Annotated in this window: 37 protein-coding genes and 2 pseudogenes; 18 read left to right on the top strand and 21 right to left on the bottom strand. The window is 65.5% G+C overall.

Translation table 11 applies throughout. The features are described from left to right. Both VML93_RS05540 and VML93_RS05535 read right to left on the bottom strand, forming a co-directional pair. Positions 1–1686: ATP-binding protein (locus VML93_RS05540; protein WP_414686287.1), on the bottom strand; the 1686-nt coding region annotated here is incomplete at its 3' end. Positions 1687–1770: 84 nt separating this feature from the next. Next, the gene (locus tag VML93_RS05535) at positions 1771–2475 is read right to left on the bottom strand and encodes a haloacid dehalogenase type II (protein WP_414686286.1); all 705 of its coding nucleotides are present in this window, start codon (positions 2473–2475) and stop codon (positions 1771–1773) included. A gap of 30 nt (positions 2476–2505) precedes the next feature. On the opposite strand from VML93_RS05535, the gene VML93_RS05530 reads away from it, so the two are divergent. Beyond that, on the top strand, positions 2506–2898 hold the full coding sequence (locus VML93_RS05530; RefSeq protein WP_414686285.1) for a YidH family protein: 393 nt from the start codon (positions 2506–2508) through the stop codon (positions 2896–2898). Continuing rightward, positions 2895–3203, top strand: coding sequence for a DUF202 domain-containing protein (locus tag VML93_RS05525; RefSeq protein ID WP_325608482.1), 309 nt, complete (start codon positions 2895–2897; stop codon positions 3201–3203). The genes VML93_RS05530 and VML93_RS05525 overlap by 4 nt, the downstream gene beginning before the upstream one ends. Positions 3204–3299: 96 nt before the next feature. Here the strand turns inward: VML93_RS05525 and VML93_RS05520 are convergent, their stop codons facing one another. The 4 genes from VML93_RS05520 to VML93_RS05505 form a co-directional block, all read right to left on the bottom strand. Beyond that, a complete protein-coding gene (locus VML93_RS05520) occupies positions 3300–4919 on the bottom strand; it encodes a serine/threonine-protein kinase (protein WP_325608480.1) in 1620 nt (539 codons plus the stop codon). 114 nt (positions 4920–5033) lie between these two features. Next, positions 5034–5939, bottom strand: a complete 906-nt coding sequence (locus tag VML93_RS05515; protein WP_325608478.1) for a hypothetical protein — start codon at positions 5937–5939, stop codon at positions 5034–5036. 120 nt (positions 5940–6059) lie between these two features. Next, positions 6060–6815 carry an Rv3717 family N-acetylmuramoyl-L-alanine amidase gene (locus VML93_RS05510; RefSeq protein WP_325608492.1) on the bottom strand — a complete coding sequence of 252 codons (756 nt, stop codon included), beginning with the start codon at positions 6813–6815 and terminating at the stop codon, positions 6060–6062. A gap of 71 nt (positions 6816–6886) precedes the next feature. Then, positions 6887–7234 carry a hypothetical protein gene (locus tag VML93_RS05505; RefSeq protein ID WP_325608476.1) on the bottom strand — a complete coding sequence of 116 codons (348 nt, stop codon included), beginning with the start codon at positions 7232–7234 and terminating at the stop codon, positions 6887–6889. A 91-nt stretch (positions 7235–7325) separates the two neighbouring features. Between VML93_RS05505 and VML93_RS05500 the strand changes: the two genes are divergently transcribed. From VML93_RS05500 to VML93_RS05490, 3 genes are all read left to right on the top strand, one after another. Beyond that, a complete protein-coding gene (locus VML93_RS05500; RefSeq protein ID WP_325608474.1) occupies positions 7326–7748 on the top strand; it encodes a DUF6636 domain-containing protein in 423 nt (140 codons plus the stop codon). Positions 7749–7862: 114 nt separating this feature from the next. Next, positions 7863–8948, top strand: coding sequence for a hypothetical protein (locus tag VML93_RS05495; protein WP_325608472.1), 1086 nt, complete (start codon positions 7863–7865; stop codon positions 8946–8948). 30 nt (positions 8949–8978) lie between these two features. Next, a complete protein-coding gene (locus tag VML93_RS05490) occupies positions 8979–10130 on the top strand; it encodes an acyl-CoA dehydrogenase (protein WP_325608470.1) in 1152 nt (383 codons plus the stop codon). Here the strand turns inward: VML93_RS05490 and VML93_RS05485 are convergent. The 4 genes from VML93_RS05485 to VML93_RS05470 all read right to left on the bottom strand — a co-directional run bounded on the left by VML93_RS05485 (position 10127) and on the right by VML93_RS05470 (position 14035). Further along, complete coding sequence (locus tag VML93_RS05485) at positions 10127–10762, bottom strand: helix-turn-helix domain-containing protein (protein WP_325608467.1); 636 nt, start codon at positions 10760–10762, stop codon at positions 10127–10129. The genes VML93_RS05490 and VML93_RS05485 overlap by 4 nt on opposite strands. Further along, positions 10759–11832 carry an oxygenase MpaB family protein gene (locus VML93_RS05480; protein WP_325608465.1) on the bottom strand — a complete coding sequence of 358 codons (1074 nt, stop codon included), beginning with the start codon at positions 11830–11832 and terminating at the stop codon, positions 10759–10761. Before VML93_RS05480 ends, VML93_RS05485 begins: the two co-directional genes overlap by 4 nt. 86 nt (positions 11833–11918) lie before the next feature. Continuing rightward, on the bottom strand, positions 11919–12485 hold the full coding sequence (locus tag VML93_RS05475; RefSeq protein ID WP_325608463.1) for a TetR/AcrR family transcriptional regulator: 567 nt from the start codon (positions 12483–12485) through the stop codon (positions 11919–11921). Positions 12486–12574: 89 nt separating this feature from the next. Next, a complete protein-coding gene (locus tag VML93_RS05470; RefSeq protein WP_325608461.1) occupies positions 12575–14035 on the bottom strand; it encodes an MFS transporter in 1461 nt (486 codons plus the stop codon). 216 nt (positions 14036–14251) lie between these two features. Here VML93_RS05470 and VML93_RS05465 point away from each other — a divergent pair, with 216 nt between their 5' ends. The 3 genes from VML93_RS05465 (at position 14252) to glnA (ending at position 18083) form a co-directional block, all read left to right on the top strand. Further along, on the top strand, positions 14252–15262 hold the full coding sequence (locus VML93_RS05465) for a hypothetical protein (RefSeq protein WP_325608459.1): 1011 nt from the start codon (positions 14252–14254) through the stop codon (positions 15260–15262). Between the two features lie 59 nt (positions 15263–15321). Further along, positions 15322–15846 (top strand): serine/threonine protein phosphatase, encoded by a 525-nt coding sequence (locus VML93_RS05460; protein WP_325608457.1) that lies wholly within the window; start codon positions 15322–15324, stop codon positions 15844–15846. A gap of 800 nt (positions 15847–16646) precedes the next feature. Next, positions 16647–18083, top strand: coding sequence for a type I glutamate--ammonia ligase (gene glnA / locus VML93_RS05455; RefSeq protein WP_325608455.1), 1437 nt, complete (start codon positions 16647–16649; stop codon positions 18081–18083). Between the two features lies 1 nt (position 18084). On the opposite strand, the gene VML93_RS05450 is transcribed toward glnA, so the two are convergent. Then, positions 18085–18471, bottom strand: a complete 387-nt coding sequence (locus tag VML93_RS05450; RefSeq protein WP_325608453.1) for a DUF732 domain-containing protein — start codon at positions 18469–18471, stop codon at positions 18085–18087. A 195-nt stretch (positions 18472–18666) separates the two neighbouring features. Then, positions 18667–20442, bottom strand: coding sequence for an NAD-binding protein (locus tag VML93_RS05445; protein WP_325608451.1), 1776 nt, complete (start codon positions 20440–20442; stop codon positions 18667–18669). A 405-nt stretch (positions 20443–20847) separates the two neighbouring features. Here VML93_RS05445 and VML93_RS05440 point away from each other — a divergent pair, with 405 nt between their 5' ends. Together VML93_RS05440 and VML93_RS05435 are read left to right on the top strand one after the other, a co-directional pair. Continuing rightward, the gene (locus VML93_RS05440; RefSeq protein ID WP_325608449.1) at positions 20848–22914 is read left to right on the top strand and encodes a RecQ family ATP-dependent DNA helicase; all 2067 of its coding nucleotides are present in this window, start codon (positions 20848–20850) and stop codon (positions 22912–22914) included. A 2-nt stretch (positions 22915–22916) separates the two neighbouring features. Then, on the top strand, positions 22917–23870 hold the full coding sequence (locus VML93_RS05435) for a DNA-processing protein DprA (RefSeq protein WP_325608447.1): 954 nt from the start codon (positions 22917–22919) through the stop codon (positions 23868–23870). A gap of 83 nt (positions 23871–23953) precedes the next feature. On the opposite strand, the gene VML93_RS05430 is transcribed toward VML93_RS05435, so the two are convergent. Beyond that, complete coding sequence (locus VML93_RS05430; RefSeq protein ID WP_325608445.1) at positions 23954–24424, bottom strand: guanosine-3',5'-bis(diphosphate) 3'-pyrophosphohydrolase; 471 nt, start codon at positions 24422–24424, stop codon at positions 23954–23956. A gap of 107 nt (positions 24425–24531) precedes the next feature. On the opposite strand from VML93_RS05430, the gene VML93_RS05425 reads away from it, so the two are divergent. From VML93_RS05425 to VML93_RS05410, 4 genes are all read left to right on the top strand, one after another. Then, a complete protein-coding gene (locus tag VML93_RS05425) occupies positions 24532–24684 on the top strand; it encodes a hypothetical protein (RefSeq protein ID WP_325608443.1) in 153 nt (50 codons plus the stop codon). Between the two features lie 153 nt (positions 24685–24837). Further along, positions 24838–25107 carry a hypothetical protein gene (locus VML93_RS05420; protein WP_325608441.1) on the top strand — a complete coding sequence of 90 codons (270 nt, stop codon included), beginning with the start codon at positions 24838–24840 and terminating at the stop codon, positions 25105–25107. After that, positions 25104–25496 carry a type II toxin-antitoxin system VapC family toxin gene (locus VML93_RS05415; RefSeq protein ID WP_325608490.1) on the top strand — a complete coding sequence of 131 codons (393 nt, stop codon included), beginning with the start codon at positions 25104–25106 and terminating at the stop codon, positions 25494–25496. The genes VML93_RS05420 and VML93_RS05415 overlap by 4 nt, the downstream gene beginning before the upstream one ends. A gap of 111 nt (positions 25497–25607) precedes the next feature. Further along, a complete protein-coding gene (locus tag VML93_RS05410; RefSeq protein ID WP_325608439.1) occupies positions 25608–28865 on the top strand; it encodes a DEAD/DEAH box helicase in 3258 nt (1085 codons plus the stop codon). Between the two features lie 18 nt (positions 28866–28883). Here the strand turns inward: VML93_RS05410 and VML93_RS05405 are convergent, their stop codons facing one another. After that, positions 28884–29834: an alpha/beta hydrolase gene (locus tag VML93_RS05405; protein ID WP_325608437.1), complete on the bottom strand. Its 951-nt coding sequence runs from the start codon at positions 29832–29834 to the stop codon at positions 28884–28886. A gap of 10 nt (positions 29835–29844) precedes the next feature. After that, complete coding sequence (locus VML93_RS05400; protein ID WP_325608435.1) at positions 29845–30450, bottom strand: TetR/AcrR family transcriptional regulator; 606 nt, start codon at positions 30448–30450, stop codon at positions 29845–29847. 358 nt (positions 30451–30808) lie between these two features. On the opposite strand from VML93_RS05400, the gene VML93_RS05395 reads away from it, so the two are divergent. Continuing rightward, positions 30809–31051 carry a DUF1918 domain-containing protein gene (locus VML93_RS05395; protein ID WP_325608433.1) on the top strand — a complete coding sequence of 81 codons (243 nt, stop codon included), beginning with the start codon at positions 30809–30811 and terminating at the stop codon, positions 31049–31051. A gap of 60 nt (positions 31052–31111) precedes the next feature. Here the strand turns inward: VML93_RS05395 and VML93_RS05390 are convergent, their stop codons facing one another. From VML93_RS05390 to VML93_RS05370, 5 genes and pseudogenes are all read right to left on the bottom strand, one after another. Next, positions 31112–32014, bottom strand: a complete 903-nt coding sequence (locus tag VML93_RS05390) for an SPFH domain-containing protein (RefSeq protein WP_325608431.1) — start codon at positions 32012–32014, stop codon at positions 31112–31114. Between the two features lie 172 nt (positions 32015–32186). Beyond that, positions 32187–32789 (bottom strand): annotated as a pseudogene (locus tag VML93_RS05385) (nuclease-related domain-containing protein); the annotation flags it as partial. Between the two features lie 372 nt (positions 32790–33161). Continuing rightward, positions 33162–33476 (bottom strand): annotated as a pseudogene (locus tag VML93_RS05380) (PE family protein); the annotation flags it as partial. Between the two features lie 72 nt (positions 33477–33548). Beyond that, positions 33549–35186, bottom strand: a complete 1638-nt coding sequence (locus VML93_RS05375) for an acyl-CoA dehydrogenase family protein (RefSeq protein ID WP_325608429.1) — start codon at positions 35184–35186, stop codon at positions 33549–33551. A 64-nt stretch (positions 35187–35250) separates the two neighbouring features. After that, on the bottom strand, positions 35251–37554 hold the full coding sequence (locus VML93_RS05370) for an MMPL family transporter (protein WP_325608488.1): 2304 nt from the start codon (positions 37552–37554) through the stop codon (positions 35251–35253). Between the two features lie 171 nt (positions 37555–37725). Between VML93_RS05370 and VML93_RS05365 the strand changes: the two genes are divergently transcribed. Further along, positions 37726–38292, top strand: coding sequence for a TetR/AcrR family transcriptional regulator (locus VML93_RS05365; RefSeq protein WP_325608427.1), 567 nt, complete (start codon positions 37726–37728; stop codon positions 38290–38292). A gap of 7 nt (positions 38293–38299) precedes the next feature. Next, positions 38300–38860 carry a TetR family transcriptional regulator gene (locus VML93_RS05360; protein WP_325608425.1) on the top strand — a complete coding sequence of 187 codons (561 nt, stop codon included), beginning with the start codon at positions 38300–38302 and terminating at the stop codon, positions 38858–38860. A 66-nt stretch (positions 38861–38926) separates the two neighbouring features. Here VML93_RS05360 and VML93_RS05355 read toward each other — a convergent pair whose 3' ends face one another. Beyond that, positions 38927–39706, bottom strand: coding sequence for a VOC family protein (locus VML93_RS05355; protein ID WP_325608423.1), 780 nt, complete (start codon positions 39704–39706; stop codon positions 38927–38929). Between the two features lie 406 nt (positions 39707–40112). Between VML93_RS05355 and VML93_RS05350 the strand changes: the two genes are divergently transcribed. After that, the coding region (locus tag VML93_RS05350; protein WP_325608421.1) for an FIST N-terminal domain-containing protein at positions 40113–40447 on the top strand (335 nt) is incomplete at its 3' end.

The raw sequence follows: 40447 nt of genomic DNA, 5'->3' as shown, positions 1-40447 counted from the left end.
TTCGGCCTGCTCGAGGCGCTGTTCATAGTCACTGCGGGCCGGGGAGTCCAGTACGCCCGCCATCGAGGTGTAGTAATCACAGTGACGCGACCGGACGGCGTCGGCTTCGCCGGACTCGCCGAGCTTCTCCTGCGCGTACTGCCGTACCGTCTCGAGCAGTCGGTATCGCGTTGGGCCACTGGTATTTTCGGCAACCACCAGCGACTTGTCGACGAGCAGGGTGAGCTGATCCAAGACCTGGTATCGCTGCAATTGGTCGGCGCCGGCAACCGCCCGTGCGGCGTCGAGGTCGAATCCGCCGAGGAACACCGCCAGCCGGCGAAACAGGATGCGTTCGGCGTCGGTAAGCAAGGCATGCGACCAGTCCACCGACGCCCGCAAAGTCTGCTGCCGACGCACCGCGGTGCGCGAGCCACCGGTCAACAGGCGGAAACGGTCATGCAGGCTCTGGACGATGTCGGCCAGCGACAACGTGCGCACCCTTGCCGCGGCCAGCTCGATGGCCAGCGGCATCCCGTCCAGACGGCGACAGATTTCCGCCACCGCGGCGGCGTTGTCGTCGGTGAGCGTGAAGTCGGCCTGGGCCAGGCGGGCACGATCGGCGAACAACTCGATCGCCTCGTCGCCCAGCGACAGCGACGGCACCTGCCGCGTAGCCTCGCCGGTCACCAGGAGCGGCTCCCGACTGGTCGCGAGCACTTTGAGGCACGAGGCGCCACCGAGCAGCGCCACGACCACCTGGGCGCTGGCGTCGAGCAGGTGCTCGCAGTTGTCCAGCACCACCAGCAGCCGGCGGTCGCGAACAAATCGCAGCAGCGTGTCCATCGTCGAGCGACCCGGCTGGTCGACGAGACTCAGCGCGCGGGCCACCGTCAGCGGCACCACCTCGGGAACCGTGACCGGCGCCAAGTCCACGTACCAAACACCGTCGGCGAAATCCCGCGCCACCGCTTCGGCAACCTGCACGGCCAGCCGGGTCTTGCCCACCCCGCCGGCGCCGGTCAGGGTCACCAGCCGATTGGTGGCCAGCGCATCCCGCAGGCTGCGCATTTCGGCTTGGCGCCCAACGAAACTCGTCAGCTGCATCGGAAGGTTATGAACGTCGGCCTCAGTGGAGGTGCGCAACGGCGGGAAGTCGTTGCGCAGGTCGGGGTGGCACATTTGCGTCACCCGTTCGGGGCGCGGCAGATCGCGAAGCGGATGTGACCCCAAGTCGATCAGCGAAACACCATCGGGAAGCTGGTCGACGACAAGCGGCTCGGTGGCGCCGGACAGCACCGTCTGCCCGCCGTGGGCCAGATCGCGCAGTCGCGCCGCGCGGTTGACCGTCGGGCCGATGTAGTTTCCCTCGTCACGCAGCCGGACCTCACCGGTGTGCATCCCGATGCGCAACCGGATCGGCGCCAGCGGCGCCCGCTGCAGATCCAGCGCACAGGCCAGCGCATCGGAAGCGCGGCCGAACGCGATGACGAAGCTGTCTCCCTCGCCCTGTTCGACCGGGCGCACCCCGTCATGGGCGGCGACCGTCTCAGACAACGCCTGATCCAGACGTGCGACGGCGGCCGTCATTTCGTCGGGCTGGGTTTCCCACAGCCGCGTCGATCCTTCGACGTCGGCCAGCAGCAACGTCACGGTTCCCGTGGGTAGGTCGCTCACACCAACGTCGCTCCACTCAGTTGCGCTCATGCTAGCCAGCATGCGGCGAGCCGCGTCGCAAAACATCAGCGAAATAGCTAATACCCGCGGCCGACCGCGACGGGTGCCTACGCGTCAGCAGCCGAGCTGATCGGCGAGGTCGAGGAAGTCCGGCGCGTTGAAGTCGAACTCCTCGGAGTACTCGACGTCGGCGGCGCCGTCGACTCCGAACTCCAATGGACGTGCCACGAACGCGGTGCGGAAACCGAGACCGGCGGCGGCGCGGATGTCGTACTTGTGGCTGGCCACCATCATGATCTCGGGCGGGTCCAGGCCGAGGTAGGTCGCGGCCATCCGATAGATGACCGGATCAGGTTTGAAGACCCCGGCCATCTCGGCGGCGAAGATGGCGTCCCACGGCAAACCCGCTCGCTTGGAGATGTTGACCACCGCGCTGACGTCGGCGTTCGACAGGGTGGCCAGGGTGTACTTAGTTTTCAGCCGCGTCAGCCCGGGCACCACATCCGGCCACGGCGTCAGGCGCTGCCAGGCCAACGTGAGCTCCGCACGCTCGGCGGCCGAAAGTCCGGTGATGCCGGCCTCGTGCAGCACGGTGTCCAGCGCGGCGCGGTACACCGAGTGCACCGAAACCCATCCGTCGCCGCCGGCAGCCTCCAATGCGTCGAAATAGCCTGCGCGCCAATGCCGCACCAGTTCAGGCCAGTCGACGTCCGGGTAACGGCCGGCGCTGATCCGCTGCGCTTCGCCGCAGACGGTCGAAAGAAAATCCGTCGCCGTGCCTTGCACGTCGAACAACAACGCCTTAACCACGTGGGTCATCATGCTATTTTCCCGGCCCACGAATCTACGATGTGCCTCGTGGCCGACAACAGCACTAGGCCCGGCGACCCAGCGGGCCCGACCGAGACCGAGCCCGACTACCGGTTCACCCTGGCCAACGAGCGGACGTTCCTGTCCTGGCAGCGCACCTCGCTCGGATTGCTGGCCGCGGCCGTCGCGCTGGTGCAGCTGGTTCCGGAGCTGACGATCCCGGGCGCGCGTCGCATGCTCGGCGTCGGGCTCGCGGTCTTGGCCATCGCTACCAGCGGGATGGGGATGCTGCGCTGGCAGCAGGCCGATCGCGCCATGCGCCGGGGCTTGCCCTTGCCCCGTCACCCCACGCCGGGTTTTCTCGCGCTGGGCCTGATCGCGCTGGGAGTCGTCGCGCTCGGATTGGTCATCGCCAAGGCGTTGATGGGTTGAGCGCACCGGATCGCGGTCTGCAGGCCGAACGAACAACGTTGGCATGGACCCGGACGTCGTTCGCGTTCCTGGTCAATGGCGCGTTGCTGGCGTTCAAGAACCTGAACGGCGGTCCGGTCGCGCTTATCCCGACCGTCTTGGCCGCCATCGTGGCGCTGTGCGCCTATCTGATCGCGATACAGCGCGAGCGAACGCTGGCGATCCGCCCGCTACCGCCGCGCATCACTCCGCGCCGCCAGGTGTACATCATCGGGATGGGCACGCTGACGGTGGTTGTGGTGACCGCGGTGGTCCAGCTGATCTGAACGGCGCGCTCTCGCAAAATTGCTGTCCCAAGCGGGCGTTCGTCGTGTGTAGCGACAACCGTTGCGCGGCAGCGAAATTTGTCGCTTTGCCGCGGATTACCAGAGGTAGACCACCGCGTTGTTCCCGCCGGTGCACCTGATCCACGGGTTGGGGCCGTCCTGGCCGCACTGCATGAGAAAGTTCGCGTTATTTCGCGGATCGCAGTTGGTGCTGACCGTGGTACAGGGCACGGATCCGGGCGCCGACACCGATCGCGCCGCGAGGCTGGCGTTGTGGTATTCGTTCCAGTACGCGTTCAGGACCGAGTTCGCGAAAAAGCACGACGTCGCCACTGAGCCGCGTCCGCCGCGCGTGCCGAATCCGGTGGCATTCGGAAGGGGAAAGCCTCCGTCGCAGGTTTGGTGGGCGGCGTCCGCGCCGGTCACGAGCGGCGGAGGTATGTTGCCACTCGGGAGCGACTCGGTCGGACTCGGTAGCGACGACGATGCGGTCGACGACGGCTCACGGGGGTACGTGGCGGTAGTCGTCGACTCGGCCGTCGGGGTCGGTGCGGAACTCGAATTCATCTTTGCGACAAGACCGATGCTGACGCCGATCGCGACGAGAACCACCAGCGCGGCGACGACGATCACCCACCGCGACCCACCTGACCGTTCACCCTGACTGGCGGGCGCGGCCGCGGGCGGGGGTGGGGGTGGCCGAAAATCCGGCGCGGACGGCGGGAAATATTGCGGAACAGCTTCTTTCGGCCGCGCCGGCGGCCAGGCCGCGTACTGAGTGGGAGCGGCCTCTGGCGTGCCGTACTGGGTGGGAGCGGCGTGCGGCGTGCCGAACTGGGTGGGCGCCACTTCCGGCGTGCTGACCGGGACGGTGCCCTGGGTCCGTAGTGCCCGAGTGGCCGCCCGCGCGAATGCGCCTGCGCTGCCGTATCGATCGTCGGGTTCTTTTGCCATGCCGCGGGCGATGACTTCGTCGAAGGCCGGCGAAATTCTGCGATTCGTGACACTCGGCCGGGGCGGCGGCGTCGTGATGTGCGCCGCGATCACCGCCTGCTGACTGGCGTTGGCAAACGGCATCACACCCGTCAGGCTTTCGTACAGCACGCACGCCAGCGAGTAGATATCGACCGCGGGAGTGATCTCCTTGTCGGCAAACCGTTCCGGCGCCATGTACGACCAGGAGCCGATCGCCGAGCCGACCTGCGTCAGCCGGGTGTTGCCGCTATCGCCCATCGCTTCGGCAATGCCGAAATCGACGAGGTAAGCGAAATCGGCCGGGGTGACAAGGATGTTCTGCGGCTTGATGTCACGGTGGATTAGGCCTTCGGCGTGGGCGGCGTCGAGCGCCGCGGCGATCTGGCTGATTATCGCGACTGCCCGATCCGGCTCGAGGGGGTGCTTTTCCAGAATGGTTTGCAGGTCGGTGCCGCGGACCAGCCGCATGTCGATGAACAGCGAGCCGTCGATCTCGCCGTATCCGTGAATCGGGATGACATGTGGTTCTTGCAGCTTCGCCGCGGCGTGCGACTCGCGTTCGAACCGCAAGCGGTACGTGCGGTCGTTCGCGTACTGGGTTTTGATGATCTTCAGCGCGACCGTTCTGTTGATCTCGTTGTCGTAGGCCTCGTAGACCTCTCCCATTCCCCCTTTGCCCAGAACGCCGGTGATGTTGTATTTGCCGAATGTCGTACCGACCCGCGGATCCGTTGCAGACACCGTCACCTCCTGTCGCACGGACAGTATGCGGCACCATACCGACCTTTGCGCAGTGTTTGCCGCCCGAGACAATCGGATGGGGCCGACAACGGTTGCCGGTCAACGGTGTTCAAGTCACCCGCTGGCGCATTTTCCGGCGGGCAGCGCAGCGAGGTGATCGTTAAGCCAGTCGGCAATCTCCCCGAGGTCCTTGGTGCCGTCGTCGAACTGCCCCGACGAGGGTTCCGCGGCGATCGCCACCGCGACCTTTCCGGTTGGCGCCGTGAGGATGCCCATCTGTCGCACCAGGTACTTGCCGGTCGGCCACGGTCCCCAGCCCCCTTTGAACTGCGTGCCGGCGATGGTCCCGATCCCCCAACTCTGCCCCGGCACGACCTGACTCATCAGCGCGAATATCGGGTCGTTCTTGCTGTCGCAGGAGGCGCTGGCAAGGAACCGGACTTGATTGGTCAGCGACCAAATGGTCTGCCCGAAGGGGGTGTAAGGCGGCCGCACCCTTAAATACTGGACGACGGTGGGATCGCCGGTTCCTTTCAGCACGTCTTGCACCCGTTGGCCGGCGGTGACCGGCTCCCCCAGTTGCGCCCAGATTGCTTCGGCCGCCGCATTGTCGGATTCGGTGATGGTGGCCTTCATTGTGTCGGTGACTTGTTGCGTGCCCTGCTGCCGGAGCGCCGCGATCACCAAGGGCACTTTGATGGTCGACCAGGCCGGTCCCTCGGTCCAGTCGCTGCCCAACGTCATCGGGCCCTGCCCGCTGCCGACCGGGCTGACGACGACACCGATCTTGGCGTTCAGTCTGCTCTGCAATTTGGCGAAGTCCGCGCTCAGCGCGTCGTTCGGTGCATTCTGCGGTGCCGGCTGCGGTGCGGGCGAGGTGGCGGGCGCCGGTCGGGCTGGTGCGCCGGTCGGCTTTGGGGCCGGCGCCGCCTTGGGTTGTGGTGCGTGGTCGTAGGTGAACACGGCCGCGATCGTCACGATCGCGGCCATCAGGATCAGCGCCAAGAGAATGGCGATCACCCGCCGACTGCGCCAGGTTCGCCTTTGCGGGACGCGGCTGTGCCGCCCACCGGGTTTCCCAGGGACTGTCACCGCCGGCTCGCAACGGGGCTGATGCGGCGCACTGCTGACATAGCTCTCCTAGCCGGTTCCCGCCTTGGCGTTCAGATACGCAACTATCCCTTTGGTGACAGCCGCGGCATATTGCGCCCGGCCGTCCGGACTTTGGATCTTCGCCGCGTCGTCCGCGTTCTTCATGTTGCCGAGTTCCACCAGAACCGCAGGGAACTCGGCAAGGTTCAGGCCGGCCAGGTCTTCGCGGCCATACAGTCCGTCGGACCCGATGTAGTTGGCCGGCTGCATACCGGAGGCGACCAGGGCGTCGCGCATCGTGTGCGCCAACTGGATGGCGGGCCCGGATTGGGCGGCGTTGAGCGGCGGGCTGGAGTAGTTCACGTGGAACCCGTGGCCGGACGAGGGTCCACCGTCGGCGTGGATGCTCACGATGGCGTCCGGGTGCATCGCGTTGGCCAACGCGGCGCGCCGGTCGACACAGGGTCCTACCGAACCGTCGTTCTCCCGCGACAGCTGTGTGCGCACGCCCGCTTGATTGAGTTCCGCCGCAATGCGCCCGACGACGTCCCAGGTGAACGCGTGCTCCGGGTAGCCGCTGTCGGTAGCCGTCCCCGACGTGTTGCACTGCTTCGTCCCACCCCGGCCGTTGGGAACTTGGCTGTTGATCGAGGCGTCGGCCACGGCATTGTGACCCGGGTCGAGGAAGACGGCCATTCCGGAGATGCCGGCCGACGCGCTTGGGGGGTCGATCAACACGGCGCCCAGTATCACCGGCGCAGCACCGGCATACTTCAAAACATCGCGCCTGCTCAACGGTCGCATTCGGCCAAACCCCACCGGATCGCTCACCGCGCGATGGTAACAACCCGGCCGTTTACCCGCCCCTCACGGCACTATGGCCCCCGGCTGGACCGCTTGACCGGGCGCCTCGCCACATCCAGCGCCGGATAGAGAAAGTGCATGAGTTTCGCGCCCTCGATGCCGTAAATCCCGCGGTCGTCGCCCTGCAACACCCAGCTGTGCTGTTCATCGGCACGAGCGGCAAGGCCGTCCCGATACCGCGCGTATTCGGCGGAGCGTTTGCTGTACCAGCGCGCGACGGCCCGCGCGACGAAGAAGATGCCGACGAGGACCAAGGCCCCGAGGATCCACCAGATGAATTTGATGACGATGGCTATCAGGAACAGCACCGCCACCAGCCCGCCGAACCCGCCGTTCGCGCTCGCCCTGGAAGTACTCATGCCGGCAAGGTACTCAAACCCACCGACAAGCCCACCGCGAAGTGCTATGACAAAGCTTGACCTGACTCACTTTGCCGAGGGGACACACTAGATGCAGATCACGAAGCTGGCGCTGATCGCGTCCGCGTCGGTCGCGGCGACGATCGCCTTCCCGTCAACCGCGCACGCGAGTAGCCAGAATTTTCAATCGCCGTCGGGAAACATCGCCTGCATCCTGGACAGCGGGGGTGCCGCGTGCGATATCGCCGAATACACCTACCAAGTGCCGCCGGGTCCGGAATGCTCCAAACACATCAAATGGGGCAACCGCTTCACCCTGAACGCGGGCCAGCTGGGCGCCATGGCGTGCCATGGCGACACGCTGCGTGTCGCGGGCGAGCAGACGCTGAACTACGGCCAAACCCTCTCCGCCGGCAGCATCACGTGCGCGAGCGACCCCTCGGGCATGAAGTGCACCGACAACAGCAGTGGCCACTTCTTCCAGGTTTCGAAGGACTCCTACAACCTTGGCTGACAACGGCTTTCGGCAGTTGCTGGCCGTGCCGCCACGGCGGCCGTCGTCGCGACGGGAGTGGCGGGGTGCTCGTCGCACACCGCGCCTCCGACCGCAACGCCAGCGAAAGCCACTGTGCCACAGTCGTTGTGGCAGCAGCAGGATCTGAGCGCGCTGACCGGCGCCCCGGACGCGGTGCTGGGCGGCATCGCCAGTTACGTGTCCCAGCCCGACGGCGGCCAGCACGTGTTGTACGTCAAAGTCCAAGGCCACATCGAGGACCTGTGGCACGACGGGACCGGCTGGCACCACAAGGATCTGAGCACGGCCGCCGGCGGAGCTCCGCCTTCGAGATTGGACGTTTCGGGGTATTCCTTCCAGGGCGCCCAGCACGCGATCTATCTGGGCACAGACCACCACATCCAGGATCTGTGGTGGGACCAAAGCGGTTCGCACGTCGAGGATCTCACCGCGCTGACCCACTCCCCGCTTGCCACGGACGCGATCACCGGCTACGGGTTCGAGGCCCAGGGCACCCAGCATGTGGTCTATTTCAGTTGGCCCGATGACCATGTTCACGAGCTGTGGTCGGACCGCACGGGCTGGCATCACACGGATATGGCCGCGGTGCTGGCCGCCCCGCCCGCCGACCAGGGCGGTCATCCCGCGGCGTACCTCTTCGGTGGCGGTCAGCATGTGATCTACTGCGGCCAGGACCGCCACATGCATGAACTGTGGTCGGACGCGGGCGGCTGGCACCTCGGCGATGTGAGCGCAGCGGCCGGCGCGGAATCCTCGATCGGCGGGTTCTTTACCGCCTATGCGTTTGCGGCGCAGGGCACCCAGCATGTCATCTACAAGAGCGCGCCCCTCGAGGACATTCATCTGCGCGAGCTGTGGTGGGATCACAACGGCTGGCACACCGACGATCTGACCGCTACCGTGGGCGCGCCGGGCAGTCCGTGGTCGGTGTCGGGATATGCGTTCGAAGCCCAGGGCACCCAGCATGTCATCGTCGACGCCGATCACATTGTGGAGCTGTGGTCCGATCGCGACGGCTGGCACACCGACGACCTCACCACCGCTCTCGGTGCGCCGTTATCGGGCGGCAACGGCGCGGTCGGGTACGCATTCGACGCGCAGGGCACCCAGCACGTCGTCTACGTCGGCAGGAACGACCGCCACATCCACGAACTGTGGTGGGGCCCCAAGGCGCCTTAGCATACCAAAAAGTATGGTACGGTCGACGGCATGCCAGCGCACGGGATCACCGACGACTTCGTCGCGCGGCTAGCCGAGCGCGCCGAGGAGGCCGAGCGGCTGCGCCGCCTGCCCGCGGCGACGGTGAGCGAGTTCAGGCAGACGGACCTGTTTCGGCTTCTGCTCCCGGCTCGGTTCGGTGGGATTCAAGCGTCGTTTCCCGAACTGCTGGAACCGGTTCGGCGGATGGCGCATGGCTGCGCGTCGAGTGCCTGGACCCTGGGTTTCTACGCGCTGCACAACTGGCTGCTGTCGTTGTTCTACCCGCAGCTTCAGGAGGAAGTGTTCGCCGCGGGACCGGTGCTGGCACCGGCTCCGCTGGCCCCGACCGGGCGGGGCAGCCCGGTCGACGACGGAGTGCGCCTGACCGGTCGGTGGTCGTGGGCGACCGGCGCGATGGATGCCGAGTGGATGATCCTCGGGGCGATCATCGAGCGGACCGACAAGATCGAGCCCGCCCTGGTGGTGGTGCCGGCCGACGACGTCGTGGTCGACGATGTATGGCACACCGCGGGCATGCGGGGCACCGGTTCCCACGACGTCGTCGCCACCGGGATCTTCGTACCCGAGCACCGGATTGTGTTGGTGGCCGACATCTATGGCGGCACCTCGCCCGGAGCGCACGCGCACGCGGTGCCGACCTACCGGTGGCCGATGGTTCCCGCCCTCGCGTTGCTGGCGTCGATGCCGGTGCTCGGGGCCGCCGAGCGGGTGACCGAACTCTATGCCGAGCGGCTCGGCGCCCGGGTGCTGGCGTATTCCGGTGTCGCGCAAAAGGATCAGCCGGCCGCCCAGATCAGGCTGGGCAATGCGCGGGTGCGGCTGCGCGCAGTGCGGGCGCTGGTCGCCGAGACCGCCGACGGTATCGAACAACTCGTGACCAGCGGCACGCGAGTCACCCGATCGGTACGCGCCGACGCGCGCCTGGCCGCAGCCCACACGGTGCGCGAGTGCCGGGCGATCATCGCCGACCTCATGGAAGCGTCCGGTGCCAGCGCCCAGTTCTTGTCGAATCCCATGCAGCGCTTCAAGCGCGACGTGGACATCGCAGCGGGGCATGTGGTGTTCGACTACGACATGAGTTGCGAGTTGGCCGGGGCGTTGGCGATCGGCGCGAAAATCTCCCCGATCGCGATGATCTAGCCCGAGCGGGCCCGCAATGCGCGATACGCGGCGCGGCCGACGATGTCGGCCAGGGTATCCGGCGACCACGTGTCGGGTTGCTCGAGCATCATCCGCGCCGCGGTTTCGCAGAGCCCGACGAATATTTCGGTGAGTACCGGTGTGACGCGGTCGACATCTTCGACCTGCCACCTTTCGAACAGTGGGCGCATCACCGCGGCAACCTGCTCGCTGATTCGTCGCCGGCCACGCGAGATCGCCTCGGCGAGAAGCGGATCAGGGTCATTGGCGAAGATGATCCGCCAGGAGGCCGGACGCCGCTTGACGTCCTCGAGGAGGGATCGAAATCCGTCGACGAACATCTGCTCAACCGAGGTGGTCTTGAGCGGCGGCAGGATCGCCAGCAGCGCGTTGAGGGCGACATCCGACTCCCGATCGAGCAGCGCCCGCAGTACCTCACCGCGCCCGTTGTAGCAGTCGTAGACGACCGGCCGGCTGACGCCCATGCGCGCCGAAATCGCTCCCATGGTGACTCCGGAAACCCCTTCGGCCGCAGCGATTTCCAGCGCCACGTCGAGCACCTGCGGGCGGCGGCGCTGCGGGCCGAGGTGTTCGGCGCGCACGCGATCGCCGGCCGCGTTGCGCGGGGTCACACGACGGAACCGAGGATCGGCTGGGACTCGATGATGCCCTCTTCGCTGGGCGTCAGGCCCTCGTCGAACACCCTGGCCTTCTGGCGGTCACGGAACTGCTTGTGCGCCAACGCTGGAGCATCGAAGCCGAACCGGGCCTGCGCCTGACTCGGTGTGGTGGTCACCGGATCCCGTGCCGGAACGGAACGCAGCACCGGGGCCGCGACCTCGACCGTGGTGGGCGACAGCAGTTGCAACAGCATCAGCTGGAATCGGGTGCTCATGCTGATCGTCTTGAATGCGACCCGCAGCACCGGGACCACCGCCGCGTCCAGCGCGGAATTTACCGGGAGCCCGGACATTTGCCGCATCCACTTGGGCATCGTGGCCAGCGTCCCCTGCCGCAGGACTGTGGCGACGAGCAGGGCGCCGGGCCGTAGCGCCGGCGGCATCGGCGGCAACATCACTTCGGCGCGCAGCAGGTGGTTCATCGCTTTCTTGGCGATGCCGGAACCCAGCAACTGGGGCCGCATTTCGTCGAAGTACTGGCGGATGCCCTCGCGGGTAGTCGGCACGTCGGCCGGGGCGCAGGTTTGCAACTCGGCCGCCAACGCGCACTCGGCCCAGTACCGCTTTTCCTCTTCAGGCGAGAGCTTGCCGGGACCGTACTTCTCGTAGGCGACGAGGATCGAGTGCCACGCCGTGAGGTGAATCCACAACTGCGACGCCGGGTCGTTCGCGTCATAGCGGATACCGGTCACCTCGTCGGTGCCGACCGCCTTCGAGTGGATCTTCACCAGCACGTCGGCCGCCTTGACCGTGGATGCGCTGTCGCCGAAGGCGACCATGGCGAAGTAGCGCAACGTGCGGTCGTAGCGGGTGCGGGGACGCTTGTAGATTTCGTGGGTCTTGTCGACGGCCGCCACCAGTGCGGGGTCGAGTTCTTCGATCACCACCGAGCGCTGAAACCCGATCGTCAGCGAGGTCGGATAGCTCCACACCTTCCAGGTCACCGAATCGGGGCCGAAGAAGCCATAGTCTTCGGCCGCCTCGACCTGCGGCAACGACATCAAATCGCGGATCCCGATCATGCGGTCCCCCTGTTTCCGACACTGTGTAGGAATTTCCGACAACGTGTAGGATAGCCCGTTATCGGGTTTGCCTGTCAAGCTGTCGGCTACGTCGGGTCGGCCAGCATCAGGTCGAGGAATCGTTCGCGTTGGGCCGCCTTTTGCGCCTGGGCCGCCGACCCGGCGAGGTGCAGCAGCCCGATTCCGGCGGCGAAGGTCAGCTCGGCGCGCAGCTTGGCGTCGGCGGGACTGAAACCGAAGTCGGCGTAGGCCTTTGTCACCGAGCGGATCAGGCGCCGGTCGGCCGCACGGACATTGGCGGCTGCGACGGGGTCGGTACGGGCCCATTCGCGCATCGCGCGCTCCAGTATCCAGTGCTGCGGGCTGATCAACGCGGTCATCATGGCGGACAACCGCTTTCGCGGTGGCAATGCGTCGAGCTCGGCCAGGTCGTGACGGTCCCGTTCCAGGAACGTGTTCCACGATTCGACGAGCGCGGCCCGGTAGCCGTCCATGTCCTCGAAGTGCCAGTAGAAGCTGCCGCGGGTGACACCCGCCTGCTGGCAGAGGCGGTCGACCTTGAGCGCGCGCACCCCCTGCTCGGCCAGCAAGGTGTAGCCGGCCTGCAGCCAGTCCTCTACCGAAAGGCGGGAGTGGGGCTTCTGCGCTGCCACGCGTGCCACGTTACGGGTAGTCCCGCGAGCAGACGCAGAATCGCATTGCGCGGGCCTCCCGCGCGCGATTCTGCGTCTGCTCGCCGGCGTCAGTCGTCCTCGGCGTCGGCGACCGTCAGGGGCAGGGCCAGTTCTTCCAGGGGGCGCTGCTCGGCGGCGACGCCGAGCCAGATTTCCACCAGACCGGCAATCGCCATCACCACCGCTCCGATCAGGAATGACCAGACCACCTGACCGCGCTGACCCGAATTGATCAGCTCGCCGAACAACAGCGGCCCGGTGATACCGCCGATCGCCGTTCCCACCGCGTAGAAGAACGCGATCGCCAGCGCCCTGGTCTCCATCGGGAAGATCTCGCTGACGGTCAAATACGCCGCGCTCGCACCCGTCGAGGCCAGGAAGAACGTCGCTGCCAGCACGGCGATGAACAACCACACACCGCCGGTCTGGTTGCCGAACAGCACGGCGAGTACCACGGCCATCGCCGCCGAACCAAGATAGGAAAGCGCGATGATCGGCTTGCGGCCCACGGTGTCCATCAGCCGCCCGAGCAGCAGTGGGCCGGCGAAATTGCTCAGCGCCCACAGGATGAAGAACAGCGGCACCATCGCGGCCGCGACGCCGTAGAACTTGGTCAGCAGCGTCCCGAGATTGAATGTCACGCCGTTGTACAGGAACGCCTGCCCGATGAACAGCGCCAGCCCCAGCACCGCGCGACGCGGATAGAGCTTGAACGCCACCCTGGCGATCTCCACGAACGAAATCGTCTCGCGCTGCCTGACCGTCAACGGCTTCCCGCGTGGCTCGGGCAGCGCTTCGCCGGTTTCCCGCTGGACTTCGGCTTCTATCTCGCCGACCACTTGCTCGGCTTCCTGGTTGCGGCCGTGGATGAACAGCCACCGCGGACTTTCCGGCACGTTGCGCCGCACGACAAGGACAAAGATGCCGAAAATGGCCCCGATGCCGAACGCAAGCCGCCAGCCGACGTCCGCCGGGAAGTTCGACGTGTTCAGCAGGACCAGCGAGCCGGCCGCACCCAGGGCAGACCCCAGCCAATAGGTCCCATTGATCACCAGGTCAACGTGACCGCGCACGCGCGCGGGGATCAATTCGTCGATCGCCGAGTTGATGGCCGCGTATTCGCCCCCGATGCCGGCGCCGGTGAAGAAACGGGTGACGAAGAAATACCAAGGGGCGAAGGCGAATGCGGTCGCAACGGTGGCGGCCAAGTACACCACGAGGGTCAGCACGAACAGATTGCGCCGCCCGAAGCGGTCGGTCAGGTGACCGAAGAACAATGCGCCCAGGCACGCCCCCGCGATGTAGATCGCCGCTGCCATGCCGATGTCTGCGGGGTTGAGCTCGATGCCGCTGCCGTGTTCGACCAGGCGGCCCGACACATTGCCGACCATCGTGACTTCAAGCCCGTCGAGAATCCACACGCCGCCCAGCCCGACCACTACGCGCCAGTGAAAGCGCGACCAGGGCAGCCGATCCAGCCTCGCTGGGACCTGCGTCGTGATGGTTCCGGTTTGCACGCTTTCGCTCATCGTTATCCCAGTACCCGCCGTGGAGTGGTCAGAAGCAATTCGTTGCCCCCTCGGGTGAAAAGATAGTGCTCGGTCTCTCTTGGCGGCTTGGCGGCTTGGCGGCTCGGCGGCGCGCTGGGGTGTTGATTCTGCGTTGGCGGCGCACCCTACTCGCAGTTTGTCGCCCTAGACGCAGAGTCAACGGGCCTGTCGGTGGCTGCTGGCATGATTCGCGGCATGAGCGATTGGTTCGAACGCCTCACCGGGTTTCCCGAGGCCGGCTACGAGTCGACGCGGAGCCGGCTGCGTGTCGAGGGCGACGAATTGGTCTCGACGGTCAACGGCAGGCGGTACGCGTGTGGGGAGTTGTCGATTCCCACCTTGGCCGAGCTGCGCTCTCGGGTGAATGTTCCTGTAGCGCAACGCAGTACCGTGAGCTCTCTGGTCGGCGACGCCAGGGCGCTGCACGCCGAACCCGAATTCGCCGGCGCGCTGTTCCAGGTCGCCTCGCAGTTCAACCTGCTGGAAATGACCGACTACAGCGTCCGCCCTGAAGAGGGAGTGACCCGATACGCCTACGACCGCACCCAGGGCCCGGCGTGTGCGATCGCGGCCGGCGCCGCCACGATCTACCGCAACTACTGCGTGCCCGTCGCCGGCGGAACCGGGCAGACCAGCGATCGCCAGCTCGACGCGCTGGCCGGCCTGGGTGACGCGCTGTCAGCCGAACTCGGGCAACCGGCCCGTGCGCTCTGGACGACGCGAAACGGCTACGCGCTGTGCACCGAAGAGGGCCTCAACGCAATTGCCGGGCTGCTCGCAGGAGCGTCGGAGGGCCTTCGGGACGCGCTGCGCGGACAGCTGGCCGTCGGGTTACACCGCAACGTGGAGGTCACCGACGTGACCGAAGGCCCGCGGCGCATCGTCTCGCAGGCGTTCTGCTCGGCGCTGCCCGTTTCGTATTCGATGGTCCCGCGTGCCGCGTGGGAATCGTTCGCGCGACTGGTCCTCGAAGCGGCCTACGAAGCGACCGTGCTGGCCGCGGCCGAGCAGGCGGCCTCCGGCGGCTCGAACACCGTGCTGCTGACCCGCCTGGGCGGTGGGGCCTTCGGCAACGCCGACGCCTGGATCGACGACGCGATGAGACGTGCACTGGCCGTCGTGGAATACGCCGGCCTGGACATCCGGGTGGTCGGCTACGGCGCCGTGCACCCGTCGGTGCGCACCATCATCGATGAATGGGGGTAAGTCCATTGGCAGATAACAACTTTGAGAGTTCAGCGCCGACATGGAGACATGACAAGGTCATGCATGCGTGGTGGGTGGAACCCGATCGGTTGCTCGCCGGTGAGTACCCGGGATCTCTCTCGGAAGACAAAGCGAAGGAGAAGGTCCGTCTGCTCATGGCTGCCGGTATCAACTCGTTCGTCGATCTGACCGAATCCGATGAACTGCGCCCGTATGCCCCAAAGCTGCTCGTCGACGCAGCCGAGCAGGCGGGGCGGCCAGTGCCGAGTCACCACCGGTTCGCGATCCGCGATATGAGCATCCTCGCCGACGAAGCAGGCTACGACGTGATTGTGGCTCACATCCGAAGCGAGCTGGACGCCGGCAAGGGCGTGTACATCCACTGCTGGGGCGGCAAGGGCCGCACCGGCACGGTAGTCGGGTGCTGGCTGATCGACAACTACGGACTCGATTACAAAGGCGCGATCCAACGCATGCGGGATTTGCGGGCCGGGACCAGGAAGTCGGTCTACGCCCCAATCATTCCGGAGACCGAACAGCAGCACGGCGTCCTTCGCCGCCGAGCCGCGCGCACTAGCGCGTGAATCCGCTTGGTCCGCAGACGATTACCACTGGTGACCGCACTCCGCGCAGACCCACTCCCAGGGCTCTACAACGCAGCCCATCGCCTCGGTCCAGGGCGGCACCGCCGAGTAGGACGACAGCCTCCCGTACAGCGTCGATAGCGAGCGCTGTGCACAGCAGGATGGACAGCGCGGGTGAAGAGACAATCTGAAGTCCAGAAAGCTGGTGAGCCCGTCGTGGCGCGTCCTTTCATGACATGAATCGCAAAGCGCGGCAGGCCAATCCGTGGGTAATTCCCGTGGATACCACGGGAGAATCACTATCGAGGCCGCGTCGTACCTACCGCCGACCCGGCCAGATCCGCCGCTCTGCGACTTCTGCAGTGCGCGACGTCGTGGCTCCCCCGGCCGAGGGACGGTGTGGATATGCACCCGGTCGCGGGCATCCTCGTACGCCAGATCGAGTTGCAGCCCGCACCCCGTGCAACGGCCGCCGGACCTCAGCAAGACCCGTCCGGCGGCCAGGGAAGTTTCCCCGAACAGCGCCCGGCTGTCGAAGGTGGAAACCGCCGATCAGAGACACAACGTCGTCAAGCGGCGTCCTGGTATACAACCGCGGGCTTTCCGGATGGACCACAAAGTTCGCCAGCATGTGAGCTGACACCGGCTTTCCCCATAGGACCATTCTCCCGGGCAGGTCCGACAAGCCGCCCGGAATGCGAGGGACGCCGTGACGTGCGTGAATTGGAGGACGCCGCGACGGTCGCGAACACCGATCATGCCGGGCTGAGGCCGCGGATATCGACGCAGAGGAGGAATCCGTGTCCGAAAAGACGCCCGACGATATCTTCAAGCTCGTCAAGGACCAGGACATTGAGTATGTCGACGTCCGCTTCTGTGACCTGCCGGGCACCATGCAGCACTTCACAATTCCGATTTACGTCTTCGACGAGAACGTGTTCGAGGAAGGCTTGGCGTTCGACGGCTCCTCGATTCGCGGGTTCCAATCGATCCACGAGTCGGACATGCTGCTGCTCCCCGATCCGGAAACCGCCACCCTTGACCCGTTCCGGGACGCCAAGACGCTGAACGTGAACTTCTTCGTGCACGACCCGTTCACCCTCGAGTTGTACTCACGCGACCCGCGCAACGTCGCCCGCAAGGCCGAGAACTACCTGATCAGCTCCGGCATCGCGGACACCGCCTACTTCGGCCCCGAGGCCGAGTTCTACATCTTCGACTCGGTGAAATTCGACTCCACCATCAACGGCTCGTTCTACAAGGTGGACGCGACATCGGGGTGGTGGAACACCGGAGAAGATAACGAGGCAGACGGCAGCCCCAACCGCGGCTACAAGGTCCGCCCCAAGGGCGGCTACTTCCCGGTCGCCCCCACCGACCACTACGTCGACCTGCGCGACCGGATTCTCACCAACCTGACCAACGCCGGCTTCTTTCTGGAGAAGGGCCATCACGAAGTGGGCGGCGGCGGCCAGACCGAGATCAACTACAAGTTCAACACGCTGCTGCACGCGGCCGACGACCATCAAATGTACAAGTACATCGTCAAGCAAACCGCCTGGCAGGCGGGCAAAACCGTGACGTTCATGCCCAAGCCGCTGTTCGGCGACAACGGCTCTGGGATGCACTGCCACCAGTCGCTGTGGAAAGACGGCGTCCCGCTGATGTACGACGCGACGGGGTACGCCGGTCTGTCGGACACCGCGCGCCACTACATCGGCGGTTTGCTGTACCACGCTCCCTCGTTGCTGGCCTTCACCAACCCAACGGTCAACTCCTACAAGCGGCTGGTTCCCGGCTATGAGGCCCCGATCAACCTGGTCTACAGCCAGCGGAACCGCTCGGCGTGCGTGCGTATCCCCATCACCGGCAACAACCCGAAGGCCAAACGGTTGGAGTTCCGCTGCCCCGACTCCTCGGGCAACCCCTACCTGTCGTTCGCGGCCATGCTGATGGCCGGCCTGGACGGCATCAAGAACAAGATCGAGCCGCCTCCCCCGGTCGACAAGGACCTCTACGAGCTGCCGCCGGAAGAGGCCGCGGAAATCGTGCAGGCACCTACCCAGCTGTCCGCGGTGATCGACCGGCTGGAGGAAGACAGCGAATACCTCACCGAGGGAGGCGTTTTCACGCCTGACCTGATCGAGACGTGGATCAACTACAAACGCGACTTCGAGATTGCGCCGTTCAACCTGCGGGTGACGCCGTACGAGTTTGCGCTCTACTACGACGTGTAACTCACCACTGCGCTACCGGGTAATACGGCCTCAGCCAGTTCAGCGAATCGTCGGTATGCCCTATGTACTGCGGGCAGTAGGCGGACATGGAAGCGCCGACGAAGTAGCTGGATTGTTTCAGCGAGAGAACGGTGTGCTTCGCCAGATTCATCGCCAGAAAGCTTGTGTTTCGGTTGGTATCGAGTTGGTCGCACACGCCATGGGCCATCGCAACCGCGGTGCCGGGGCCAGACATGGTGATGCCGCCCTTCGCAAGGGCCGCGACAAACGTGTCATCAATTGGATCTGCTGATGCTGGCGCTGCGGAAAGGAGCGCGGTGGCGGACAGCAGGACCGCGCACACTGTCGACCACGTCCACTTCCCCGGACCGACGGTCGTGTGGGTCATGGACTTCTCTCTGTGCGGGCCGAATCGGCTTCTAGTCAAGGAGACTCAAGAGAAGATTAGGCGAAATCAAAACACCTTTCTTTACGGCCACGTAAAAGTTCAGCACCGATCCCGTGTCGCTGTTCGGCCGCGAAGTGCGCTTCGATAACCACCACAGCTCTCGGAAGCCAACGCGCACAACGTAGTTCGCGCTCGCTAACCGTCCGGGTCCGGCGCCCATTTCGGCAGGCGCACTTCCGACCGGTGCGAACGCGCCGCCGCCAGGGTCGCCGCGCGCTCGCCGTTGATCGCGGTCTGCGGTGGCGGCTGGCCCTTGCGCAGCGTCGCGATCAGCTCACGGTAAGGGCCGATGAGGTAGACGGTGTCGCCGGCTTTCAGTCGGGCGTCGCGGCGCGGACGTAGCCTGACCGGCCCTTCCGGTCGAATGATCGCGATGACCCGCGTTTGGGTCGACAGTTGCACCATCGTTAGTCCATCCAGCTCGCTGCCCTCCGCCACGAGCATTCCGCCGACCATGAACGAGCGCTGACCGACCCAGAAGGTTCCGAGCACCTGCAGGCCCATCGCGGCGCCGATGAACCAGGGGGCCGCCAGGTCGACGATCGAGCGCACGTTTTCGAAACCGAACCGCTGATTGATCGCGGTGCCCAGCGCCCGTCCTTGTACCCGCATGACGATGGGCGACTTGGTGTCGGATCCCAAGATCTCGAGCAGCACGATCCCGGTCTCGATGTTCGCCATGTCGTCGCTGGTCACCACCGCCACCCCGCGGGCGCGCTCGGGGTGCGCCGATTCCAGCGTCTGGCGCATCGTCGGGTCACCGAAAATTACCGGGACGTCGAGTTTGGCCGCGGTCGGCAGGAAGCGGTTGTTCTCGTCGTTCTCGATGATCAGGACGTCGTATCCCGCGGCGGCCAGGTCACTGACGACGCGAATGCCCACCGAACCCAATCCGACGACGACGACGTGGTCGCGCATGTGGCGTGCCCGCCGGAGTCCGGCTCCTTGGACGAAGCGGCGCGACAGCAGCAGGTCCGCCAGGAAAGCGACGAGGATGGCGGTGACGATCGCGCCGCCGAACATCAACCCGACAACGAACAGTCGCAGCGCGCTGGACTGTTGGCCGAAGCTGAATTCGCCATAGCCGACGGTCGTAATCGTTTCGGAGGCGAAGTACAGGGCGTCGAGCCACGACATCGGCGGGTTCCGGTAGTTGAAATGCACGACCGCTGTCGAGCCGAGCGTCAGCAACAGCGCGAATGCCAACGAGGGATAAAGCATCGGGTTCACGTCGTCGCGCATCGCGCGCACGGCGTCGATCACCCGTCGCACCCGGGAGTGTCGAGCACGAGTCGCGGTCGGGGGCGGCACATTGATCCCGCGGGCTTCCAGCTCGTCCTTGACGCCGATCATCGAGGTCCAGTCGCGGGGGTAGACCTGCAGATCCCGTCCCGGACATGGCACCACCTCACCTGGGGTAGGTGAGTTCTTGCCGTGGACCACCGCCACCGGTGCCAGGTCGCCGTAGATGTCGCGCAGCGTCCCTTTGTGCGGCGCCTCGGATCCCCAGACGACGAATTTGATACCGGCGGTCTCGAACTGGTGCGCGTTGCGCGAGAGCGCTGCCTCGACGAGGGATGGTGCGGCGAGTTCGGCGACGTCCAAGATCGCACCGGGGCCGCTGACGTCGGCCACCGCGCGGCGCAGCACATCGTTGGCCAGTCGTGCCACGACGCGGACTGTCGGACTGTATTCTCTTGCCAGTAGCGCGATTTCGAGATTTACGGCGTCGCTGGGCCCAGCGCAGACGACGGCCCGTGCGCGATGCACGCCGGCGCCGAGGAGATCGGCGGCGGTGTTGATCTTGATGATCCGCGCGCCAGCGCCCCGTAGCTCCTCGGCGATAGTCCTGGACAGCGCATCGTCACCCGCGACGATGATTTCGCGGTGAAATTGAAAGATCTCGCCCATTTTCGCGCGCTTGTTACCAAGGTCGAGCGCGACAACTAGTCGACATAGGTGCTCCCTCGTTCATATCTCGTTCATATGACTATCGGGCACGATGACGGATAGTGCCACCGGAGGAGCCTGGATGACGAAGGTCACTGTCCCACAAGCGGAGTCGCCTATCACGGAACGTGGCCTCAGCCCAATCGGAAGCCGCCTCTTCTTGCGGCGCAACAGATTCGACCCGAGCTTGTCACGCAGACGAAATAGTTGAGGCGTACGCGGCCTACCTCGGCGAGCAGACGCAGAATCGCACTCCGCGGGTGTCCCGCGTGCGATTCTGCGTCTGCTCGCGGCTCACTGGGGGGCCACCGCGGATCACTAGCAACCGCTGATCTCCAAGTGTCGGCCACGCGGTCTACGCTGCGCATGACCATTGGGGGATCCTTGGCTACGGATTTCGAGAACGCAGCGTTGGCGGTTTTGCGCCGCGCGCTAGGCCCGTCAGCAATGTTTCGCGAGGGCCAGTTGGAGGCCATTGAAGGTCTGGTCCAGCGGCGGAGTCGCCTTCTGGTCGTACAGCGCACCGGATGGGGCAAAAGTGCGGTCTACTTCGTAGCGACCCGGTTGCTTCGCGACGAGGGCGCCGGCGTCACGATCATCGTCTCGCCACTTCTGGCGCTTATGCGCGATCAAATCGCCGCGGCCACCCGTTTGCATCTGAACGCGAGGACTATCAATAGCAGCAACAGAGACGACTGGGACGAGATCGAAAGAGACCTACTGGCAGGGCGGGTGGATCTGCTCTTGATCTCCCCTGAAAGGTTCAACAACGCGGACTTCAGAGACCGACTCCTCGAACCGGTGACCCGTAAGGCCGGGCTACTGGTAATCGACGAAGGGCACTGCATCAGCGACTGGGGCCATGATTTCCGACCCGACTACCGACGACTCGTCTGGGTGCTCGACCTGATGCCTAAGAACGTACCGGTGCTGTGCACCACGGCTACCGCCAACGACCGTGTGGTTCAAGACATTCGCCACCAACTCGGTGAGAATCTCGAGGTTATCCGCGGCAGTCTTGACCGTGAGAGTCTGTCGGTGAGCTCCGTCAAAATCTCGTTGACTGTGCAACGGCTGGCCTGGCTGGCTGAGTGGGTTCCGAAATTCGCGGGTTCCGGCATCGTTTATTGCCTGACCGTTGCAGACACACTGCGGGTAGCGGAGTGGCTGAACGCAAACGGAATCAGCGCGGCGGCATACTCCGGAGAAACCGAGCCGGATCAACGCCTGGTGATCGAGAAGCAATTGATGGACAACGACCTGAAGGTGGTCGCCGCGACATCGGCACTCGGCATGGGGTTCGACAAGCCGGACTTATCGTTCGTCATCCACTTCCAATCACCCGATTCCCCCGTTGCCTATTACCAGCAGGTGGGACGGGCGGGCCGCTCAGTCGACCATGCCGAGGTGGTGCTGCTGTGGGGTGAAAGTGACAAGGATATTTGGGTGTACTTCCTGGAGCACGGCCTGCCGCTGCAGTGGCACGCCGAGCAAATCGTCGATTACCTCGCGGCTGAGGCTGACTGGGTGGGGCAGGGCGAGATCGAAGAGAACGTCAACATGCCCAGGGGGCGCATCGTCGCCATTCTCAAAGTCCTCGAGGTTGAGGGTGCGGTGCAAAAACAACGGTCGAAGTATCGCCGGTCCCTTCGCCCCTGGACGTTCGACACAGAACGGATCGAACGGGTACGAGCAGCGCGACTGGCCGAGCACCAAGCGATGCGTGACTACGCCACGACGACACTGTGCCGAATGGCATTCATCCGCGATGCGCTCGACGACACCGACGTGCAGCCCTGCGGCAGGTGCGACAATTGCACGGGCAAGCGCTACGACGCCGCAACCGACCCGCGGATGGTGGCCCGGGCCCTCAGTTTCATCAGGCAGCGACCCATCGCTATCGAGCCGCGAAAACGCTGGCTGGGGCATCGATCCGGCACTATCGCCCACCCCATCGAGCCGGGCCGAGCCCTTTGCTACATCACCGACCCGGGCTGGGGGGATGCATTTCTGGACGCCAAGCGCACCGGCCAGCCGTTGCCCGACGAGATGGTCACGGCCGCTGCGGATCTGATCAGCGAATGGCTACCTGGGTTCGACGGTGTCATTGTGTGCGTACCGACACGCGACACAAGCCGCATCCTGGTGCCGAATTTCGCGACACGGCTCGGTGGGCAATTGGGTGTCAAGGTTACCGACTGTCTGGTCAAGGTGCGCGACAACGCCCCGCAGAAGCTGATGGAGAACAGCGCTCAGCAGATCGCCAACGTCACCGACGTTTTCGAAACGCGCGGCAGAGTGCCCACTGGACCCGTGCTGTTGGTAGACGATATCAGCGACTCCAGGTGGACGATGACCATACTGGGTGAGCTACTGATAACCGCCGGCAGCGGCCCGGTCTACCCTTTCGCAGTAGCCAAGACCAAGGGATGAGGATGCTAGACGAGCAAGGGCTGGCCGCATTGGCATTGACCAGTCGCCTGGTCGAATCCACAGCCAAGCCCTTGTCTGCGCGCGAATTCTGGTCACTGCGGCGGCAGGTCGAGCCATCCTCGCTGCGAGGCATGACAGCGGACGAGATAGCCACGGAGTTAGCTGTGGGCACTGAAGACGGCGAGCGTATCGCCACGCTCTTCGATCGCGGCGCCGGACTGGCGATCGCCCTTGAGCGGTTGAATCACTCGGGAACGTGGACCGTCACGTGCGTCGACGCCGACTACCCCGCGCGTCTGCGCCGCCGGTTGGGCGACAACGCGCCAGCTGTCCTGCACGGCGTCGGTGACGCAACTCTGCTGGCCACCGACGGAGTGGGCGTCGTCGGCTCACGCAACGTCACGCAGGAGGGCTCCCAGGTCGCCGCCGATATCGCGCACACTGCCGTTAAGTTGGGCTTCCCCGTGGTATCCGGCGCAGCGCGCGGCGTCGATCAGTCCGCGATGAATGGCGCCTTTGAGGTCGGAGGGCAAGTAGTCGGGATCCTCGCTGACTCCCTGGAGCGAACGGTTGCGCGACCCCGAATCAGGCGAGGAGTGGTCAACGGGCAGATCTGCCTTATTACGCCCTACAGCCCGAGCGCACCGTTCTCGGTGGGAAATGCCATGGGACGCAACAAGATCATCTACGGGCTAGCGGTCTGCACAATAGTGGTTGCCACCGACCGCAAGACCGGCGGAACCTGGGGCGGTGCGACCGAGGCGCTGAAGAATAAGTTCGGGCGCGTCGCCGCATGGACCGGGTCCGGTGCAGCGGCGGGTAACGGCGCACTCATCGACTTGGGCGCCCAGGAGCTGTCCGACACTGCTGCTCTCGACAGGCTTCTCAGCGCTGACGACGATCCAGCGCCGGCAGACAAGAAGCCGTTGGGTGACCAACTCTCCTTTGGCTTTTGAGCACGCGATCTCTTCCGCCGCCGAGCAGACGCAGAATCGCACTCCGCGGGTGTCCCGCGTGCGATTCTGCGTCTGCTCGCGGCTCAGCCCGGTGCGCGGGATCGGCGGCGTGTTCCGTCGTCGAAGTCGGCGCCGAGCGCCTGGTAGGCGGTGGCGTACTTGCGGGTCAACCGGTCACGGTCGGACTCGCTCAGTGTCGCCATGCGAGCCGGATCGGTGTTGTCGGCCAGATCGGCGAGCTTGACCTCGCGAGCGATCGCGTGTTCACGGATGCACCGGTAGTAGTCGGCGGGCTGCTGGTTGGCGCGACGAGTGAGGAGTTCGACGGCGTCGATCGCCTCCGTGGGGATGCCCCGGTCGGCCAGTTCGGCAGCGGTGACGCCGGAGTCTTCGATGACGTCGTGCAGCAACGCCGCCACCACGGCTGCTGGAATGGCGGGGTCCACATAGGACGCGACGCGCCGGACGTGTCCCACGTAGGGCATGCCGGCCTTGTCGACCTGGCTCGCGTGCGCTGCCGCTGCGATCGCGTCAGCGGTGGCGATGGGATCCATGAATACTCACCATAGCGTCTACGGCGCCACCCGCCCGATTGTGCGCTCAGCAAACACTGCGTACGCTCCCCATCACTGGGTTGAGCCTCCTCGTGAGGAGTGGATCAATGACGATTCGTGCAGTACTCGTCGCCGGAGCCAATGCCGTCGCCAGCTGCGCCAGCGCGGCCGTCGTCGCAACCATGGCAAAGACCGGGCCGACGTGCAACGAGGCATCTAGCACGACGCATCCTGTCGAGGGAAGCACGCAATACAACTGATCGGCCGTTCGCCATACGCGGACTGGCCGTGAGGCGCCGCAAAATGCCGGCCGATGCGGTGTTTTCGGGTACATATGAGCGCGCTCGCGGCGGCGGGTGGTGCGTGACGATCGCTCGGTGTTACACCGGGTCGGTGAGTGTTACACTGCACACATGCCCACCAACCGTCGGCGCCACGCCATTACCGAAACCGACGACATCGCGGATGCGCTGAAGATCGCCCGCCGCGCGTGGCCGGACCTCGCCGACAAGCCGGGTGCACTGTTGCGTCACCTCATCCTCGCGGGCCGGAACACGCTCGCCCGCGATCACGGTGCCGTGGCTCGCCAGCGCCGGCAAGCGGTCAAAAATACCAGCGGTGCGCTGTCCGGCGCCTTCGGAGCTGACTATCTCAAGGAGCTGCGTCAGGATTGGCCCGAGTGATCGTCCTCGACGCGAGCGTCTTGATCGGGCATTTCGAGTCGGCCGACGCACACCATGCTGACGCAACGGCTCTGCTGCGGGCATGGTCCCTGGAGTCGTTCGCCGCCAGCGTTATTACGCTCGCCGAGGTCTACGTCGGTGCCGCGCGGGCCGGGCAAGCCGACAAGCTTCAACGGTTGCTGGGACAGTTGCAGATCGAGAGCCTGGACCTGCCGGCGCGTGCTGCCCGTCGCCTCGGCGAGCTGCGCGCGACCACGAAGCTCAAGATGCCGGACTGCTGCGTGCTCTACACCGCGCAGCAGCACAGTGCCGCGATCGCCACCTTCGATGACAGACTCGCAGCCCGGGCAAGCGAGCTAGGCCTGACTGTCGCGACCGACGAACCGTAACCGGGGGCTATACCCAACACGTCACCCTCACCCGCCTCATCTGCACCACTTTGGTGTGCCACGCGGCGTGGTCGGGCGCTCTTGTCGGACCCCGTCGTTACGGTTGCGGCCATGCAGTCACTGATGTATCCGCCGATCGACCTTGACAGCACGGTCGACGTCCTTGACGCCGATACCTGGCGCCGTGGCGTGTCCTACGCGCAGGAGGGTCGGGTGCTGAGTTGCGTGTGGGACCCCAAGCTGCACAGCCTTTTCGGTGGTGTTTGCGGCAGCAACGACCGCATCTACACCACCAGGGTGCAGCTGTGGTCAGCAGACTTCGCTACGTGGGATGTCGAAAGCGGGTCCTGTAGCTGCCCGGTGCAGGTCAACTGCAAGCACGTCGCGGCGATCGTCCTCGCCGCCGCTGTGCCGAACGGGGTGTCTGCCCAACGTCAGCCGCCCCTTCCCCTTCCCCCGGCTCCCCCGGCATGGCGCCAGTCGTTAGACGCGCTGCTTCCGTCGGCCCCGACGACCGATCGCATCGGGACACCGCTGGCGATCGAGCTGAGCCTGACGGTGAGCGGGGCGTCGCGCACCCTCGACGCACGGGTGGTGCGGCCAGGCAAGCGTGGCGGGTGGGTCGCCGGCGAACTGAGCTGGGGCAAGCTGCACATGCTACGCCACAGCGGTTACTGCGAAGCTCACCTTCGAGTGCTGCAGCAGCTCTACGCGGCCTGCGGGGCCTCGAACTCGAATCAACTTGGCTACTATCGCTATTCGTACGGGTCGTATTCGTACGGCGACGGGAAGACGATCTCGCTATTGCGATTTGATTCCCCGCAGTTGTGGCCACTGTTGGACGAAGCGCGCCGGGTCGGGTTGCGGCTGCTGCAGGCACGACCACAGCTCGAAGTGCCGGCGTACGCCACGGCACAATTGTGCCTGGATGTGACGGTCGACGAAGCGGACGATCTCGCCGTCGCGCCCACGCTCCGGGTAGACGGCATTGTCGCCCGGGCGTTGGCGTTCATCGGATCATCGGGTCACGGCGTCGCATACGCCGACGGCAGGTTGCGGCTGGCCAGACTCGACAAGCCGGCGCCTGAGGCGTTACAGCGCATGGCGCTCGCGGGTACGCCGCTGGTCATACCCGCCGACGAGGCGCAGCGCTTCGCCGCCGAGTACTACCCGAGGTTGCGACACATCGCTGACATCACATCGTCGGACGAATCGTTCACCCCGCCCGCGATCGCAGGGCCCACGCTGGTGCTGCGGGCCGACTACCAGGACGAGCACCGGCTCGAGTTGACGTGGGAATGGGAATACAGCCTGGGCGGCAAAGCTTTTCGCCTTCCTGTCGGCGGGTCGGAGTATGCCGATTACCGTGACCTGCCAGCGGAGCAGGCGCTCGCCGCGAGCCTCGAAGCGCCGTTGGAGCAGTTGGGGCTTCGAGCCGCGGCCGGCACGCTCAGCGGAAAGTCGCTGTCCGGCCTGGACACAATGCAATTCGCCACCGAAGTCCAACCCCTGATCACCGACATCCCCGATGTCACGCTGGAGATGATCGGCGACCCGGTCGACTATCGGGAAGCGGGCGGCTCTCTCGTCATCGCGGTGACGACGGACGCGGTGGCCGGCGAGACGGACTGGTTCGACCTGGGCGTCACGATCAGCATTGAAGGCAAACAGGTTCCATTCGTCAACGTGTTCACCGCGCTCGCATCCGGCCAATCGCACCTGCTGCTTCAAGACGGCGCTTATTTCGCCCTCGACAAGCCGGAGCTAGTGAAGCTGCGTCAGCTTATCGAAGAGGCCCGCGCTCTCACCGACGCCGAAGAGGGACCACCCCGGATCAGCCGATTCCAACTTGGGTTGTTCGACGAGCTCGCCGAACTCGGCGTCGTGACGAGGCAGGCCGACGAGTGGCGGCGCCAGGTCGACGGGCTGCGCGCGCTGCAGGGCGTAGAACCGGCGACGATACCGACCGGCCTGCGCGCCGAACTTAGGCCATACCAGGCCGACGGCTACTCGTGGCTGGCAACGCTCTACGCCCACGGGCTCGGTGGCATCCTCGCCGACGACATGGGCCTGGGCAAGACCATCCAGACGCTGGCGCTCATCTGCCAAATCCGTCAGCAAAACCCGAGCATGGCACCATTCCTGGTAGTGGCGCCCGCCAGCGTGGTGGCGAACTGGGCCGCCGAGGCCGCGCGATTCGCCCCCGAGCTGTCGGTAGTGCCGCTCTACGACACCCTGCGCCGCGCGGGCGCCGACCTCGACGAGCTGGCGGCGGGCGCACACATCGTGGTCACCTCCTACACGCTGTTTCGGCTCGACTTCGACACCCACGCCGCCCGAACGTGGTCCGGGCTGATTCTCGACGAAGCCCAATTCGTCAAGAACCGCCACGCCAAGACCTACCAGTGCGCACGGAGGCTGGCCGCACCGTTCAAGCTGGCCATCACCGGTACACCGATGGAGAACAACCTTATGGAGCTGTGGTCACTGCTGTCGATCACCGCACCCGGGATGTTCCCCAGCCCGACCAAGTTCGCCGACTTCTATGCCAAACCCATCGAAAAGACCGGCGATCCCGAACTTTTGGGCCTGTTCCGCCGGCGCATCAAGCCGTTGGTCAAGCGCCGCACCAAAGAACTCGTGGCCGCCGAGCTGCCCGCCAAGCAAGAGCAGGTGCTCGATATCGAGCTGCCGCCGCGCCACCGTGCCCTCTACAACCGGCGACTGCAACGAGAGCGGCAGAAAGTGCTCGGCCTGCTGGATGACCTGCAGCGCAACCAGTTTACAATCCTGAAGTCGCTGACGGTGCTGCGACAGATGGCGCTGCACCCCGGGCTCGTCGACCCCGCGCACGACACGTTGGCCTGCGCAAAGATCGACGCGCTCGCCGAACATCTGCGCGACGTCATTGACGGCGGCCATCGCGCACTGGTGTTCAGTCAGTTCACCCGTTTCCTCGGCCGCGTCCGCGACCGCCTTGACGCCGAGGGAATCAACTACTGCTATTTGGATGGGCGAACCCGCAGCCGCGCGAACGTGATACAGCGGTTCAAGGACGGAAACGCACCGGTCTTCCTGATCAGCCTCAAGGCCGGTGGATTCGGGCTGAACCTCACCGAGGCCGACTACTGCTTTCTGCTCGACCCGTGGTGGAACCCGGCCACCGAGGCCCAGGCCATCGACCGCACACACCGCATCGGCCAGACCCGAAACGTCATGGTGTACCGGCTCATCGCCCGCGACACTATAGAAGAGAAAGTAGTGGCTCTCAACGCCCGCAAGGCGAAGCTATTCGCCAGTGTCATCGACGACGGCAACGCGTTCGGCTCCACACTCACCGCCGACGACATCCGCGGACTGCTCGCCTGAGCCGTGCCGCAAGCTATTTCATCGGTGTTCCGCAGTTGGTGCGGTCGCGCCCGTGGCGCCGATGTCGTGGCGATCGAGCCAACGCGCGACGGCGCGGATCACTTCGTCGGGTGCCTCGAGTTGCGGTGTGTGTCCGACGTCATGGAGAAACTCGTTGTCCCACCGGGGATTAGCGGCGGCCGCGATGTGTGCGGCGGCGATGGGCACTAGCCGATCCCGATCGCCGTGGATGAGCAGCACCGGCTGCGCCAGCGACCGCATGGTGTTCTTGAACTGCCGCGGCCTGAGCCCGGCCCGCACAATCGACCGTGCGGCCTGCAGGAAGGCGGCATCTTGGGGGGGCATGTGACGGCGACGGTACGCGACGAGTTCGGTGGCGGCGTCCATCACCTCGGGGGAGCTTCGGCGCGGATCGGCGAAGCACAGGTTGATGACTCGTTCGACGAGCTCGCGGTCGGTTCTGGATCGTCTGCTGATGTCCATGAAGGCCTCGCCGATTCCGGGAAGGGCGTACATCAGGAACTGTGCGGCGACTTGGGGGTCGGGTACCTCGACGGGTCGTGGCAGCGCCGGATCGACCAGTACGGCCGCGGCGACGGCCCGCGGGTTGGCGGCCGCTTCCAGGATCGTGACGGCGCCGCCCATCGAGTTGCCCATCAAAATGACTGGACCACCGACGATTTCGTTGATGAAGCGGTCGAGCACCTTCGTGTTGGCTTCGATGCTGGTCCTTCTGCCCGCAGCGGGTGAGAACCCGAATCCGGGCAGGTCGATGGCGATCACTCGGTTGCGCTCGGTGAGCGGTCGGGCGATCCTGACCCAGTTCAGGTGGGAGCCCCCCAGTCCGTGCACCGCGACGATGGGCGGAGCTCCCGTCGGCCCGCCGAAGTCCGCCCAGTGCACCGGTCCAGCGATGTCGCTGACGTGACTGGTGCCGCCCCAGGGCTGGGCGAGTTGTGGATGCGTCATGTGTTCGGTCCTATTCGGTGGGTGCGTTGACGAGGCGAAGGGCTAACTGGGAGTGGAGCTTGGCAACGGTTTCAGGATCGGCGTAGCGCCCGGCCGGGAACCAGCGGCAGACGTCGACACACAGCGAAATGATCGCGAGGGTCACGCCCTCGGCGTCGGGAACCGCAAAAGACCCGTCGGCGGCGCCTGCTTCCACGATCTCTCGAAGATGCCGGGTCAGTTTGCGGCGCAGCCCGACGATCACTCGGTAGTGGTCCGGCGAGAGTGCTGTCAACTCGAACTCGACCACCTTTGACCGGCCGTGGTAAGCGGCCTGCGTGCGGGCAAATTCGGCAACAACGGCCCGTAGGCGATCGGCGGGCGATTCGCTGACCGGATCGGCGGCCTTGAGCCATTCGACGGTCTTTTCATGGCCCTCGTAGGCGATGACGAAAAGTAGTTCTTCCTTCGATTTGTAGTGCGGATACATCGCGGCGGCGCTCAATCCGAGGCGTGCCGCGATGTCACGGGTGGTCGTACCGCCGTAACCATGTTCGGCGAAGGCTTCGATCGCGGCGGCCCTGATGCGCGCGGCGGCCTTGGAAGTGCTGACGACGCTCGCCGTCGTCACGCTCACCGGGCCCTCGGCATGATGCGACTGTAAGCGAGCGCTTATTTATAAGCAATGGCTTAGTCGATTCGCAAAACTCGGCCTCGGAACCACAGTGAACGCCGCCGTGATCCGGGATCGGCGGCTGAAAGGCGGGTGTAAGAAGCTTCCCGTCTGGGCGCTCTCTATCAGCACTTCCAAGGCTCCAGTCCTTCACACGAACCTTGTCACGGTAGAGGTCGATTCAGCACACCCGGAGAGGGTTCGAGTCGTCGGAGACGACAAGGGCCGCTGGTCCGCCTGAACCCTCACGCTTCCGTTCAAGGATGAACGCGCGCACGATGGAGTGGTCCGCGGTCTCACGAGGACGCGAAGGGAGCGGGCGATGAAGGCGAATGTCGGCGACTACCTCGTCGTGAAGGGCACCACCACCGAACGGCATGATCAACATGCTGAGATCATCGAGGTGCGCTCTCAAGACGGCTCTCCGCCGTACGTGGTGCGTTGGCTGGTGACGGGCCACGAGGCGACGGTGTACCCCGGGTGTGACGCGGTGGTCGTCACCGCCGCCGAGCACACGGAAGCCGCACGGCGCGCTGCGGCACGGGCCGGTCACGCCACGACATAGCCACACGGCCGTTCCGCCAGACCCGCTGGGGCAGTTCCAAGTTCGACGAAGATCTTGTCCTTAGCCGCTACGAACGCCACCGGGCCGGTCGGAATACAGACCGCTGGCGTCGTCGGGAATCCGCGGGTCCGGCTTTGACATCTTGCCCTTCGGAGCCGCGGCCGCGGCAGAGGGCGTCGCGGCTTCGTCGTCCCGGCTCCCGGATGCCTGCGGTGTTGCTCGTTCTAAGAACCGGAGCAGTTCGACGGGGAAGGGAAGCACCAGGGTGGAGTTCTTCTCCGCGGCGACCTCGACCACGGTTTCCAAGAGCCGCAACTGAAGCGCAGCCGGGTGCAGAGCCATCGTCTCGGCCGCTTGAGCCAGTTTTTCAGACGCCTGCAGTTCACCATCGGCGGTGATCACCCGAGCCCGCCGCTCACGTTCCGCCTCGGCTTGGCGCGCGATCGACCGCTTCATCGAATCCGGCAGTACGACGTCCTTAATTTCCACCCGATCGATGTGCACACCCCAGCCCACCGCCGGGCTGTCGATCATCAACTCCAGGCCCTGGTTGAGTCCCTCGCGATTGCACAGTAGGTCGTCCAAGTCGCTTTTGCCGATGATCGAACGCAGCGATGTCTGCGCGACCTGGCCAATAGCGGACACATAGTCCTGCACGTCGACAACCACACGCACCGGGTCCGCGACTTTGAAATAGATGACGGCATCCACGCGCACGGTCACGTTGTCGCGGGTGATGCCATCCTGGGCGGGCACCGGCAGCGTGATGATCTGCATGTTCACCTTCTTGAGGCGATCGGCGATGGGCATCAGCAACGTGAGTCCCGGTCCACGGACCCCGGTTTGCACGCGCCCGAAACGAAAGACGACGCCTTGTTCGAATTGCTTGACGACCCGGACGTTGGCGCCCAGCAAGAGCACACCAAGGCCGAACACTGCGGCCACTACGTAAAGGATGATCATGATGTCCTCCACTTCCGCCTCGGCAAGATCTGATGCTCGGCAAAGGCGGGCGACTTACGGCCGATGAGATGTCGACACCCATCCAGTATGGACCGATAACTTCCAGACGTGCTCGAACCGAGGTGCGCAGCCTTGGCCGTCATAACCGGCCACGCGCGGTGACTCAGGCGACAGCGTCCTCGTCCTTCGGGATGTCCGACGCGGGCTTGCGCCGGGGGAATCCGCGCCCGCCGAGGGCGGTCTGCAGCTGCTGGATACCCGTTTTGTCGAGCAGCGGCCGCTCGAGTTCCTGGTTGACGAGGACGTGACGCAGCCGGGGCGCGAGAGTGGGCAGTTGGGTTCGGTCGATGACCTTCCAGCGCGGACAATCCGGCAATGCGAAGTCCTGCGGCACGTCGGTGTTGGGCAGGACGACGATGTGGTCCCACCGAAGTCGGCCCCGGGTCCAGCGCGGGTCTCGTTCGACGAAGTTGCGAAGCGCATAGCAGGCTTCCCGGGCCTGGCGGACGGGTTCGATTTTGACGTCCTTATTGCGTCGCTTCTGCCGCCAGTGGGTGCCGTCATGCCAGACTTCGCCGCCCTTGACCTCGACGCACGCGATCCCGGCTCCCTCGATGGCGACGGTGAAGTCGATCTCGTGGTCCTTCAGGTGGTCGGTGACGCGCTGGCCGACGATGACGAGGTCGGCGGGTAGAAGCTGCTCGATCAGGGCTTCCCACACCATGCGCTCGGCGCCGTTGGCCAGATTCGGCATGTCGTCACGAGTGATCGTCATGGGGCCGTCGATTCCGTGCGCTCGCCGATCACCGCCGTGCTGAGCGTCTGGGCTGCGCGGAGCATCGCGACCTGCCACGGAAGTTTCTCGGGCAGCGCTGGGCGGCGCGCCGGGTGGCCCGAAGCTACGACGGGTGGACGTCTCGTCGGACGCGCCGCCACCCCCCTGCCTGCCGGCCCCAACGGCGGGGACCAGCAGCCCGGCGGCGCCGGCGGTGGGGCCGGCGCCGAGCGATGGCCCGCCGGCACCCCCGGCCCGCGGCACCATCGTCTCAGCGAGGTTGCCGATCAGCGGGCGGCCTGACAGCGCCACGGGCGGACTGAGCACACTTTGCACTGGCGGGCTTTGCAACGGCGCGGCGTTGGCCGCCTCGGTGGCCGAATACGAACCCCCAGAGTCCCTCAGGGCCTGCGCAAACTGCTGATGAAACTCGTCGGCCTTGGCGCTGAGCGCCTGAAAGTCCTGGGCGTGCGTTGAGAAATACGCGGCGATAGCCACCGATACCTCGTCACCGGCCGCGGCCACGACCGCGGTGGTCTGCGCTGCCGCCACCGCGTTGGCCGCGACTAGCGAGGTACCGATTTCCTCCACACTCGTCACCGCCGTCACCAGCAGCTCAGGGATCACCGTCAGAAGCGACACCGCGCTGTCCTCTCCTCGGTCACCCCCGTCGGCAGGTACCAGCATAAACCGCGATGCTGGGTCTCTCGCACTATCTTTTCCACGTTTGGGCGCTGATGCCCGGGATGGCGCCGGCGATCAGCCCTTGACCAGGGCGCGCTCGAGGACGGGGGCGAGATCCAGCCCCGTCGGCAGCGTGCCGAACGCCCCTCCCCACTGCCCGCCCATCCGGGTGGCCAGGAACGCCTCGGCGACCGCGGGGTGGCCGTGGCGCACCAGCAGCGAGCCCTGCAGCGCGAGGCTGATGTCCTCGGCGATCTTGCGGGCGCGGTACTGGATGGTCTGCAGATCTTCCAGGTCGGCTCGCAGTGCTGCGACATGCTTATCCAGCCGCGCGTCGTGGCCGGTGGTGGTGGCCAGTTCGTCGAAGAGCACCTCGACGCAGGCCGGTCGGGTGGCCATGGCGCGCAGGGTGTCCAGCGCGCTGACGTTGCCGGACCCTTCCCAGATGCCCATCAGCGGGGCTTCGCGGTACAGCCTCGGCATGCCCGAATCCTCGACGTAGCCGTTGCCGCCCAGGCATTCCAAGGCTTCGGCGGCATGTGAGACGGCGCGTTTGCACACCCAGTACTTGCTCGCCGCCAGTCCGATCCGGCGCAGCAGCGTTTCTCGTTGGTCGCCGCGCACCGCCTTGTCGGTGGCGCCGGCCATGCGCATCGCCACGATGGTGGCGGCTTCGGCTTCCACCGCCAGGTCGGCCAGCACATTGCGCATCAGCGGCTGGTCGATCAGATAGGCGCCGAACGCCTTCCGGTGCTGGGCGTGATGAATCGCCCGGGTCAGCCCGGTGTGCATGCTGGCGACGCTGCCCAGAGTGCAGTCCAGCCTGGTGAGGTTCACCATCTCGATGATGGTCGGCACGCCGCGACCCTCCTCGCCCACCAGCCACGCCGTGGCGCCGTCGTATTCGACCTCGCTGGACGCGTTGGCGTGATTGCCGAGCTTGTTCTTCAGCCGCTGCAGGAACATCCGGTTGTGGCTGCCGTCGGGCAGCACGCGCGGCAGCAGGAAGCAGGACAGGCCGTTGGGTGCTTGGGCGAGCACCAGGACGATGTCGCTCATCGTTGCCGAGGTGAACCACTTGTGGCCGACGAGGCTGTAGCTGCCATCAGCATTGGGGCCGTTGGGCGTGGCCCGGGTGGTGCCGGCCCGCACGTCCGAGCCGCCCTGCTTCTCGGTCATCGACATGGTCGCGGTGATGCCGGCTTTGGTGGTGGGCGGCTTGAGTTCGGGGTCGTAGTGGCGGCTGGTCAGCAGCGGCTCGTAGATCTTGGCGAGCTCGGGGTTGTAGCGCAGCGAGGGGACGACGGCATAGGTCGCCGAGATCGGGCACACGTGACCGGGCTCGGGGGTCCAGACCAACATCTTGGCTGCGCGCACGACATGGGCGCCCGGACGGTCGTCAGCCCACGGGGCGGCGTGCACGCCGTGGGTGATCGCCGTGCGCATCAGCTCGTGGTAGGCCGGGTCGAATTCGATCTCGTCGATGCGGTGGCCGTAGCGGTCGTGGGTGTGCAGGATCGGGCGGTTACGGTCGGCCAACTCGCCCCAGCGCTGGGCCTGCGCGCCGCCCGCGATGGCGCCGAGTTCGGTGACCTCGTCCAGACCCCACTGGCCGCCCTCGCGGATGAGTGCTTCGACGATCACCGGCGAGGTCGCTGGGTTGTGGTCCGTCAGGGGCGGGACCTGGTTGGTGACGAGGTGCGTGTCGGGCATGTTGGGTAGCGTTACAGTTCGTCGACAGTCGCACAAGAGTGTGTAATGCCGGCAATTACCGGAGCTACCCGCCGCGGACTCCTGCGATTACGGGTTGGCTCGGGTCCGCCTCATGCGCCGGCGGCGCGATGGAGTGACCGTCGTTCAGCCCGAGACGTTTGTGTAGCCGGACCAGCGGCGCGGGAGCCCACCAGTTCCGTTGTCCGAGGACGTGCATGAATGCCGGCACCAGCACCATGCGCACCAAGGTGGCATCGGCGAGGACGGCCAGCGTGAGGCCCAGCCCGAACATCCGCAGGAAGGACACGTGGGCCGCGATCAGTGCCGCGAACGAGATCGACATGATCAGGGCGGCGGCGGTGATGACCGGGCCGGTGCGGGCGATTCCCCGCGCCACGCTTTCGTCGTTGTCCCCGTTGGTCTTTCCGGACGCCAGTGCGAATTCGCGTATCCGGGAGACGAGGAACACCTCGTAGTCCATCGACAAGCCGAAGGCGATACAGAACAGCAGCACCGGGATGTTGGCGACCAAGACCCCGCTGGGCGTCGTCCCCAGCGCGCCGAGGTGCCCGTCCTGGAAGATCCACACCATCGCGCCGAAGGCGGCGGTGAGTGAAAGGACGTTGAGTACCAACGCTTTCAGTGGCATCACGACGCTGCCCGTCAACAGGAAAAGAAGTATGAACATGAAGCCGGCGATCAGCCCGACCACCAAAGGCAAGTGTGATGCGATGGCATCGAGGCTGTCTCGATTGATCTGGGCGGTGCCGGTGAAATCGACTTCCTCGCCGCCAGGAGTCGGGACCGCGTGTAGGCGGTCAAGTTGAGTTTCGGAGCGATCGGAGAACAGCGGAGCTGTGCTGTCGACGGTGAGGAACGTGCTGCCCTGCTTCTCTGCGGTGGGCGCTGACGGTGGTCCGACCGGGACGCCGTTGACAAACGTGCCCGTTGGGACCGACACGCCCGAGACGTCGGGTACGCGAGACAGATCCGCCGCGTATCGGCTGATGTCGTCGCCGGTCAGGCGACCAGTGTGCGGGATGACGATCGTCACCGCGGTTTCGGAGTTGTTGGCGAAGTCGTTGCGCAGTTCGTCGCCAACTCGGTGCGCAGAGGCCGAGTGCGGCAGCACGCGGTCGTCGGGGAAACCCCATTTGATGTTCAGGAACGGCAGACCAAGGAACATCAAGAAGGCGACCCCGGTCAATCCGATCGGTAGGGCTCGGCGGATGACGAACCTGGTCCAGCGATACCAGAACTGCCGCTGGAGGGGAGTCGGGACGGGCTCCGGCCGGCCCGACAGGCGGCGGACGAGCCGTCGGACATCCCACGACTCCAGCCGGTCGCCGAGCAGGATCAGCGCGGCAGGCGTGACAACCACGGCGGCGAAGGCGGCGAACGCGACGGTGGCGACACCCGCGTAGGCGAAGGACTTCAAGAAGTGCATCGGGAACAGCACCATCAGGGCCATCGAGAGCGCGACCGTCGTCGCCGAGAACAACACGGTGCGACCCGCCGTGACCACCGTGCGAACGACGGCGACCTCGCGGTCTGTGCCGTCGGCCAACTCGTCGCGGTACCGGCTGACTATCAACAGCGTGTAGTCGATGGCCAGCGCCAGACCCAGGGCGGTGGTCAGGTTGAGGGCGAATATCGAGACGTCGGTGGCGAACGAGATCGTGCGCAGCACCGCCAGGGTGCCGAAAATCGCCATTCCACCCACGGCTACGGGAAGCGCTGCGGCGAGCAGACCGCCGAACACCCAGACCAGTACGACGAAGCTGAGCGGAATCGCGATCGATTCCACCAGCCGCAAGTCGCGCTGCGACTGCCCGGTGATCTGCACATTGACCATCGCGACGCCGCCGGTCTGCACGGTGACACCGTTACGGTCGTGCTTCACCTGCGCCGAAAGCTTTTGGGCAATCTTCTGCTGCTCGCCTTCGTTTCCCTTGATGCCCGCAATGATCAGCCCGGATGTCCGATCCTTGCTGACGAGCGCGGCGGCGGCCTGCGGCGGGACTGTCCACGGCGAGGTGACGCTCACGACATGCGGCGAGCTTTTCAGTTGGTCGACGATTTCGGTGCCCGCGGCTCGGGCGGCTGGACTCTCAACGCCGTCTGGCGTCGAGACGGTGACGAGCAGCTGCACGTCACCCTGACGGTACTTGTCGGTCAGGAGCTTGGTCGCCCGTGCCGATTGCGATGTCGGGTCTTGAAATCCGCTGGCGGACAGGCTGCTTGCGACGGGGATACCAAAGATGGCCGCGGCCACCGTCACGAGCACTGCGATCCCGAGGGTCCGCCTCGGCGCCGCGATCGCGAGCCCAGCGATGCGGTCTAGTACGCCAATCCGATGCTCGCCCATCACCGTCTTACGAGTCGCGATGCCAGACCGTTCAATGCCGCCAGCCATGGGGACCACCCGCCGTCCAAGAGCTCGATTTCAACAATCGGTGACTTTTGTCAACATTCGGTGACTTAGACCGTACGCCGTCCTGGCCGCCGAAGTCAACAGCGGCTGACATAGAGTTTGGGGATGAGCACAAAACGGCCTCGCAACGCCGCCCAGACTCGCGCCGACATCCTCTCGGCGGCGCGCCGCCGTTTCGCGACGGAAGGTTTTGAACGCACCACCCTGCGCGCCATCGCGGCGGACGTCGGTGTGGATGCGGCGTTGGTGATCCGCTACTTCGGCAGCAAGCAGGACTTGTTCGCCACGGCTACCGACTTCAGGATCGAGCTGCCGGACCTGACCGGGGCGGATCCGGACCACATTGCGGACATGCTGTTGCCGCGGTATTTCGCGGTGTGGGAAGACGACCACACGTTCCTGGCGCTGCTGCGGGCGGCGATGACGAGCCGGATCGCAGCGAACACCCTGAACGAGACGCTGGCCAAGCATGTAGCGCCGACGTTGATGGGCGCCACACCAGACCATCACCTGCAGCGGATTGCGTTGACGGATGCGTTCGTCATCGGGCTCGCCACGACCAGGTCTGTGCTCGCCAATCCGCCGGTGGCCAACCTCAGTCGTGAAGAACTCAGCCGCTGGGCGGCTCCGATCTTCCGGCAGTTGCTGGTTGGACCGGCACCGACGGAATGACTCGGATATGACCAAGACGCGACCTCGCAATGCCAGCCAGACGCGCGCCGACATCCTGTCGGCGGCACGACGCCGCTTCGGCGCCGAGGGATACGAACGGACGACCCTGCGGGCCGTCGCCGCGGACGTCGGTGTGGATGCGGCGCTGGTGATCCGCTACTTCGGCAGCAAGCAGGACTTGTTCGCGGCAGCAGCCGATTTCGCGATCGAATTGCCGGACCTGTCGGATGTCGATCCCGACGAAGTTGCGGGCCTGTTGCTGCCGCGGTTCTTCGCGGTGTGGGAAGACGAGACGTTCGTGGCGCTCTTGCGCGCCGCGATAACGAGTCAGGTCGCGGCCGATACGCTGCGGCGGGTGTTCGCGGAGCAAGTCGCGCCCAAATTGATCACCGCCACGCCAGACAATCCGGTTCAGCGAATCGGGTTGATGGGTGCGTTCGTGATTGGGCTTGCCACGACGAGATATGTGTTGGCTAATCCACCGGTGGCCCACCTCAGCCGCGAGGAACTCAGCCGCTGGGCCGCCCCGGTCATTCGGCAGCTGTTGGTTGGGCCGGCGCCCGCCTAGTCGTCCTGGTCTCGGGTTCGGCGATCCGCGTTTTGCTGAATGCGTTGTGGCGCTTCGATTTCGGCCCTACATCTGCTGTGCCGGCTTCAGCACGCTGAACACTGCGCCCTGCGGGTCGGTCAAGACAGCCGACCGCCCCACCGACGGTATGTCGAACGGCTGGACCATGACCTGCCCGCCGCCCTCGGCCGCCTTGGCCGCTGTGGCGTCGGCATCGTCGACGGCGAAGTAGACATGCCAAACGTTGGGGACACCTTGCATCGGCGGTTCGGTGCAACCGCCGACATCGTTTCCACCGACCTTGAGCAGCGTGTAGTTCTGACCGGGTGCCATCTCCACAGCGGAGTGCGTCAAGCCGACCACGGCTTCATAGAAGGCCAGCGCAGATTCCGGCTTGTCCGTGATCAATTCGTTCCAGATAGGCGCGCCTGGCTCGCCGACCAGCGTCGCGCCGATGTGGCGGTTGGCCTGCCACAGCCCCACGGCCGGGCCGGTCGGATCGGCGACGACAGCCATCCGGCCGGCTTCGCCGATATCAAAGGGTGCCATCAACACCTGCCCGCCCGCGGGTCCCACCTTGTCGACCGCCGCATCGACGTCATCCACCGCGATGTAGGTGTTCCACATCGGCGGCCTGCCCTCTGCACCCGGCGGCATCGGCGCGATTGCCGCCACCGTTTCTCCGTTCACCGTGGCCATGGAGTACACGCCGCCTTGAGGCATCGGGTTGTCGTCGTAACTCCAGCCCAATAGCGATGCGTAGAACTGCTTAGCCGCGGACTGATCGGTGGTTTGCAGGTCGACCCAGTTGGGCGTGCCCTGGGCGTATTGGCTTATCTGAGGCATGATTCACCTTCCATCTGGCGAACGCACCCGCCGGTGTAGCAGACGAGTCGATCGAGGATTCCGGCATCGGGCCCGGTAGCAACGGTTCGACGAAGGTCGCATGGCCACGCCTTCCGCGTGACGAGCTTGCGGCAAACCCCCAGCACATACCCGGACACCGGCTCTCAGACTACGCCCTGCCGACCGGTAGCCATAGCGAAATCCCAAGTGTGGAATCGAAATTCGAGGGAGCTGGCGTGACTGGCCTGGACGATTCGGCGTTCGTTCCTGCACCCGTCGAACACAGGACTCTCGGCGACCCACCGACGCAGGGGTTTTAAGGTCGCGCCGCCGCTCGGCCGCGGGCTGCGCAAACGGCGGCGAACGTGAACGTTTCGTCGCACCCTGGGCGGCGCATCATGGAAGGGTGCGGATCGGAGTTGGGGTTTCCACCACGCCCGATGCACGGCAGGCCGCGGTGGAGGCCACCGCGCACGCGCGCGACGAGCTCGCGGGTGAGGCGCCGTCGCTGGCGGTGCTACTTGGATCGCGATCACACACCGACAAGGCTGCGGACGTCCTCAACACGGTGCAAGAGATGGTCGAGGCGCCCGCGCTGATCGGCTGCATCGCCCAGGCAATCGTCGCCGGCCGCCACGAGATCGAGGACGAGCCCGCGGTGGCGGTGTGGCTGGCGTCGGGCCTGGCCGCCGAGACGTTCCAGCAGGACTTCGTCCGCACCGGCTCGGGTGGCCTGATCAC

Source organism: Mycobacterium sp. (assembly GCF_035499775.1).
Taxonomy (GTDB): Bacteria; Actinomycetota; Actinomycetes; order Mycobacteriales; family Mycobacteriaceae; genus Mycobacterium.
The sequence above is the reverse complement of the archived record's forward strand: the minus strand, read 5'-3'. Positions and strand labels throughout refer to the sequence as shown.

Coding starts and splice junctions, on each gene's coding strand:
- VML93_RS05535 (WP_414686286.1), bottom strand. CDS start 2,475: ATGACCCACGTGGTTAAGGCGTTGTTGTTCGACGTGCAAGGCACGGCG.
- VML93_RS05530 (WP_414686285.1), top strand. CDS start 2,506: ATGTGCCTCGTGGCCGACAACAGCACTAGGCCCGGCGACCCAGCGGGC.
- VML93_RS05510 (WP_325608492.1), bottom strand. CDS start 6,815: ATGCGACCGTTGAGCAGGCGCGATGTTTTGAAGTATGCCGGTGCTGCG.
- VML93_RS05505 (WP_325608476.1), bottom strand. CDS start 7,234: ATGAGTACTTCCAGGGCGAGCGCGAACGGCGGGTTCGGCGGGCTGGTG.
- VML93_RS05500 (WP_325608474.1), top strand. CDS start 7,326: ATGCAGATCACGAAGCTGGCGCTGATCGCGTCCGCGTCGGTCGCGGCG.
- VML93_RS05490 (WP_325608470.1), top strand. CDS start 8,979: ATGCCAGCGCACGGGATCACCGACGACTTCGTCGCGCGGCTAGCCGAG.
- VML93_RS05480 (WP_325608465.1), bottom strand. CDS start 11,832: ATGATCGGGATCCGCGATTTGATGTCGTTGCCGCAGGTCGAGGCGGCC.
- VML93_RS05470 (WP_325608461.1), bottom strand. CDS start 14,035: ATGAGCGAAAGCGTGCAAACCGGAACCATCACGACGCAGGTCCCAGCG.
- VML93_RS05465 (WP_325608459.1), top strand. CDS start 14,252: ATGAGCGATTGGTTCGAACGCCTCACCGGGTTTCCCGAGGCCGGCTAC.
- VML93_RS05460 (WP_325608457.1), top strand. CDS start 15,322: ATGCATGCGTGGTGGGTGGAACCCGATCGGTTGCTCGCCGGTGAGTAC.
- VML93_RS05450 (WP_325608453.1), bottom strand. CDS start 18,471: ATGACCCACACGACCGTCGGTCCGGGGAAGTGGACGTGGTCGACAGTG.
- VML93_RS05445 (WP_325608451.1), bottom strand. CDS start 20,442: ATGGGCGAGATCTTTCAATTTCACCGCGAAATCATCGTCGCGGGTGAC.
- VML93_RS05440 (WP_325608449.1), top strand. CDS start 20,848: ATGACCATTGGGGGATCCTTGGCTACGGATTTCGAGAACGCAGCGTTG.
- VML93_RS05435 (WP_325608447.1), top strand. CDS start 22,917: ATGCTAGACGAGCAAGGGCTGGCCGCATTGGCATTGACCAGTCGCCTG.
- VML93_RS05430 (WP_325608445.1), bottom strand. CDS start 24,424: ATGGATCCCATCGCCACCGCTGACGCGATCGCAGCGGCAGCGCACGCG.
- VML93_RS05425 (WP_325608443.1), top strand. CDS start 24,532: ATGACGATTCGTGCAGTACTCGTCGCCGGAGCCAATGCCGTCGCCAGC.
- VML93_RS05420 (WP_325608441.1), top strand. CDS start 24,838: ATGCCCACCAACCGTCGGCGCCACGCCATTACCGAAACCGACGACATC.
- VML93_RS05410 (WP_325608439.1), top strand. CDS start 25,608: ATGCAGTCACTGATGTATCCGCCGATCGACCTTGACAGCACGGTCGAC.
- VML93_RS05405 (WP_325608437.1), bottom strand. CDS start 29,834: ATGACGCATCCACAACTCGCCCAGCCCTGGGGCGGCACCAGTCACGTC.
- VML93_RS05395 (WP_325608433.1), top strand. CDS start 30,809: ATGAAGGCGAATGTCGGCGACTACCTCGTCGTGAAGGGCACCACCACC.
- VML93_RS05390 (WP_325608431.1), bottom strand. CDS start 32,014: ATGATCATCCTTTACGTAGTGGCCGCAGTGTTCGGCCTTGGTGTGCTC.
- VML93_RS05375 (WP_325608429.1), bottom strand. CDS start 35,186: ATGCCCGACACGCACCTCGTCACCAACCAGGTCCCGCCCCTGACGGAC.
- VML93_RS05370 (WP_325608488.1), bottom strand. CDS start 37,554: ATGGGCGAGCATCGGATTGGCGTACTAGACCGCATCGCTGGGCTCGCG.
- VML93_RS05365 (WP_325608427.1), top strand. CDS start 37,726: ATGAGCACAAAACGGCCTCGCAACGCCGCCCAGACTCGCGCCGACATC.
- VML93_RS05360 (WP_325608425.1), top strand. CDS start 38,300: ATGACCAAGACGCGACCTCGCAATGCCAGCCAGACGCGCGCCGACATC.
- VML93_RS05355 (WP_325608423.1), bottom strand. CDS start 39,706: ATGCCTCAGATAAGCCAATACGCCCAGGGCACGCCCAACTGGGTCGAC.